This is a genomic window from Streptomyces sp. MK7 (assembly GCF_032658145.1).
Lineage (GTDB): Bacteria > Actinomycetota > Actinomycetes > Streptomycetales > Streptomycetaceae > Streptomyces > Streptomyces spiralis.
In genome coordinates this window covers 57187-112691 of record NZ_JAVACL010000007.1, presented here as the reverse complement: position 1 = coordinate 112691, position 55505 = coordinate 57187, and the positions used below count along the sequence as shown (strand labels likewise).

Below are 55505 nucleotides of genomic sequence, written 5' to 3'. Positions count from 1 at the left end.
GTGGGCGGCGGGCGACCCGCAGCGGGCCCGGGTGGTCAACGCACACGGCATCCACTCCGTCATGGTGGTGCCGCTGAGCGCCCGCGGCATCACCCTGGGCGTGGCCGTACTCGTCCGTCATCGACGCCGGGCCCCCTTCACCGAGGACGATCTGTTCCTCGCCGAGGAGATCGCCGCACGCGCCGCCGTCGCCGTCGACAACGCCCGCCGCTACACCCGCGAGCGCACCACCGCCGTGGCCCTGCAACGGAGCCTGCTCCCACGGCAATTGGCGGGTCAGGAAGCGGTACAAGTAGCCACCCGCTACCTTCCCGCCCGCTCCCGTGCGGGAGTGGGCGGTGACTGGTTCGACGTCATTCCGGTGTCCGGAGCCCGGGTGGCACTGGTCGTCGGCGATGTGGTGGGCCACGGCCTGCACGCCTCCGCCACCATGGGGCGGCTGCGCACCGCCGTGCGCACCCTGGCCGACGTCGACCTGCCCCCCGACGAGCTCCTCGTCCACCTGGACGACCTGGTCACCCACCTCGCGGCCGAGGAGAACACGGCGGTCGACCAGGATCTGGAGATCGTCACCGATCTCATCGCCACATGCGTGTACGTGGTCTACGACCCGATCACGCGTTGCTGCACCGTCGCCAACGCCGGTCACCCCCCGCCGGCGGTGGTCACCCCGGACGGCACGGCGGACTTCCTCGACGTACCGCCCGGTCCTCCACTGGGCGTGGGCGGGCTGCCTTTCGAGGCCGTGGAGCGGGAGCTACCCGAAGCAAGTCTGCTCGCCCTGTACACCGACGGCCTTGCCGAAGCCTGCGGCCGCGACATCGATGCGGGCCTCCGGCAACTGCTACGGGCCTTGGCCAGACCGGCCGACCAGCTGGAGGAGGTGTGCACAGCCGTCCTCGACAGCCTGCTCTCCGGCCCACCCACGGATGACGTCGCCCTGCTCATCGCCCGCACCCGCGCCCTGGACTCCAGCCACGTCGCCACCTGGGACCTGGTCGACGACCCCGCGGCCGTGGCCGGCACGCGTGCCGAGGTCGCCCGACAACTTGCGCTCTGGGGGCTGGAAGAGATCGCCTTCACCGCCGAGCTGGTCGTCAGCGAGCTGGTCACCAACGCCATCCGCTACGGCGGCCCGCCCATCCAGCTGCGTCTGATCCGCGACGCGGCGGTCATCTGCGAGGTGTCCGACAGCAGTAGCGCAGCACCCCACCTGCGGCGGGCCCGCACCTTCGACGAAGGCGGGCGCGGCCTGCTGCTCGTCGCCCAGCTCGCCCGGCGCTGGGGAACCCGCCACAAAGCCGCCGGCAAAACCATCTGGGCGGAGGTCGCTCTTCCCGAAGGCCGGGCATGACGGCGCAAGCCGCGTAACTGAGCCTGCTCGTGTTCGACCCCCCGTGTGTTGACGCCTCTGCCGTTCGGCTCCCGCGTTCCCGGGGAAGCGCCCCCAGGCCGCCGACGAGCGGCCCGGCGACGGCCGGGTCTCCGCGTTCGCCCTCCTGGCGGCGGTCATACCGGTCAGTGTGGTGGCGCGAAGGCCGCCCAGGTTTTCCTCAGGCCAGTGACAGGAAGAGCTTTTCCATCCGGGCGCGCATCGCCTCCGCGTCCTCTCCGTTCTTGCGGCCCGACTCGATGTCGGCCACGCACTTCTGCAGGCCGGTGGCGATGATCGCGAAACCGGCACGGTCCAGCGCTCGGGAGGCGGCGGCCAGCTGCGTGATCACGTCCTCGCAGTCCCGGCCCTCCTCGATCATCCGGATGACGCCCGCGATCTGGCCCTGCGCCCGTTTCAGCCGGTTCAGCACGGCCCTCAGGGACGCGCCCTCAAGCTCCAGTTCCACGATCACTCCTTGTCGAATACCCGTAGGGGTACTCTACGTCTGGATTCGGCACGGTAGGGACCATCAAGGACGGCACACGTTCAGCGTCGTCCTGCTCGCCCGACCTGTGGCGAGCACCGCCACGGGCCATCGCGCCGGTGGGGTGACTGGCCCGCCTCGCGGGGATTGCCGCCTGCCGACCCGGACTCCGGTGGAGGCCGGTTCTTCAGCGAACGCGAGGCCTGGCGAGGCGGCGGGCGAGCCACGGGACGGCTGCCCCTGCCGGGGCAGAGCGGCGAGCGGCACGATGACGTCCGCCCAGGGATCCCGGAGCGGCCCGTACGGCGCGGCGCCTTCCTTGATTTCGATGAAACGACGGGCCCGGCCCCGCTCCGCCGCTGCCTCCTCCGCCCTCGGCGGGGTTGTCCTTGCCGATTTCGCGTCCCGCACCACCGCCGAGCCGGAAGCCGACCTCGGCACCCCGCTGGGCGACCGGTTCGCCGTCTGGCTCGGCCGGCTGCTGCCCGACGACACCCCGTTCGTCTTCATCACCGCACCCGGTCACGACTCGGCGCGCAGCCGGTGTAGCGGCGCGCCTCGTCGCGCCGGGTGAACGGGAGCAGCGCCACGGGAGAGGGGCGGTCCGGGAAGGGGACCGCCCCTGGCGCGTCGGTGCCAGGTGCCTCAGGCGAGCGTCACCTCGACCGGAAGCTTCTTGATGCCGTTGACGTAGTTGGAGCGCACGCGCGGCACACGCGCGGCACGTCGCCGGCCAGGCGGATGTCCGCCAGGCGCGGGATCAGCTCCTCGAACATGATGCGGATCTCGGTGCGGGCCGGCAGGTCGCCCAGGCACAGGTGCGGGCTGCCCTTGCCGAAGGTGACGTGGTCGTTGTCCTGACGGACGACTCCAGCTTGTCGCGGGCCACTGACCGGGCGCGGGCCACCTCCTCGCCAATGAGCGGGAACGTCCCAGGTCGCCACCAGGTCCTCGGCCAGTGCATGTACGCGCGAGCAGCAGCGCCGCGTCGTCCTCGGGCGACCGGGACAGCAACGCGTCGACTCAGGCGGTGGAGACCCTGTGGCCGGGCCAGGGCCCCGGGCGCCACCCAGCAGTGAGGACGGTGCTCGGCTGAACGACCCGCAGATCACCCCGCAACCGGAACGGAGCCGGAGCGCCCGCCAACGGCTTGTTCGGGCTGTGTCAGGTCCCATGCGCCGACCGTGTACGACGCGGATCCGTCGGCCGTTGCGTCCATCTGCACGCGCCACGGCCCCCCGCCGACGGAGTAGAAGCGCACGGTGAGAGCGCGGCCGGCCGCGGTGAAGATCTCCGCGACCGAGTGGTCCAGCAGAATCCGCAGGGTCGCGATGGGCCCCTCGCACGGGAGACGCCAGCTGCCGCCCTTCGCGCGCGGATCGAGGGAAGCGTGGTCGCGGTCGACGACCAGTTCGCCGGAGACCAGGTGGTGGACGATGTCGAGGTACTCGGTCCCGTCCGGTGAGGTGAGCAGCCGCAGGCGACCGCCGCGCTCCAGGGTCACCGTCAGGTCGGTGGCCCGGGATATCTCGCCCAGTTCCACCGGCTGCCGGGCGCTTGCCTTGCCCGCTGCGGCGATCCGTCGTTCGCCGCGCAGGGCGAGCAGCTCGCGGGCCGGTCGCTGGACCAGTTCGCCACCGGGTCCGAGCGTCAGTTCCCGGGGCAGGGAGAGCATGCCCGCCCAGCCGGCCTCGTCGGTCCACTCGCTCGGGGCGCCGACGTGTTCCTCGTCCCGCGCCTCCCAGATCCACGCCCACATCAGCCAGCGCCCGTCGGGTGCGTGGAGCAGGGCGGGGGCGTAGAAGTCAGGGCCGTGGTCGAGGAGGTGCGGCGTCTGCGCGGCCTGGAACTCGCCGTCCTGCTCACGCCCCGGCCAGTAGATCGCGGCACGCGCCCCCTCCTGGGGGTCCCAGGCGCTGGCGAGAACCACGCCGGTGCCGTCGGGGAAGGCCGCGTACTGGGCGCATTCCCAGCCCTCCTCCGTGTTCCGGCCATCGCGCAGGGGATGCGGCGGACGGGCCAGAAAGACGCCCTCGTACGACCAGTCGTCGAGGTCGTCGGACCCGTAGGTCAGGGCGGCGCCGCGTCCGTCGGCCAGGGCCGCGCCGACGAGCATGCGCCAGCGGTCGCCGTCCCTCCACACATACGGGTCACGGAACATCGTCGTGCCCTCGACCGCCTCCGGGATCAGCAGGCCGGCGCGCTTTGTGAAGGTGGTACCGCCGTCGACCGACACCGCCGAGGTCACCGGCTGGTGCCGTCGGTCATCCCGCTTGGCGGAGTAGAAGACGGTCAGTCGTCCGTCGTACGAGACGGCGTTGCCCGACCACACTCCGCCCTCGTCGTCGCCCCCCGGTGTGGGCGCCAGGGCGACCGGCAGCAGCTCCCAGCGGATGAGGTCCGGGCTGCGGTAGTGGCCCCAGTGCATGTCGGCGTGGCGGGCGCTGTAGGGGTTGTACTGGAAGTAGACGTGGTAGTGGCCGTCGTGGAAGACGAGGCCGTTGGGGTCGTTGATCCAGTGCGCCGGCGGGCGGAGGTGCACCGCCGGGAAGTGCGTGTCGAGCGTTACTGCCGCCCGGGTCTCGGTCTCAGTCATCGGCGCGCTCGTCGTAGCGGCGGCGGACGGCCGCGGCCTGCTTGATGTTTGCCTCGGACTCCTGCAGTGAGCGCTCGCCGCGCTGCCGGGTGCGCTCTTCCAGGTGCTGCATGTGGCGTTCGAAGCGGGCCTGGTAGAGCTCGCGCATCACGGCGATCTCCTCGGCGACCGCGCCGCTCCGGGCGGCCGGGACCGGCCTCGGCCGGCCGGCCGGGCGCACGGGCAGGCGCTGTTCCAGCGGCAGGATCGTGGCCTTCGGGGAGGGCAGGATCTGGTACCAGTACGCGGTCGAGGCCCAGTCGTCGGCGAGGTGGTTGCCGTGGCCGTGCTCGATGGAGACCTTGATGCGTTCCTCGAAGCGGACCGGGTCGGCCACGTGGAAGCGGTAGTTGACGGAGTAGCCGGGGACGTCGGCCTCGTGGAGGATCGCGCCGTGGTAGAGGTAGGCGTTCTTCTGCATGCCCCAGGCGTGGTTGAAGTAGTCCTCGGTGCCGGTGCCGTGCAGGGAGGGCGGCCAGTTGGTGGAGCCGTCGGGCAGGAAGTCGTCGTCGATCCAGATCATGTCGTTGCCCTCGCCCCACCAGCTGCCCTGCCGGTGGTGGACGGAGAGGTTGCAGCCGACGTAGTGGCCCTTGCCCTCGGTGTCGAGGATGACGTAGTTGTCCTCGCCGGTGACGTCGGCGATGTTGACCTCGGGGCTGTTGGTCTGGAGGTCGGGGGCCCAGCCGTTGCAGGGGTTGCTGCGGTTCCAGCGGGCGTGGAAGTAGAGGGTGTCCTCGGGGAGCTGGTCGGGGAACAGTTCGTAGTCGATGTAGAAGTACTGCTGGATGGGCAGGTCGTTCTCGTTGACCAGTTCGATGCGGGCGCGCTTGTTGAACGGCATCGGAGCCCAGCAGTTCAGGGCCGCGCTGCCGCCGAAGACCAGGGACTCCTCGGGTTTGGCGGAGACGGTGAACAGGGCCGACTGGTAGCTGTTGGGCATGCAGTGGCCGATGCCGAAGAAGTCGCCGAGCGGGACGAGGACGGCGGGCTCCTCCTCGTCGTCCCAGGTGATCCGCACGAGGACCTTGCGGTAGTAGTCCGGGTCGGGCTCCTCCCAGTTGACGCCGAGTGCGTTGTGGATCTCCATCACGGGGGCGACGGTGTCGGCCTCCAGCGGGTCGATCAGGCCGGGGCCGAGGGTGCGGCGGCAGAACTGGGTCATCCAGATGTGGGTGATCCGGCCGGGGCCTTCGAGGTCGGCCAGGACCCGGCTGGAGTGGGCGGGGGTCGTCCAGTAGTCCTGGTTGCGACCCCGCTGGTCCCAGCTGGAGACGCGGGCGGTGCGGGCCCGCGTGGGGCGGGTGAGGTGTTCGAGGGCATGCGAGGACATGGGAGACTGACCCCTTCAGTGATGGTTCGCTGAACTCGGGCGGCGGGAGACTGGACCTCTCCTGCCGCCCCCTTGCGTGTGGATGTGGTTCGGGCCGTCGGCGGCGGACCGCTGCGGCCGGTTGTGCCGGATGTGGCTCAGGCCGGGCAGCCGCAGGATTCGCGGTAGGTGATCTCGGGTTCCAGGCGGATGGTGCGGGGGCGGGACGTGAGGCTGCCGTCGATGCGGCTGAGCAGCAGTTGCATCGCCGTGGCCCCGATCTCGTGGGCCGGCTGGGCGACCGCGGTGATGCCGGGGCGGAACAGGTCCGTGTGCGGGAAGCCGTCGAAGGTGGCGAAGGCGAAGTCCTCGGGGGTGGTCAGGCCGAGCCCCTGGGCCGCCGCCAGCACGCCCACCGCGGTCTCGGTGCCTGCCGCCACCACCGCCGATGGCCGGTCCGGCCGGCGCAGGACACCGGTCATGCGCTCGCGGGTGTCGTCCGCCCGGCCGCTGCCGGTGACGATCAGGGTGTCGTCGACGTCGATCCCGGCCTCGTCGAGGGCTTCGAGGTAGCCGCGCCGCCGCTCGGAGATGGTGGGGACACCGGTGTCGCCCGCGGCCAGGGCGATCCGCCGATGGCCGTGCCGTTGCACCAGATGCAGGACCAGCTCACGCATGGGGGCGGTGTTCTCCACGCCCACCTGATCGGCCTTGACCCCGCCCAGGCGGTCGATCAGCACGACGGGGGTTCCCTGGTCGATGACCGCGGTGATCGCTTCCCGGTGGGAGCCGGCGACGGGGGCGATGAGCAGGCCGTCGACGCGGCGCTCGGCGAGGACCTCCAGCGCGCGGGCCTCCAGCTCCGCGTCCTCGCCGGAGTTGGCCAGCAGCACGGTCAGGCCGGCGCCCATGGCCTCCTGCTCGACACCGCGGGCCATCGCTGCGAAGGCCGGCTCGGACACGTCTGTGAGGATGAGCCCGATGGAGTCGGTGCGTGAGCGGCGCAGTGCGCGGGCGAGGCTGTCGCGCCGGTAACCCGTGGCCTTGACCGCCTGCTCGACCCGGGTGCGGGTCTCGTCGCGGACCGGCCGTGTGCCGTTGATGACGTGGGACACGGTGGACGTCGATACGCCGGCCATCCGTGCAACGTCGGAGATCGTGGCCACTACCGCTCGCCGCCTCCTCGTGTCGTCGGACCGGATCCGTGATCCAGTCCGTAACTTCCTGACGCCATACGGTCCACCGGTCCATGCGGTCGGCCGGTTCGCCGTCCACTCGTTCCGTTCAACCTCATGTCGATCGAAACGATTGCGCAGACCATCGCACGTCGCGCCACGGGCCGTCAATGCGTGTGGCCGGTGCAAGCGGTAGGCGCGGGAAACTTCTCTGTCACACGGTATTGACACGCGGGGTCGCGCGCGGCACCTTTCATCGAAACGTTTGCGTCGCGAGCGCAGAGCCACTGCGATGCCGAACCTTCGAGTACACCGGACGTCCCTGTCGGAACAGACGGCCTGCACGAATACCGAACATCTCCCCGGAGCCCCCTCACCCCCACGCCGGTTCCGCCTCCCCACCCAGTTCCCCGGAAGGCAGCAGCACCATGGCGACCGCCCCTCAGCCCGCGCCCCCGACGACGAGACGGCCCTCCGGCATCTCGCACCGACTCCTGCTCACCGCCACCGCGAGCGCCCTGCTCGTCACCACCACGGCCTGCGGTTCCGCAGTGAACACAGCGGGCGGATCCTCTTCCGACGGTCTGATCACGCTGTCGATGCAGAACCCGGACAGCAAGACCCAGGACCCGGCGACCTGGCAGCTGGTGCAGGAGTTCAACAAGAAGCACCCCGACATGAAGATCAAGCTGGAGGGCCAGCCGGTCGACCAGCACGAGCAGCGGATGACCATCGCCGCGCAGTCCGGCACACTGCCGGAGATCTTCTGGGTGTACGACTCGCTGGCGAAGACCATGGTCAAGAGCGGTGACCTGCTGGATCTGTCCCCGATGCTCGCCGAGAACGGCCTGAAGGCGAAGTTCGCCCCCAGCATGCTCGCCGGGTTCAAGCAGGGCGTCATCCAGTACGGCCTGCCGTACCAGGCGCTGGTCACCGGCTTCTACTACAACAAGGCCGTCCTGGACGCACACAAGATCGCTGTCCCGGAAACCTTCGACGAACTGGTCGCCGCCGTGAAGACGCTCGAGGCGGCCGGCGTGGTGCCGATCGCGCAGGGCGCGAACAACTCCACCTACAGCGTCTGGGCGTTCCTGACCATGCTCGACCGCTTCGGCTACGAGTCGAAGTACCAGGACCTCCTGGCAGGCAGGGCAAGCTACGCCAACGCCGACTTCCTGCGCCTGTACAAGCACGTGGACGAACTCGCCAAGGCGGGCGCGTTCCCCTCCAACATGAACACCCAGACCTACGCCCAGGCCGTCGCCTCCTACACATCCGGCAAGGCGGCCTTCCTCGACGCGGGCGTCTGGGAAGCGGAGAAGATCCAGAAGAGCAGCGCGGGCAAGGACACCGGCTTCTGGGCCGGCCCCACCTTCACCGACGGCGTCGGAAACCAGAAGCTCGTCATGGACGTCCCTTCAGCGCCGTTCGTGGTGAGCGCCAAGGTCAAGGGGGACAAGAAGAAGTACGCCGCGGTGAAGGCGTTCATCCAGTTCTACTACAGTGACGCGGGCCAGAAGATCCTCGTCGACAACGCCCAGCCGCCGGTCACCACCTACAAGCCGGAAGTCGACGCCACCAAGGCGTCGGTGTTCGCCGCTGTGCTGGCCGAAGCCTCCAAGCCCGGGTGGACGAGCCCGAAGGCACAGCCCGACCTGGTGGTCAACGCGGCGACCGCGAGCGCCATGTACGACAGCTTCTACGGCGTCATGGGCGGCAGCCTCAGCCCCGAAGAGGCCGTGAAGAACGTCCAGAAGACCATCAAGTAGGCGCCCCCATGAACTGGCTCACCACGCGCCGGAGCTTCGTCCTGATGGTCGCGCCGGCGCTGACCATCTACAGCGTGTACATGATCTATCCGATCCTGTACTCGCTGTACTACAGCTTCACGAACTTCGACGGCGTCTCCGCAGGCGGCTTCGCTGGCCTCGCCAACTACCGGCAGATGGCCCAGGACGACGCCTTCTGGACGTCGATGCGCAACACCGGGATCATCCTCGGCATCGCGCTGTTCCTGCTGATCCCGCTGGGCTTCCTGCTCGCGGTGCTCCTCAGCGGACGGGTGCGGGGCAGCGGCGTGCTGCGGGCGCTCGTCTTCGCGCCGGCCGTCATCGCGCCGATCCTCGTCGGCCTGATCTGGATCTTCATCCTGGACCCGAAGATCGGCCTGGTGAACGCCTTCCTCCTGGCGATCGGCGTGCCCGCCCACCCGCAGTGGATCGGCGGCCCCACCCTCAGCCCGTACTCGATCGGCCTCGTCTACCTCTGGCAGCAGATCGGCTTCGTCCTGACCATCTTCTACGCCGGTCTGCGCATGCTGCCGCGCGATGTGATGGAAGCCGGCAGCCTGGACGGAGCGAGCCGCAGGCAGCAACTGCGGCATATCCAGATCCCCATGCTGCGCGAGACGTTCGGCATCGTCACGGCCCTCGTCGTCACCGGCGTCTTCAAGGTCTTCGAGCTCGTCTACGCCCTCACCGGCGGCGGTCCCGTCCACCTCTCCGAGGTCATGGTCAGCTACATGTACCACATCACCTTCACCACCCAGCAGTACGGCTACGGCATGGCCCTGGCGGTGGTGGTGTTCGTGGTGGGCTCACTGGCCTCCTCGGCCACGTTCCTCGGCAACCGTCGTAGGGAGAAGCAGAGTTGAGCACTCACACCCCCTCCCGCGCCGATCGCGAAGCGCGTGCCCCGATGGCACCCCTCGCTGTCCGGAAGGACGCCCCCCCACAGGCCGCCACGCCGCAGCCGCGGCCGGATCACCGTCTCGGTGGCCGCCTACCTGATCACCTTCGTGATCCTTTTCCCGCTGCTGTGGATCGTGATGTTGTCGTTCCAGACGAACGACAACATCCTCGACCACCCGTTCTCGCCGGCGCACCTCACCCTGGCCAACTACCGGCAGGCGATGAAGACCCTCAATCTGCTGGTGATGTACAAGAACACCCTGATCCTGGCCTTCGTCTCGGTCACGATCGGGCTGGTCATCTCGTACATGGCGGCGTTCGCGCTCACCCGCATGGTCTTCCGCAGCGGCAGGCGCCGCACGCAGAACGCGCTGCGCTACTACTTCCTGGCCGGCCTCGCCATCCCCGTCTACATCCTGCTGTTCCCGGTGTACCGGCTCGACATCACCTTCGGACTGTTCGGCACCTACTTCGCGCTGATCCTGCCGTACGTCGCGGTCACTGTCCCCTTCAACATCCTGCTGCTCACCGGGTTCCTGCGGGACTTCCCCGAGGAGATCGAGCAGGCCGCGCTGATGGACGGGGCCGGGCTGTGGCGGATGGCCTGGAAGGTCGTCTTCCCGCTGATGCGGCCGGTCGTCGCCACCCTCGCGATCCTCAACCTCATCTACGTCTGGAACGAGTTCCCCTTCGCGGTCACGCTCATCAACGACCCGAACCTGACCACCGTGTCCCTCGGTGTCTCCCAGTTCCAGGGCGTCTACAGCGTCGACTACGGCGCCATGATGGCGTCCGCCACCCTCGTCCTGCTGCCGCAACTGGCGATCTACGCGGCTTTCCAGAAGCAGGTCATCGCGGGCATGACCACCGGCGCGGTCCGCTGATCCCACCCGCTCACCCACCTCCCGAGTTCGCGAGGAGCTGTCATGGACTCTGCCCGACCTCCGGCCCCGTCCCGCCGCACCCTGCTCAGAGGCGCCGCCCTCTCGGCCCTGACCACCGTGGCCTTCCTGGCCGCCGCACCGCCGCAGCCGACCGCCGCGTGGCCGTCGGGCGGCGCGCTACTTCCGCGACACCGCCGCTGACGAGGCCCGACATCCGGCCGCGTTCCAGCAAGCGCTCAACCAGCTGCACTGACCTGCGGGTGGCCGGGCCGCGCGACCGGCCGCACGCATCGTGAGAGAGCCCGGCCGGTCGGCGCTTCACATGGCCGACCGGCCGACGCCCACCGCGAGACGCGGCTGTCCCCGCGGGAGAACGCGGAGGAGATCACCTCGTGGTCGTCATGGCCGGCCCGGGCGAGGAAGGACCGGCGCCAGGGAGCGGTCCGGCCTCATCCGCCGGCGAACAGGCGTAGGACATCGTCGGTTTCTGCCTGTTCGGGGTCGAACATGAGCAGCACTTCGTCTCCGGCCTGCAGACGCGCGGAGGGGCGGCCGGAGACGAGTGTGCCCTGGCGGACGACGAGGCTGATCCATGCGTGTTCGCCCAGGTCGAGGTCACCGATGGCGGTACCGGCCGCCGGAGCGCCCTGCCCGACCGTGACCCGGCGCACTCCTTCGGGCCGGTCTCGCAGGCGGATCCCCAGAGCCCACGGTTCCAGCTCTCCGGTGCGCATCGGCACACGACACCAGCGGGCGACCGTAGGCAGCAGTGTGCCCTGGACGATGACGGAGAAGGCGACGACGAGGAAGACGACATCGTAGATGCGGCTGCCATGCGGCTGGTGCGCGCTGAGAGCGAAGCTGCCCAGGAGAATGGGAACGGCTCCCTTCAGCCCCGCGGAGGCGATGAAGAGCCGTTCCCCCCACCGAAGGCTCACAGGCCACAGGAGAAGGACCACGACCACCGGCCGGGCCACGAGCGCCAGTACCACGGCAAGAGCAAGCCCGGCCCCCCAGGCCCTCTGCGAGACGAACGTCCACAGCGGCACCGTCAGACCGAGAAGGATGAAGGCCACGATCTCCGCCAGACTGGCCAGCGCCGCGTGGAACCGCTCGATCTCCGCCTTGTACGGCGCTCGCACATCACCCACCAGGACACCGGCGACGAACACCGCCAGGAAGCCGGAACCGTGGGCCGACGTGGTGACACCGTACAGCGCGAACGCGCAGGCCAGGGTGCGCAGCGGATACAGCCCTTCGCTCGGCAGCGGGACCTTCTGCATGAAGAGCTTGAGGGCCAGCCCTCCCAGCACGCCTGCGGCGGCGCCGATCGCCATCTGCTCGGCGAAGACGACGGCGACGTGACCCGCTCTCGCGGTGGCGGAAGCACCCGAGGCTCCCAGAAGACCGCCCATCAGCGCGATACCGACAGGGTCGTTGGCCCCCGACTCGCCCTGGAGCAAGGGCCCGGTCCGGCCGGTGATCTCCTTCCGCCCCAGAACCGAGAACACAACCGCAGGGTCGGTCGGAGCGAGCGCTGTTCCCAGCAACAGGGCGGAGGTCCAGCCGAAGCCCACCAGCCGAGCCGCGCACGCCATGACAGCGGCCGTTGCGAACGTACCGACTGCCCCGAGCCAAACGACCGCGCCGGCGCTGGGCCGGAAGCGCTGCCAGCCCAGCTCCATGCCCCCGTTGATCAGGATGACGACCAGGGCCAGCGAGACCACGTCCTGCACGGCAGTGATGGGCAGCTCTCGCAGCGCGGGGGCCAGGTCGGAGGCCGCAGCTGCCGCCAACAGGAAGAAGGCAGGAGCGGGCACGCGCAGGATTCTGCTCAGCCGGTTCGACAGCACGGCGACGAGGCCCACCCCGGCCACCGTCGCGACGATCCTGGCGAACGACTCCACCTCCTCCATGAACCACTCCTCGTCGTTCCTCTTGTGCCGTGAGGTTCACACCTGGCGGCATCCCTGGCGCACGCGCGTTCTCGACGGCGTCGGGCGGGTATGCGCCCCGACCCGTCGTCACCCGAGCGGATGGTTCACCGCAACGGCGCTGCCGTGGGGGAAGCGGGCCGTGCGGCCGTCGGCGTCGTCGGGGACGGTGTCGGGTACTCCGGCAGCGTGCCACGAGGGCACGAACGAGAGCGGGAGGGCGGCATCTGCCGGCCGGTGGCAGCACGCTGAACGAACCGGTGGGCGGTCGGCTCGCCGGAGACGACCGCCCGTCAGCACGGCCGTGATGTCCCGGCGGGCTGCGCCGCGGGCGTTGAGCGTGCCGTGCACGGCCTCGATCTCGACCAGGTCGGGGTGTTCTTCGATGCGAGGGTGCGTGGCCATGTCGGCCATCTGCCTTCCTGCAGGAGTTCCTCTGACTCCCCACGCGTGTCCGGGTACAGGCAATCAAGACATGAGACAGCACATGGAATCCGCGGAGGCCGCTGTGACGAGGAACTTCGGTTCGGTACCAGGCGTTGCCGGGGACGGATCCGCATGAGGCCAGGAAGGGCACCCGGATCCACTGAATCCGGGCGCGGCACCGTGACTGCGCGTCTCGTCGCCGGTGCCCGCCTGTTCTTCCTGTCGGCCTTTCTGCTCGCCGGTATCGGCGCCTTCGGCCGAGTCGTCGGCTGGGTTGCGCTGACCACCACGTTGGGCCCGACGGCGTATCTTCTGCTGGCCCATCCCGGCAGCGTCGGTGCACGGCTGCGCAGTGCGGTGCTGGCGCACGCGTCGGCGGTGGTGGCGGGCCTGGCGTGCCTGGCCGCCTTCGGTTTGTGGGATCACCCCTCGATCGTCGTCCAGAATCATGACACCGCCCGCCAGATCGGCGCCCAGGCCCTGGCCGTGGGCCTGACGCTCTTCCTGCTGGAGATGCTCGACGCCCATCACCCCCCGGCAGCCGCCACCGCACTGCTGATCACCTCGGGCATCTCCCGGCCGGGGCCGCCGCTGTACGGCATGCTCACCGGACTCGCCCTGGTCCTGGCGATCGCGCCGCTGCTCGCGAGGGCCGCATCCAACGCCGCGGCCCGACGCGGAAGGGACGGCGATGGAAGCTGACGGCGCCCCGGTAGTTCTCTGAGCGCCTCGAACCCCGTATCCGGGTTTAGGCCGGTGCCCGGCGGCACATCCGGGAGACATGGAACAGCGGCACACGCCGGCAGAGGGTCCCGCGTGCTCGGTGACCCCCTTCCACAGGATCCAGGTGCACTGCCCCGTAGGGAAGGGTCCCGAGGCGGTCGTGATCGACCCGGACGGGCGGCGGGCCTTCGTCGCCTGCTCCCGGGGCAACACGGTCGTGGCACTGGATCTGGGCCGTGCCGCACCGGTGTGGCGGGCCGGGGTGGGACGCGAGCCGATCCCGATCGTGCTGGATCAGCCGACCGGGCGCCTGTTCACCGCGGACGCGCGTTCGGACACGGTGTCGGTGCTGGACGCCGACACCGGCGACCGGGTCACGCGAATCCCCGTCGGCGCCTACCCCGCGGGCCTCGGTCACGCTCCCGGACTGCGCAGGCTCTTCGTCGGCAACACCGCCGACGGAACGATCACCGCCGTGGACACCGACCGCCTGACGGTTCTGGGAACCCTGGTAGCGGAACCGGGTGCGGGCAGTATCGCCGTGGACCCCGCATCCGGCCGTGGGTACTGCGCGAACTTCCTCGCCGGATCCGTGACCGTCTTCGACACCCGCACGCTGCGGCCACTGGGCCGTATCGCAGTGCGCGAGGGGCCTTGCAAGGCGGTGGTCAATCCGTACGCCGGGCACCTGTACGTGGCCAACTCGCTGCACGGCACCATCAGCAGGGTGTCGCTCGACACAGGTGCCGTGCTCGACGAGGTTCCCGTGGAGCGCGCCCCGGTCGGGATGTGCCTGGACGCGGCGAGCCGCCGGCTCTACGTGTGCAACCGTGGTGCGGGAACGGTCAGCGTCCTGGACACCGGTGCCGGCCGGGAGAGCCACCGGATCGTGGTGGGCAACGCTCCCGGCGACTGCGCCCTGGACCCGGTCGCCGGCACCCTGGTGGTGTCGAACGCGGGCAGTGGCACCGTGACCTTCGTCGACCGGCCGTGGCTGCCCGGTCGGCGTGCTTCCTCCGCGGAGCACCCGCTGGTGGGCCGGCGGCTGCCCGGCTTCGAGCTGCCGGATCTCCGCGGCGGCCGTATCCGCACCTCGCGGGAGTGGTCGGAGAAGAAGTACGTGATCAACTTCTTCGCCAGCTGGTGAGGCCCGTGCAATGCGGAGGCGCCGGTGCTGGAGGACCTGCGCCGCCGTACGGCCCGGTCCGGGCTGGACGTGATCATGATCAATGTATGGGAGAACACCGCGCCGGAGGCCGAGGCCGCGGACTTCGCGGCCGTGTGGGACATCGGTGCGACGGTGCTCCTGGACAGCACGGGGAGCTACGCGGCCCGTCTCGGGATCCGCGGTGTCCCGACCAATGTGCTCGTCGACGAACACGGCGTCGTGCGCATGGTCGGCGGCACCACGCCCGCCGAACTGGACGCCGCGGTACGGAACCTGCTGGCGGGAGACTGGGCTGACTGATCCCCCTGCTCGCCCGCGACGAGGACCGTGCCTTCCTCGAACAGGCCCAGGAGGGGATGCGCGCCTGGTGGGAGCTGATGGAGGAGCGCGGCACCAGCCAGGACACACCGATGAAACCCCAGAAGAAGGACCAGGTCCAGAAGCTGGCGTCCGCCCTGCGGGAAGGAACGCCGAACCGTGACCGCATCGCCCTGCAGATGGTCAGGGATGTGCTCGACGAGTCCAGCTTCGACGCCGGCCCCGGCCACGTCGTGCCCGACAAGATCGCGCAGGCGGTGTCCGGCATCGCCCACCGCCTGCGCGACAAGGCCGACCCCCGGACCAGCCCGGTTCCCAGAAGTGACCGGCAAAGCCGGCTCGGCCCGGAACCCGCGCCGCTGCACGCGGACGTGGCGGACCGGACCGGCCCTTCGCCTGGCAGGACGCCGACCGCCGACGGGCCACCGGGCCAGAGGCGGTCAGCGGAGCAGAAGTGCCAGTTCCCTCATGTCTTCGGCCTGAAGAGCGGGGGCGGTCATGGAGCGGGGGTATGCGCCGGTGGCGGTGCCACGCCGTAGCCAGGCCCCGCGCAGGCCCGCTCGCTGGGCGCCGTCGACGTCCCACGGGTGCGTGGCGACCAGCATGGCCTCGTCCGGGCGGACGCCGGCACACTCGGTCGCGTAGCGGTAGGCCCGGGGATGGGGCTTCCAACGACGCGGGCCCGTCACGTCCCACAGCTCACCGAAGCAGCCCCTCACACCGGCCCGGGTCAGCAGCCGTTCGGTGAGGGGGGCGCTGCCGTTGGTCATCGTGACCAGCCGGAACCCGGCCGCGTGCAGCGTTCGTACTCCGTCCGGGACGTCCTGGTGGACGTCGAGCTCCGCGAACCCGGACATCACGTGGCTGATCGCGCTCTCCAGGCGGTCGTGTTCCCACGGTGCTCCGCTCAGCAGCTGTCGCAGGTTGTCACGCGCGATGTCCGCGAAGTCGGCGTATCCGCCGGCCGCGGTGATCGCGAATCCGTCACGCAGAACCGCGGCGAACCAGAGCGGCACCAGGTCGTCCTCGGCCCCGACGTCGTTGAAGCGCTGTCGCAGCGCCGCGAAGTCGCTGAGCGTTTCGTTCACGTCGAAGACGAGGACGGCGGGGGAGTGTGCGAGCATCGCCGCCCCTTCTTCCTGTGCTCCTCGAGGGGTGCGGAGCCGGGTCAATGCCTCGGTTCTGGAGCTGTGCGCTGTCCGTCAGGAGGTCCGGTGCCGAATGGCGTCGAGCGCTCGGTCGACGGGGCCCAGGATCGGGGCGGCCAGCTTGTTCGTGGCCTCGTTGTTGACCCAGCGGTGCGGCCGGGTCGGCGCGTACACCTGCGTGAGCTTGACCTCGGTGCCCAGCATGCGCAGCCGGGACGGGCTGACGGCCTTCCGCAGCGCCTTGAACTCCTCCCGCTCCTCCCGCGCGGCGTGCTGGGAGACCGCGCGCCGGACCTCGTTCAGGCGCCGCAGATAGCCGGCTCCGTCGGGGCCTGTGTGCCAGAGCCGGATCAGCAGCTCCTTGGCTGCCTTTTCCTCGGCGCGCCGGCGGGCGGCCACCTCGCGGCCGTGCCGCAGCGCCCGGCGGGCGACCGGGTGAACGTGGGCCTCCTCCGCCGCCTCGTGCACCGCGAGGAGGCGCATCAGGCGGTCGAAGTTCCGGTGGCGCCACGGGCCGGGGAATGCGGCCTGGAGGAAGCCGAGCTTGATCTGCCGGTGCTGGCGCGTGAGTACGTCGACGACGTTCTCTCCGCCGAGTGCGCGTGCCGTCCGCAGCGACCGGACGGGAGTGGTTTTTGCGATCTTGCCCAAGGCCTTCCCGGTGAGCAGCGGCTTGGTGGCGCTCAGCGCGGTCAGTTTCGTCAGAGTGCTCATGATCCCTCCTCAACCCGTTTTCAGCGGGTACCCCCGCGTCCCCGGACTCACCCGGCCCGAAACGACTCGGTCGCGCGGGCCCTCTCAATGGCCGTCACGGAGTGGATCGACCGAACGGCACCCGTACCGGGGCCGGGCAGCGTATGGCGCTCATGGGCACAGGTGCCACCGGCTGACGATCGCGGGCAAGGCCGGCCACGGGACCTGGGGTCACCCCCCGTCCTGGTCCGTCCAGCCGGGTCACCCGGACGCGGCGTCTTCGGGTTTACGTCCGGGACGCCGAGGCAACCCCCGATGCCCGACCCTTCGCCTCCCGGCTCAGGAGACCACGATGACCCAAGTCGCCGACTATGTGCTGCAACGCCTCACCGAGTGGGGCGTCCAGCGGGTGTACGGCTATCCCGGAGACGGCATCAACGGGCTGCTCGGCGCCTTCGACCGGGCCCAGGGTGATCCGGAATTCATCCAGACGCGCCATGAGGAGATGGCCGCGTTCATGGCCTGCGCCCATGCGAAGTTCACCGGCGAGGTGGGCTGCTGCACGGCGACCTCCGGACCCGGCGCCGTTCACCTCCTCAACGGGCTGTACGACGCCAAGCTGGACCACCAGCCGGTGGTCGCCGTGATCGGCCAGCAGAAGCGGCTCTCCCTCGGCGCCCACTACCAGCAGGAGGTCGATCTGGAGCGGCTCTTCGCGGACGTCTCCGAGTTCTGCCAGATGGTCGTGCACCCGGCGCAGACGCGGCACGTCATCGACCGCGCCTTCAAGACCGCCCTGACCACACGCGGCGTCGCGACCGTCATCATCCCGAACGACATCCAGGAAGAGGACGCCCAGCCGTCCCCGCCGAAGACGCACGGGTCGGTGTTCTCCAGTGTCGGCTGGAGCCGCCCCCGTGTGCTGCCCGACCCCGACGAGCTGCGCCGGGCCGCCGACGTCCTCAACGAGGGGACCAGGGTGGCGATGCTGGTGGGGCAGGGCGCGGCCAAGGCCCAGGAAGAGGTCGCCGAGGCCGCGGAGCTGCTGGGAGCCGGCGTCGCCAAGGCGCTGCTCGGCCGCGAGGTCCTGCCGGACGACCTGCCCTTCGTCACCGGTCCGATCGGTCTCCTGGGCAGCAAGGCCAGTGACAACATGATCCAGAACTGCGACACCCTTTTCATGATCGGCAGCAGCTTCCCCTACTCCGAGTGGCTGCCGGACGAGGGCCAGGCGCGGGGTGTCGAGATCGACATCGACGGACGGATGATCGGCATCCGCTACCCGATGGACGCGCATCTCGTCGGTGACGCCAAGGAGACCCTTCGCGCGCTGATCCCCCTCCTGCACCGCAAGGAGGACCGAAGCTGGCGGGAGAAGATCGAGAAGGACGTCCGCGAGTGGAACGACGTGGTCGACCGGTGGGCGGGCCAGCACTTCGAGGACACGATCAATCCGCAGGCCGTCGCCGCCGAGCTGTCGCCGCGCCTTCCCGACGACTGCATCCTCACGGCGGACTCCGGCTCGGGCACCAACTGGTGGGCTCGTAACCTGAAGCTGCGCCAGGGCATGCAGGCGTCGCTGTCGGGGACGCTGGCCACCATGGGGCCGGGCACGCCGTACGCGATCGCGGCGCGCTTCGCCTACCCGGACCGGCCGGTGATCGCCTTCGTCGGTGACGGCGCGTTCCAGATGAACGGCATGAACGAGATGATCACCGTCAAGCGGTACCTGGACCGGCTGTCCGGGCCCGCCCCGTTCGTCTTCTGCGTCCTCAACAACCAGGACCTCAACCAGGTCACCTGGGAGCAGCGCGCCATGGCCGGCGACCCCAAGTACGCCGCGTCCCAGGAGATCCCCGACATCCCGTACGCCGCCTACGCCCAGCTGATCGGCCTGAAGGGCATCGTCTGCGACGACCCGCAGAAGGTCGGCGCGGCCTGGGACGAGGCGCTGGCCTCCGACAGGCCGGTGGTGCTGGAGTTCAAGGTCGACAACGAGATCGCGCCGATTCCGCCGCACATCATGAAGGCCCAGGGCAAGAAGGCCGCCATGGCGGCGCTTCGCGACCCGGAGAAGGCCGGCATCGTCGCCAAGGGCGTACGGCAGAAGATCACCGAATACGCCGAGCACCTCCCGGGCCGGGGGAAGAAGTGAGCAGCGCACGAGGGGACCGCCCGGCGCACGGCGCCCAGGTCGTCGTCGTCACCGGCGCGAGTGCGGGTGTGGGCCGGGCCACCGCCCGGGCGTTCGGCGCACGGGGAGCCGCGGTGGCTCTCCTCGCCCGGGGCCAGAAGGGCCTGGAACAGGCCGCGCACGAGGTGCGGGCAGCCGGCGGGCAGGCACTGCCCCTGGTCGTCGACGTCGCCGATCCCGAAGCCGTGGAGGCGGCCGCGCAGCAGGTGGAGGACCGGCTCGGGCCGATCGACGTCTGGGTGAACGCGGCCTTCACGACGGTGTTCTCGCCCGCGACGGAGATCCGGCCGGACGAGCTGAAGCGGGCCACGGAGGTGACGTACTTCGGCTTCGTCCACGGCACCCAGGCGGCCCTGCGACGCATGGTGCCGCGCGATCGCGGCACCATCGTGCAGGTCGGCTCCGCGCTGGCCTATCGCAGTGTGCCCCTGCAGGCCGTGTACTGCGGTGCCAAGGCCGCCATCCGCGGTTTCACCGACTCCCTGCGGTGTGAGCTCATGCACGACGGCAGCGGTGTGCGGGTGACCACGGCACACCTGCCGGGGGTGAACACACCGCAGTTCGGCTGGGTGCTGACGCGCCTGCCGCGGCATCCGCGACCGGTCGCTCCGGTGTACCAGCCGGAGGTCGCGGCCGAGGGAATCCTGTACGCGGCCGACCACCCGGAGCGGCGGGAGTACTGGATCGGTGCCTCCACGGTCGCCACCCTGCTCGGACAGAAGGTCGCGGCGAGCCTGCTGGACCGGTATCTCGCCCGTACCGGCTACGACTCCCAGCAGACGGACGAGCCGGTGGATCCCTCACGCCCCGTCAACCTGTGGAAGCCGGTGGACGACACGCACGGGGCCGACCACGGCGCGCACGGGGCGTTCGACGACGAGGCGCACGCCCGCAGCCTGCAGCTCTGGCTGTCCCGCCACCGGCGTCCGCTCACCAGGGGAGCGGCCGCCGGCGCGGCTGCCGGGGCCGCGGCCCTCTCCGTTGCGCTGCGCACCCGGCTCTCTCACAGCGGAAGCGTCGAGGCGTCGTTGAGGCGGACGGCGCACTCCAGCAGGAGGGCGTGGACGAACGCCTGGGGCAGGTTGCCGCGCAGCTGGCGCTGACGCACGTCGTACTCCTCCGCGAACAGCCCGGACGGCCCGCAGGCCGTCCGGGTCCGTTCGAACCAGCGCAGCGCGCCGGCGCGGTCCCCGAGACGGTCTGTGGCCAGCGCCATGGTGAACCCGCACAGCAGGAAGGCGCCCTCGGCCTCTCCGAGGGGGATCCCTGGGCGCTCGAAGCGGTAGAGATACCCGTCCTCGGCCAGCCGGTCCTCGATGAACCGGCGGGTGACCGCGTTGCTGGGGTCGTCGGCGGAAGGACAGCCTCGGGCCAGTGGCGTCAGGAGAGCGGCCTCCGGGCCGTCGTCGTCGGTGGCCCGGCGCCACCGCCCGTCGGTGCGCAGACAGCGGCGCCGGGTCTCCGCGAAGACGGCTTCGGCGAGGCCGCTGCAACGCTCCGCCGTCCGTCGCGGGAGCACTGCGGCGACCCGGCGCAGACCGCAGACCACGCTCAGCCGGGACTGGGTCCACCAGCGTTCGTCCAGCTCCCACAGACCGGCGTCCGGCCGCGTCCAGTTGCGCTCCACCGCATCGACCGCGACCGTGACCGCGCGCTCCGCCTCGGGCGTGAGCCGGTCGTGGTGGGCTGCCGCGGCGAACAGCTGGAGCGCCTCCCCGAAGGTGTCGAGCTGGAACTGGGCGGCCGCCTGGTTGCCGATCCGGTCGCTGCCGCCGGGATAGCCGATGAGCGGCAACCCACGCTGGTCGGGTACGGGACCGCCGTCGACCGTGTACGCCGGACGCAGGCCCTCACCGTCGGTGAGGATACGGCCGGTGGTGAAACGCACGGCGGTGTCGAACAGCTCGTGCGGACCGTGGGCCGCGACCGCGAGACCGGCGTAGCACTGGTCGCGGATCCAGGCGAACCGGTAGTCGTAGCTGCGGCCGGTGTTGGCGCGTTCCGGCAGGGACGTGGTGGCGGCGGCCACCATGCCCCCGGAGGAACTCGTCAGGCCGCGCAGGACGGCGTAGGCGTGCCGGGCGTCGCGCGGTGCGGCGAGGCCGGAGCAGTCCGGCACGGCCCGCTGCCACGCCTCCTCCGTCTCCTTCCACAACCGCCCGGGATCCAGCCGCGGCGCGTCGCCGCCCTCCGACAGCTCCAGGACCAGGTCGTGGCTCTCGCCCTTGCGCAGCCTGATGTCCCCGCGCAGTCCGGACTCCGGGCTCCAGGCTGCCTGATGCGCACCGGCCACCCGCAGTCGCAGTCCCCCGGCCCGAGCGGCCCACACGTCCCCCTCCAGCCGTGGATCACGCACACGGTCGGCACCGAATCCGGGCCGCGGGTCGAGCACGAGTCGCACCCGTGCCTGGCCCCGTTCCACCCGCATACGCCGCAGCAGCACCAGGCGGTCGACGGACGCCGGCATCGCCAGCGCGTCCCGGCATTCGATCACGCAGTCCGCGGTCACCCAGCGGCTGACCCGGATCAGCGTGCCGTCCTCGTAGTACCCGCCCCAGACGTGCCAGCGGTCCTCCGGCTCCACGCCGAAGTACCCACCCCCTCCGATCAGGGCGGAGAACACCGCGTCGCTGTGCCAGCGGGGAGCGCTCAGCCAGACGATCCGCCCCTCCGGGTCCACCACGGCGCCGCGTTCGCCGTCCGCGAGGACGGCGTAGTCCCGCAGCACCCAAGGCGGGCAGAGGCCGCTCGCCGGCTCTGCCTGCTTGTCCGCTCTTGCATCCATGGCACGGGGGTTTTCCCCGCAGCCGGGCCCGGAAACAACGAGGCGCACGCCCCGAGCGGGCCGGACGGCGCAGGCGGGGCCGGGGCCGACAGCCGTCCGCGTCCCCGTCCACCGGCCGGTGCGACCGCACCGGCGAGGGCGCACGGGCGTCCTTCCGGCGGTCTGCGGGCGTCCTCCCGGCGGTCCGTCAGGGCCTGGGCTGCCACGCGCCCGTGGGCTGGAGCACAGCCTCGGCCAGTGCACGCGTGCGCAACTCGGTGACCGACTGGTACTCCGGGTCGGCGACCATGCGGCTGAACGCCTCACGGCTCGGATAGCGTACGAGAACGACCGCGTCCCACGCCTGGCCCGCTTCGGCCACGAGCGCGCGTCCGCCCGTGCCGGCGTAGACGATCTCCGCACCGTAGCGAGGCAGGAACGTCTCCCGCAGGTGGCGCGCGTACTCCTCGTACAGAGCCCTGCCTCCTGGCGCGAAGCGCAGCAGGTTGAGCATGACCACGGGACCACCGGGGTCTTCGGCGAGAAGCGTCTTCAGATCGCTGCCTGCGGGGTCGACCGCCATGGAACACTCCTTCACGGGATGCGCGGAGGCCGTCGCCCTCGCGCGGAGGGCCGGCCGCGGTCAGCATACCGGCCGGTATGTCCATCCGGCAGGCCTGTGGCCGTCGACGGCCCGCACGCCCGGGGCCGCACCGTCCCGCGCGGCACCGAGCGCGTACGCCACGGCGGCCGGGGGAGAGCCACCGGGCCCGAACGGCGCCGGGCCGGCCGCAACGGAACCAGGCGCGCGGGGGGCCTGAGGTGCGCTTCAAAAGCCGCGCTTCGGGGGACCCACGCACGCCGTACCGGCTGAGCGGAGGGAAGCGGCCCATGAACAAACGGCATGTCTTCGGTGAGGTCTTCACCCTGGAGACGGTGATCGCCTCGTTCGTCTTCGTGGTGATCCTCGCTCTGCTGACCGTCGCCGTGATCCGGCGCCGGGCCGGGGCCGGCAGGTGGCCGTCCCCTCGGGCCGAACGCGATCGACTGGAGTCGTACTACCTGGGCGCCCTCGGCGTCATCGCCGTCTTCCTCGTCGTCTACACCGCTCTGGCCAACCACCGCCAGCAGCAGGCGGTGGCGGACCGGCCGACGACACGCCTCGACGTCACCGCGTTCCAGTGGTGCTGGAAGTTCAGCTACCCGGGCGCCGCCGCCGGGCGGGACGTCTCGGTCCAGGGCACTTGCCGGAACAACCGGTTCCCCACCATGGTCGTGCCGACGGGCAGCACGATCACGATCCACGTCACCTCCAGGGACGTCATCCACTCGATGTGGATCCCGGACCTGCGATACAAGATGGACGCCTTCCCGAACCACGAGAACACCTTCACGCTGACGTTCGACCGCGCAGGGCGCTGGCGCGGCAGGTGCGCGGAGTTCTGCGGGCTGCGCCACCGGGAGATGGACTTCTGGGTGAAGGCCGTGTCGCCCGACGAATACCACAAGTGGCTGAAGAAGCAGGCGGCCGGCACCGGCACCACGGGAGCCGCCGCATGACGGTCCATCAGCGGACTTCCGGGGAAGCGGCCGGCGCCAACCCTCCCGGCGGCTGGCTGACGTCCCTCACCTCCACCGACCACAAGCGCATCGGACTGCTGACCATCGGGACGTCCCTCGTCCTGCTGTTCCTGATGGGCATCCTCGCCCTGCTCATGCGCAGCCAGCTCGCCCAGCCCGACGAAAACTTCCTGCCGGCCCAGACGTACAACCAGCTGTTCACCATCCACGGCTCCGGCATGATCTACATGGTCATGACGCCGTTCGCCCTAGGCCTCGGCGTCTACCTGGTGCCGTTGCAGATCGGCGCGCCGGGCATCGCCATGCCGCGCATCACCCTGCTGGGGTACTGGCTCTACGTGTGCGGCGCCGTGACGATGCTGTCGGGCTTCGCCGCGTCCGACGGCGCCCACGCCGACGGATGGTTCTCCTATCCGCCGATGGCCGACGGACAGCACTCGCCCTCGGTCGGCACCGATCTGTGGATCGTCGGAGTCTTCCTCGCCGCCGTCGGGACCATCCTCCTCGGCTGGACGGTGCTCTGGACGGTGCTGCGCAAGCGGGCGCCGGGCATGACGATGCTGCGGATGCCGGTGTTCTCCTGGTCCATGGTGGCCACCTGCCTGATGGTGGTCGGCTCGTTCCCGGCACTGCTGGCCGCCCTGGTGATGCTCGCCGTGGGCCGGGTGGATCCCTCGGTGTTCGCGTCGAACGTATGGAACATCGGCTACCAGCACATCTTCTGGTTCTACGGTCATCCGGTCGTCTACGTCATGTTCTTCCCCTACCTGGCCGCCGTGGGCGAGGTGCTCGCGGTCTTCTCCGGCCGCCGCCCCTTCGGTTACAAGGGGACGGTGCTGGCGCTGCTGGCCTTCGCCGCGCTGTCGATGAGTGTGTGGGGCCACCACATGTTCGCCACCGGGCAGGCCGCGAACGACTACTACTCCCTGACCTCCATCTCGCTGCTCATGCCGGCCGGAATCGAGTACTTCGCGCTCATCGGGACGATCCTGGGCGGACGGCTGGTCTTCCGCACGCCGATGCTGTTCGCCCTGGCGTTCATCCCGCAGTTCCTCATCGGCGGCCTCACCGGCATCATGGTCGGCACCCCGGTGATCGACTACCACGTCACCGACAGCTACTTCGTCGTCGCCCACCTGCACTACGTACTGTTCGCCGGCAGCGCCTTCGGCCTGTTCGCCGCGGTCTACTACTGGTTCCCCAAGGCCACCGGCGTCCTCCTCCGGGAGAACCTCGGCAGGCTGCACTTCTGGCTGCTCGTCATCGGAACGAACCTCACCTTCCTGCCCATGTTCGGGCTCGGCTACCTCGGCATGCCCCGACGCGTGTCCTCCTACGACGCGGTGGACGGGTTCGGCTTGCTGAACCTGCTGTCCAGTTGCGGCGCCGCCTTCCTGGCCGCGGGCATGACGGTGTTCCTGGTCAACGTCCTGGAGTCGCTGCGCGACAAACGGCCCGCGGGCGACGACCCATGGGGCGGCCAGACCCTGGAATGGGCCACCTCGTCCCCTCCGCCCGAGACCAACTTCCCGCCCGAGCGCCCACTGCCCCCGATCACCAGTTACGCCCCGCTGCTCGATCTGAAGAAGCGGAGGCAGAGTTCCTCCGCTCAGGCACCGGAAGCGGAGGCACCGGAAGCCGGTGGGGGGAGCCGTCCGTGATCAAGAAGTATCCGGGCTGGGCCGTGATGGCGGCCTGGGGAGTGTTCAACGGCCTGCTCGCGGCCGTCCTCGCCGTCTACCGCGGCCACCTCATCGCCCTCATGCTCTACGTCGGCGCCGTCGTCCTCGTCGAGATCGCCGCCGTGCCGGTGCTCCTGTCCGCCCGTCGCGCCGACGGACAGGAGCGCCATCGTCTCCCCGTGCGCGGTGCCGTGGCCGTCCCGCTCATGGCCGTCGGTCTCACCCTTGCCGGGCTCACCCTCGCCTACGGTCCCTGGATGCTGTCTCTCGCCGTGCCGCTGCTCCTGGTGTCGTTCGCGCTCGCGGTCCACCGAGGGGCCTGGCGGCGGGGCGGTTCGTCATGAGCGGCATGAGCGAGATGAGCGGGACGGGCGGAGCCCTGACCGCCGAGACCCTCGCCATGGCCCTGTCCGGGCTGCTCGTCGCCGCGGTGATCCCGGCTCTGGTCCACCTCACCCGCTCATGGGCGGGCTGGCGGAGGATCTCCCTGCCCGCGGTGGCGGCTCTGCCGCTGTTCGTCGTCCTGCACGCGACCGTCGTCCTGACCGCGCCGCTCGTTCGCCCGGGGTTCGCCCGGCTCACCGCCGAGGCGCTGCTGTTGTACGCGGCAGTGCTGTTCTGGCTGCCGGTCCTCGGCACACGGCACCGGCTGAGCGATCCGGCGCGCTCGGTCTACCTCTACCTGTCGATGCCGCTCCTGGACCTGCCCGCAGTGGTCATGGTGGCGCTCGGCCATGTGGCGGGAGGACTGGCCATGGTCGCGGCGATGCTGCCCATCGGTTTGGTCGCGCTGGGCGTCACCTGGCGCTGGATCACCCAGGAGGAGTGCCTGGCGCAGCCCGGCGGCGAATGACGGACCCGGCGGCGAATGACGGACCGGCCGTCAGGAACCGGAGTCCTCCTCGGCCTTCTGCGCCTGTTCGGGGTCGGCCGTGATCGCGGCGACCTGACGGCGGGCCTCGTCCGTCAGCGGCATCTCGACCCGCTCGGCGTAGTACCAGCGGCTCAGCGCTCGCCTGAGGTAGCGCCCGACGGGCATGTACCAGCGGCCGACCCGGTGGAGGGGTACGGGCATGTCCCTGACCGCGATGGGGATGCTCTTCTCCGGCGGCAGAGCTGTGTGCACCCTCTCGTACGAGCCTTCGGCCGCGAGCCGTACGTCCTCTGCCGGCTCCCCCCGCTGGAGCCGCGCCCGGTCCCGGGCCTGCAGGGCGAGGCAGAGACGCTTGGTGACGCAGAAGGCGAGGACCGGCAGCACGAAGAGCCCGGTGCGCAGCACCCAGGTCAGGAGCTCGAAGGGGACTTCGAAGACCTTGGCGAGGACGTCCTGGCCGCCGGCGAGGAGCAGCACGGCGTAGGCGGTGACGCCGGCCACCCCGAGTCCCGTCCGCGTGGGCTGGTTCCTGGGGCGGTCGCACAAGTGGTACTCCTTGCCGCCACCGGTCACCCAGCGTTCGAAGAAGGGGTACGCGTAGAGCACCGCGAAGAGGACGGCGGGCAGCAGCGCGCCGGGGATGAAGACGTCCCAGACGACGGTGTGCCCGAGGACGTCCGTCTCCCACCTCGGCATCAGGCGCAGCGCCCCCTCCAGGTATCCGATGTACCAGTCGGGCTGGGAGTCGATGGACGCCTGGTCCGCCCGGTACGGACCGAAGTCCCAGATGGGGTTGATCTGCATCACGGCCGACAGCACGGCCAGAAGTCCGAACAGAATGAAGAACAGACCCGTCGATTTCGCCGTGTACTGGGGGTAGAGAGGCTTGCCGATGACGTTCTGGTTGGTGCGGCCCGGCTTGGCCCACTGGGTGTGCTTGAGGTAGACGACCAGCCCGAGATGCACGGCGATCAGGGCGATGAGCAGCCCGGGAACCAGCAGGATGTGCGCGGCGTACATCCTGGGAACGATCTCGTGGTCCGGATACTGGCCGCCGAAGACGAAGAAGGCCAGGTACGTGCCGACGATCGGGATGGACAGCACGATGCCCTCGGCCGTGCGCAGCCCGGTGCCGGACAGGAGGTCGTCGGGGAGGGAGTAGCCGCAGAAGCCCTCCAGCAGCGAGAGCATGAACAGGGTGACGCCGATCGTCCAGTTGACCTCGCGCGGCCGGCGGAATGCTCCGGTGAAGAAGATGCGCAGCATGTGCACGCCGATGGCAGCCACGAAGACCAGCGCCGCCCAGTGGTGCATCTGCCGTATCAGCAGTCCGCCGCGCACGTCGAAACTGATGTGCAGCACGGAGCTGTAGGCCTCCGACGCCATCACTCCGCGCAGAGGCTCGTAGGAGCCGGTGTACGGGCGTTCCTCCATGCCGGGATGGAAGAAGAAGGTCAGGAACGTCCCGGTGAGCACCAGGACGACGAAGCTGTAGAGAGCGATCTCGCCCAGGAGGAAGGACCAGTGGTCGGGGAAGGCCTTGCGCAGGAGTGTCCTGGCCGCCTCGGACAAGGGGACCCGCCGGTCCACGGCGGTCGCCACCCGTTCGCCGCGGGTCGGTTTCGGCTCCGGGTGCAGCAGCTTCCGCAGGAGTGACAAGAAGGGCTCACCTCCGGATGGCCTGCGGGCGGGCCGGACCCCGCCGGGGAGACCGGGACCGGCGGGTCTCGGCTGTGCCGGGGGGTCCCCGGGGCCGTCGGCCTCGAAACGGCACAGGAAGTCGTGCCCCGCGAGCCGCCCGCTCGGACCTCTCCGCTCACGACGGGTCAAACACCGGTAAGCCGTCCGGCCCACGCAGCGGCATGAAATCCGGGGCGACGGGGTGGAGTTTGAATAGGCCGAACGAAGTTGGGGACCCATGGCGATGCCATAAGAAGAGCCGGACCAGCGCAGAGGCTTCCATGACCCTCCCCGCCATCCTTCGCCCATCGGTGAAGTCACCAGCCGTCGGCGCGCTCACGTCCTCGCAGATCGACGAGCTCGTGACCCGTGTCAGCCGGCACACCGGAGCCCGGGAGCGCGAGGCCGCCCGTGAGGAGGCCGTCCGCGCGCTGGTCCCCTTGGCGCGCCGGATCGCAGGCAAGTACCGCAGCATCGGCGGAGCGGAGCAGGACGACCTCTTCCAGGTCGCCTGTGTGGGCCTGGTCAAGGCCATCGACGGCTACGACCCGGATCAGGGCCACGCCTTCTTGTCCTACGCGGTGCCGACGATCACGGGAGAGCTGAAGCGTCACCTGAGGGACCGGACGGGACTCGTTCGGTTGCCGCGAACGGTGCAGGAGAACAGGCAGCAGGTCGGGCGAGTGCGGCGGGAGCTCGAACAGAGGAACGGTGGACGCGCTCTCACCCCCGCGCAGATCGCGCACGCTTGCGGTCTGTCCGAGGATGCGGTGGTCGAGGCGATCCGTTCCCAGGAGGTGTTGCAACCTCGGTCCCTCGACACGCGACCGGAGGGAGCGGATCGGTCCCTGCCCGCGTTCGGCGAGCTGTTGGGCCATCGCGACGCCGAACTCGAGGCCGTCGCCGAACGAGTGGAGCTCTTCGAGGCGCTGCGGGAGTTCCCGGAGCGCGAACGCCGCATCCTCTTCCTGCGCTTCTACCACGACCAGACCCAGCAGCAGATCGCGGCGACCGTCGGCATCTCGCAGATGCATGTGTCCCGGCTGCTCACACGATGCCTGGCACGGCTGCGTGAGGTCCTCGGCCACCTGGACCCGTCAGCAACCTCGGAAGGACGGCGCGGGCCGCGAGCCGCTTCGCGAGGTGGCGAAGTGCCGGCCGCCGCGCCTGTCCCGGACACCACGGTGCCCGTCACCGACTCGCCGGCCGAGGTGCCCGAACCGAGGCCGGGTTCGACACGTCAGGGTCCTGCCGGGTGCAACGCAGTCCGAACGCTCCGGCCTGCCGGGCGGCGCCGTTGTACCGGCCGCGAGACCGCTCGCCCCGTGCGCACCCCGTCGCGGAGCCGTGGAGGAGGACCGGAGCCCGCCCGGTCACCGTCGGCCGGCCCGGGGCCGCGAGCCCCTCGTACGCGTGGACGCGGCACCACCGAGCAGGAGCCGGCGCACCCGGCACAGCCGTGTGGACGCAGCCGCCTTCGACCAAGCGGGCGAACGGGGAGACCGGCCGTTTACCGGACACGGCGGCAGGTCACCCCCTGCCTCCGGCAGAGGCGCGTATCCGAGGGAGCACGTCATGACGCTGGTGGCCGACTACGTACTGCAACGTCTGCGGGAATGGGGGATCGAGAGGGTCTACGGCTATCCCGGCGACGGGATCAACGGACTGCTGGGCGCCTTCGACCGGGCGAAGGGACAGCCGGAGCTGATCCAGACGCGCCACGAGGAGATGGCGGCGTTCATGGCCTGTGCCCATGCGAAGTTCACCGGCGAGGTGGGCTGCTGCACGGCGACCTCCGGACCCGGCGCCGTTCACCTCCTCAACGGGCTGTACGACGCCAAGCTGGACCACCAGCCGGTGGTCGCCGTGATCGGCCAGCAGAAGCGGCTCTCCCTGGGCGCCCATTACCAGCAGGAGATCCCGCTGACCCAGCTGTTCGCCGATGTCTCCGAGTTCTGCCAGATGATCGTGCATCCGGCGCAGGCGCGGCATGTGATCGACCGGGCGTTCAAGACGGCCCTGACCATGCGGTCGGTCGCGACCATCGTCATTCCGGAGGACGTCCAGGAGGAGAACGCCCAGCCGTCCCCGCCGAAGACGCACGGCGCCGTCTTCTCCAGCGTCGGCTGGAGCCGCCCCCGGCTGCTGCCCGACCCGCAGGAGCTGCGCAAGGCCGCGGACGTCCTCAACGCGGGCACGAAGGTGGCCATGGTGATCGGCCAGGGTGCCGCGCACGCGGAGAGCGAGGTCGTTCAGGCGGCGGAGCTGCTGGGCGCCGGGGTCGCCAAGGCGCTGCTGGCCCGGGAGGTCCTCCCGGACGATCTGCCGTTCGTGACCGGTCCGATCGGTCTGCTCGGCAGCAAGGCCAGCGACAACATGATCCAGAACTGCGACACCCTGCTCATGGTGGGTACGAGCTTCCCCTACGCCGAGTGGCTGCCGGACGAGGGCCAGGCGCGGGGCGTCGAGATCGACATCGACGGACGGATGATCGGCATCCGCTACCCCATGGACGCCCATCTCGTCGGCGACTCCCAGGAGACCCTCAAGGCCCTGCTGCCGCTGCTGGAACGCAAGACCGACCGCTCCTGGCGCGAGCAGATCGAGAGGGACGTCCGCGAGTGGGACGAGATCTGCCAGAAGCGGGCCGGACAGCATTTCGGCGGCACGATCAACCCGCAGTCGGTCGCCTCCGAGCTGTCGCCCCGTCTCCCGGACGGCTGCATCCTGACCGCCGACTCCGGCTCGGGGACCAACTGGTGGGCCCGGCACCTGAAGCTGCGCAAGGGCATGCGGGCCTCACTGTCGGGCACCCTGGCCACGATGGGCCCCGGGACGCCGTACGCGATCGCGGCGCGCTTCGCCCACCCCGACCGGCCGGTGATCGCCTTCGTCGGTGACGGCGCGTTCCAGATGAACGGCATGGCGGAGATGATCACCGTCAAGCGCTACCTGGAGCGGCTGTCCGGGCCGGCGCCGTTCGTCTTCTGCGTGTTCAACAACCAGGATCTCAACCAGGTCACCTGGGAGCAGCGCGCCATGGCGGGCGACCCGAAGTTCCCGGGATCGCAGTACATCCCGGACGTGCCCTATGCCAAGTACGCCGAGCTGCTGGGCCTGAAGGGCATCTACTGCGACAAGCCGAAGAAGGTCGGGAAGGCGTGGGACGAGGCACTGGCCGCCGAGCGGCCGGTGGTGCTGGAGTTCAAGGTCGACCAGGAGATCGCGCCGATCCCGCCGCACATCATGCTGTCGCAGGGCAAGAAGGCCGCCAAGGCCGCCGTACGCGACCCGGAGAGGGCCGGCATCGCGGCCAAGGGCGCCCGGCAGAAGCTCACCGAGGTGGCCGAACGGCTGCCGGGACGGCACTGATGACCGGCGCGGGGGCCGGCACGGACCTTGCGGCCTGCCGGATCGACGCGGTCGACGTGCACGCCTTCGAGGTGCCGACCGACGGCCCGGACGGCAAGGAGGAGGACGGCACCCTGCAGTGGGACTCCACCACCCTGGTCCTGGTCCGGGCGCACGCCGCGGGCCGCACCGGGCTCGGCTACACCTACGGGGACGTGTCGGTCGCCTCCTTCGTCGAGTCCGAGCTCGCGGACACCGTCAGGGGACAGGACATCGGCTCGCCCGCCGCGCTCTGGCACCTGATGGGGCGGCAGATCCGCAACGCCGGCCGTCCCGGCGTCGGCGCCATGGCGGTCTCCGCGGTGGACGTGGCGCTGTGGGACCTCAAGGCGAGGCTGCTGGAGCTGCCGCTGATCCACCTCCTGCCCGCGTGGCACGACCGGGTCCCGGTGTACGGCAGCGGCGGATTCACCAACTACCCCCTGGACCGTCTCACCGACCAGCTCAGCGGCTGGGTGGAACAGGGCATCCCGCGGGTCAAGCTCAAGACATCCAGGGACCCCGAAGGCGACCCGCGGCGCCTGACGGCCGTCCGCACGGCCATCGGTGACGAGCCGGAGCTGTTCACCGATGCCAACGGGGCGCTCGGCCGCAAGGAGGCCCAGTACTGGGCCCGCCGGTTCCACGACGAGTGGGACGTGCGGTGGCTGGAGGAACCCGTCAGCTCCGCCGACCTGGACGGCCTGCGCATGCTCCGGCAGGGCAGCCCCGGCCGGCTGGAGATCGCGGCCGGCGAGTACGCGTACACCACCCGGGACTTCGTCAACCTGGTCGAAGGACCGGCCGTGGACTGCCTGCAGGCCGACGTCACCCGCTGCGGCGGCATCACCGGCGTCCTGGAGGCGGCCGGCCTGGCCGCCGCCCACCACCTGGACCTGTCGGCCCACTGCGCGCCGGCCGTCTCGGCCCACGCGTTCTGTGCCGTGCGCCGGCTGCGGCACCTGGAGTACTTCCACGACCACGTGCGTATCGAGCGCCTGCTGTTCGACGGCACCCTGTCACCCGACGGCGGCGCCCTGCGCCCCGACACCTCCCGGCCGGGCCTCGGCCTGGACGTCAAGTGGCCCGACGCCGAGCGCTACCGCGTGTACGGGGCACAGACCGCCTGACCAGGCTCGCAGAAGGAGAGTGCACACCGATGGCGAAGCCCACCCGCCGGACGACACGTGAGATCCCGGCCAAGACCCATCCGGAGATCCCCGGAGCGCCACGCGCCCGCCAGACGCTCGACGTCGGCGCGCTGGAGCGGGCCCTGCGCAAGGCCGTGGACGGCGAAGTCCGGTTCGACGCCGGCTCGCTCGGGCTGTACGCCCAGGACGCGTCCAACTTCCGCCAGGTGCCCATCGGCGTCGTCGTCCCGCGCACCCTCGACGACGTCGTCGCCGTGCACAAGGTCTGCCACCGCTTCGGCGCCCCCATCCTCAACCGGGGCGGCGGGACCAGCCTGTCCGGTGAGACGGTCAACGAGGCCGTGGTGATCGACCACTCCAAGTACCTCACCCGCATCGGCAAGATCGACGTCCGCCGCCGTCTGGTCACCTGCGAACCCGGCGTCATCAACGAGGAGCTGAACCGGCACACCGGCAGGCACAACCTGGTGTTCGGCCCCGATCCCTCCTCCCACTCCCGGTGCGTGATCGGCGGCAACATCGGCAACAACTCCTGCGGCATCCACTCCGTGCAGTCGCAGCTGTACGGACCCGGCCCGCGCACCAGCGACAACGTGGACGCCCTCGAGGTCGTCACCTACGACGGCGCCCGCTTCTGGGTCGGGGTGAACGAGGAGGACCAGCTGGACGCCGTCATCGCCGCGGGCGGCCGCAAGGGCGAGATCTACGCCGCGCTGCGCGACCTGCGCGACAAGTACGCCGACGCCATCCGGGCCGGGTTCCGCTCGGCCGAGGAGGTGCCGCGCCGGGTGTCCGGCTACAACCTCGACGAACTCCTGCCCGAGCGCGGCTTCAACGTCGCCCGCGCCCTGGTCGGCACCGAGAGCACCTGTGCCACCGCCCTGCAGGCGGTCCTCAAGCTCACCCCCGCCATGCTGCAGCGGACCACCGTGGTCGTGGAGTACGACCAGCTGCACGACGCGGCCGAGCACTGCATGGAGATCATCGAGCGCTTCAAGCCCATCGGTCTCGAGGGACTCGATCACGAACTCATCCGCGACCAGCAGCTGCAGCACATGAACGTGCAGGACCTGCAGGAGCTGCCGCGTCTTGGGGGCGCGGCCTGGCTGCTGGTGCAGTTCGGCGCGGACACCGCCGAGGAGTCCATCGAGCAGGCCGAGCGCTTCACCCGATGGCTCACCGACGACAAGGGATACGAACGGGACCGCATCCGCATCGCCAAGAGCAAACAGGAGGGCGGCACCAGCGGCGACCTGTGGGCGATCAGGGAGAGCGGCCTCGGTTCCACCTCGTTCCCGGGCGGCAAGGACCACTGGCCCGGCTGGGAGGACTCCGCGGTCCCGCCGTCCAGGACCGGCGAATACGTGCGGGCGCTGCGCAGGCTGATGGACAAGCACGGCCTCGACGGTGCGATGTACGGCCACTTCGGGCAGGGCTGCATCCACTGCCGCCTGAGCTTCGACCTGCGCACCGCCGAAGGCATCAGCACCTACCGGGCGTTCATGGAGGAGGCCGCCGACCTGTGCGTCTCCCTGGGCGGCTCGGTCTCCGGCGAGCACGGCGACGGACAGCAGCGCGGCGAACTGCTGGAGAAGCAGTTCGGACCGGAACTCGTCCAGGCCATGCGGGAGTTCAAGGCCATCTGGGACCCGCAGTGGAAGATGAGCCCCGGCAAGGTCGTCGACGCCTACCGGATGGACGAGAACCTCAAGCTCGGCACCGACTACAACCCGCCGCGCCACCCGGTGAAGTTCGCTTATGAAGAGGACGGCGGGGACTTCGCCCACGCGACGATCCGCTGCGTCGGCATCGGCAAGTGCCGGGTGCCGCAGGCCGAGACGACGATGTGCCCCAGCTACCAGGTCACCCGCGAGGAGAAGCACACCACCCGCGGCCGGGCCCGGCTGCTGTACGAGATGCTCAAGGGGGACGTCATCACCGACGGCTGGCAGTCGAAGGAGGTGTACGACGCCCTCGACCTGTGCCTGGCCTGCAAGGGCTGCACCAACGACTGCCCCGTCAGCGTCGACATGCCCACCTACAAGGCGGAGTTCCTCTACCACCACTTCAAGTCGCCCAGCCGCCGGCGCCCCCGCCACGCCTACGCCTTCGGCTTCATCGACCAGGCCGCACGCGTCGCCTCCCGCATCCCGGAACTCGCCAACCTCGCCACCCACACCCCCGGCCTCGCCCGGATCGCCAAGCTGGTCGCCGGCATCGACCGGCGCCGCCCGCTGCCCCGCTTCGCTCCCATGACACTCCAGGAGTGGTTCACCCGCCGAGGTGGCACCGCCAACCCCGCCGGCCGCCCGGTCGTGCTGTTCCCCGACACCTTCAACAACTACTTCCACACCGGCGTCGGTGTGGCCTGCGTGGAGGCGATCGAGGCCGCGGGATGGCGGGTCGTCATGCCCGAACAGCACATCTGCTGCGGCCGTCCCCTGTACGACTACGGCTTCCTCGACGCTGCCGAGCGCTACCTCCACAACGTGCTGGACGTCCTCCGCCCCCACCTGCGGACGGACACCCCCGTCGTCGGCATGGAACCGAGCTGCCTGGCCGTCTTCAAGGACGAACTTCCCAAGCTGCTTCCGCACGACGACGATGCCGCGCGTCTCACCAAGAACGCCTACCACTTCCCGGAGTTCTTCCAGACCTTCGGCATCGACCCGCCGAAGCTCGACGGCACCGCCCTGCTCTGGGGCCACTGCCACCACCGTGCCACCGGCGGCATGGACCCGGAGCAGGAGCTGCTGGAGAAGATGGGCCTTCAGGTGCGAAACCTCCAGGGCGGCTGCTGCGGCCTCGCCGGCTCCTGGGGCTTCGAATCGGGCAAGTACGAGATCTCCCTGGACTGCGGCGAACAGGCCCTGTTGCCCGCCGTCCGTGACGCCGAGGACGACTGCCTGATCGTCGCCGACGGCTTCTCCTGCAAGACCCAGATCAAGGACGCGGGCACGGGCCGCCGTGCGCTGCACGTCGCCGAGGTGATGAAGCTGGCCCGGGAGAAGGGCAGGGACGGGGTGAGCCGGCTCCCGGAGCGCGGCGCCGCCTCCGTGCCGAAGCCCCCGGCGGGCAAACGGCTCCTCAGGCTCTCGGCCGCCACCGCCCTGGGCGCGGCGCTGACCGCCGCCGGCGTCCGCGTCGTACGCAAGTGACCGGACCGGACTGGCAGAACCGAAGGAAGCGATCACGACGGAGACGACCGGCGCCAAGGCGCCTCCCCGCCCGCGGACGATGTGATGCGGGATCCTGCCGGCGCGGCACACCCGCGTCCGGGAGGTGTTCGGCAAGGTGAAGCAGGGCGGCGGTGCGGAGAGACGGAAGCGTTCCACGTACGCCTCGCCGACGAGGGCCGGCGGCGCGTACGAAGGCGCACCGGCCGGCCCGCACCGCCCCGCCCGGTGGGCTACCGCAGGGTCAGGGACCACCCGGCCCCGAGCGCCGCCAGCCCCACCGTGAACCACAGGGCGTAGTCGCCCACCGAGCCGTCGTGCAGGCGCTTCAGCGCGCCGGCCGGGGCGAGCAGGGCCCGGCGGAGTCCGCCGGCGAAGCGCTGCCACCACAGGGACAGCGCCGCCAGCACCACCGCCCCGCCGGACGAGGCAAGCGCCCAGAGCCAGGTTCCCGCGAACGGTGAGGGACCAGCCGTCTCGGGGGGCGCCGGTGGGAGCGGTCCGCCGAGCACGTGCGCCGCGGTCCGCCGGGGTTCGGTGACCGCGTGGGCCACATGGGTGAACCAGGCGTCGACACCCGGCAGCAGCGCCAGGCCGTACCCGAGGAGGACCAGCACCAGGGGCGGCGTCAGCATCACCGCCCGGTGCCCGGGGCTGCCCCAGCCCTCGTGGCTCCGGGAGCCGGGTTCCGGTTCGCCCTCGTCGGGTTCGGTCGGCTGGCTGGTCAGGGCCGGGTCCTTCCTGGGGCCCCAGCCCAGGAAGATCCGGGCGGCCGACCGGAGGAAAACCGCCCCGGTCGCCGCGGCTCCGCACACGAGCACCACCGTCAGCCAGCGCAAGCCGCCGGAACCGGCGATCAGCGCGGTTCCCAGGAACGGACCGAAGGGTGGTGCCAGGGCGAGCCCCATCCCGCAGCAGGCCAGCAGGACTCCGGGCACGACACCGCGGCGGTCGCGCCCGCGACCGTGCAGCAGTAGCTCGTCGCTGCCGCCGAGCCACTGGATGACAGCGCCCACCAGGAGGAACAGGGCCGCTTTCAGCATGCCCTCGGTGACGAGCAGGACCGTCGAGCCCGCCAGCCCCCGCGGTGTGAGCAGGGCGATCCCGGCGAGCATCGCCCCGCCGCCCGCCACCGTGGCGAAGGCCAGTTGTCTTTTGAGATTCGCTTCCAGCAGGGCCATGGCCGCACCGACCACGACCGAGGCGACGGCGAAGCAGAGCAGCGCGGTGCGGACCGCGTGGTGGTGGAAGGCGAGCGCTTCGGAGAACCCGTCCCAGTAGATCCGGGCCAGGGTGTGGAAGGCGAGATCGCTCATGACACCGGCGAACAGCGCGCCCACCGGAGCGGGGACCACGGTGTAGGCGTCCGCCAGCCAGAAGTGGAAGGGTACGGCCCCCGCCTTGACCAGCAGCCCGGCCGTGACCAGCGTGAAGCCGACGATCACCGGCCCGCCGGGGGGCTGCGCGCGCAGGGTCTCGCCGATCTGGGCGAGGTTGAGGGCACCCGTGCGGCCGTAGACCAGGGCGATGCCGAGCAGCATCGTCAGTGTGCCGATCGAGTTCAGCAGCGCGAAGTTCACCGCGCCCTGCACCACCCCCGGCTGCTGGATCCGGTAGCCGCACAGCGCGTAGGCGGCCACGCTCATCAGTTCCAGCCAGACGAAGATGTTGAACAGGTCCGCGGAGAGCGAGAAGCCCACCATCCCGGCGAGCAGGGCCAGGACCAGCGCCTGGTAGAGGTGCCCGACCTCCTCGAAGTAGCGCCAGGAGAAGACCAGGCTCGCCACGGTGAGCAGTCCGGACAGTGCGGCGAGCGTGGCGCCGGCCGGTTCGACGACGAACGCGATTCCGATGGCCAGGCCCCGGACCGGATGCCAGCCGCCGAACCAGTACACGAGCGGCTCGCTCTGCCTGGTGACGGCCAGGGCGGCCGCCATCGCGGTGACGGCGGCGGCCGCGACGAGGGCCACGATGTCGGGGGCGCGCCGGGGGAGCCAGTGGGCGGAGGCGGCCAGCAGCGCGGCCGTGCACAGTGGCACGACCACGGTGAGGGGGGCGAGGACGCTCGGGTCAGCCACGGACCTGCGCCAGCTCGTCGGGGTCCAGTGTGCCGGTGTCCCGGTGGCTCTGCTGGGCCAGGGCGAGCATCAGCGCGAGCACGACCACGCTGACCACCACATCGGTGAGGGTGAGGGCCTGGACGATCGGGTCCGCCATGGGCTTGCCCGGCTGGGCGCCTTGTGCGATGGGTGCCTGGCCGTTGCGTACGGACCCGAGGGCGACCATCGCCACATAGGTCGCGGACTGCGTCACGGTCAGACTCACCGCGGCGTGGATGTAGTTGCGACTGCTGACGACGCCGTACAGACCGGTGACGAACAGGACACCGGACACGACATAGGGGTAGACGGTCACCCGGCCTCCCGGTTCCTCTTCGGCGGCGGCACGGTGGCGATGTACTCCTGCAGGAACTCATGGAAGATCAGGACTCCGGCGGCGGCCACCTCCAGCCCGGTGGACCAGTTCAGCAGGGCGATGGTGCCTCCGGACGCGAGCGTTCCGGTGGTCCCGCCGGGCAGGAATCCGGCGAGATAGGCCTGGCCGGCCACGACCGCCGCCAGCCCGACGCCGATGAACGCGGCGGCACCCGTGCCCTCGGCGGCGTCGACCAGGGAGGTGGGGCTCGCTCTCCGGTGGCTGCGGTAGCTCCCGGCGATCCAGACGAGCAGCGCGGCGTAGGCACAGACCATGCCCCCCTGGAAACCGCCGCCGGGCGTGAGGTAGCCGTAGGCGACCGTCCACAGCCCGAGCAGCAGCACGACCGGCACCATCAGCAGGCCCGCCTGCCGCACGGCCACACTCTTCATCCGGTCCTCGGGCCGCTCGCCGGGCTTGTCCCGGGCATCCCGCAGGAGCAGCGCCGTGCCCATCACGCTGGTGAAGAGGATGAGCTCCTCGCCGAGCGTGTCCCAGCCCCGGTAGTCGAAGACCACGGCCGTGGGGATGTTGGTGACATGGCGCTGTGCGACGGCGTGCCGCAGGACGTAGGCGGCGTACGGGCGGGCGGGGGAGCCGAACGACGGCAGCCCGGTCAGTCCCCACAGCAGCACCCCGGCCAGGACCGCGGCGGCTCCGGCGAACAGCACCAGGCGAAGACGCCGGTTCATCCGTGATCCTCCTCCTTCCGGTTCCGGCGACGGGTGCGCTGGATGGTCGTCAGCAGCAGCATCGGGTAGGCCACGGTGGAGACCACGGTGACGGAGATGGCGACGTCCGGCGCCTGGAGCACGGTGAACAGCACCGCCAGCGCCAGGCCGAACAGGCCGTTCACGACGGTCTGGCGCAGGGGGTCGTGGCAGGCCACCACGGCGACCCCGAGCACCCCCGCGAGGGTGAGGACGACACCTTCCAGAACAGTCACCCGGAGGCCTCCGGTGGCGTACCGCTCGACCCGTGCCCGTTCTCGGGCGGTCCCTGCGGGGAGGGCGGGCCGGAGTCCCGCAGGACGCGATGCCGTGCCGCCCGCCCGGTCGCATGCGTCAGCACCGGGTTGAGGACCACGAGGAAGAGCAGTGCGGCCAGCGCCTGGACCGTGCCCGACGGCGAGGAGAACGGGGACAGCGCCACGGACACGCCGATCAGAACGGGGCCGACCGTCGTGCCCGCGGCGGCGAAGTGCAGCCGGTCGAAGACGTCCCGCATCCACCACACCCCGACGCAGCACACCAACTGGGCGGCGACCCCGGTGGCCAGGGCCACGTCCGACGCGACGCGGGCGGCGCTCACGGGGTGCGGTCCAGGAAGCGAGCGAACAGCAGACCGCCGACCCAGCTGAGCAGTGCCATGAGGAGCGCCACCCCGGTGGCCGACGAGCTGCCGGTGCCGACCGATACGCACACCAGCGCCAGTGTGGTCGTCGCCCCGGCGAGTTCCAGGGCCACGAGGCCGTCGACGGGCGGCTCCCGCATGCCCACCGCCAGCAGCGGCAGCAGCCCCGCGAGCAGCGCGCTCGCGGCGATCAGAAACCCCTCTTTCACAGCGGCTCCTCCGACGCCCGCACGGGCCGCAGATCGTGCAGCAGAGCCCGGCCGTCCCGCGGGTCGATGTCGATCACGTAGGCGTTCGGCGAGTAGGTGGCGATGACGGCGAGCATCGCCGCGGTCGCGGCGACGTCGGACGTGGGGGTCCCGGTGAGACCGGTCTCCTTGCGGACGAACCGGCCGACCGGCCCGCGCCGCCCCCGGACCATGCTCTGGACCAGCACGCCCACGACGATCCCGAAGTCGACCACGGTCTGCCGGGCGGCCGACGGCAGGGCCGTCACCGCCCGCCACCGCGGCCGTCTCGCCGACAGGCCGAGGGCGACCGTGATCTGCCGGGCCGCCGCGGCGACGCCGGCCGCGACCGCCCCCCACAGGGCCGTCGCCACGTCGGCCTGCCCGCTGAAGAGGAACCACAGCGGGTACAGCAGGCACCACGCGGCCAGACCCGTGAGCGCTCGCCGCGTGGCGGGTCGCCGGACGAGGGCCGGACGCTTCATCGTGTTCCCGGGGACGCCATCATGGGCCGGTGGGTACCCGACTGACCGCTGTGGTACGCCGTCTCTCACCCACATGGTCGTGGAACCACGAGGGCGGCCGGCGCGCGGTACCCCGGGATCACCGCGACGGCCCGCGCCCCGGCCGTAGGGGCATGTGGGCGCCATCCGCCCGGATCACCGTGACGTCGGGGTCCTTCCGGCCGAGTCGTCGCAGGTCGCCCCGTCGACAGCGATGCGGGTGGTGGACCGGCTGATCGCCGCCGGGCCGGCGGACGGCGGACCGGCAGTCCGACGGTCGGCGCTCATCGAAGCCCTCGACGCCCGTCGTCGCCGGTTCCGTGAGACGCCCCGTCACCGGTCTCGAGAGGTTTTGCATAATGCAAGGCACAGGACCGACGGGTTCCGGACGTGACCGCACACGGTGCGCGCATGGCGCTGGACCCGACTCGGGCGTGGCACAGGGACGAGCAGGGGGTGACAGGCCGTGCGCCGACGGCGTCACCGCCCGCTGCCTGCGGACGCGCACGTGATGACGCACTTGCGTACCACCGTGTGGGGGCCTGCGGAGTTCACCGGGTTTCCGCCCCGGCGGCTCGTCGTGCACGGGATGGTCACAGGGCTGCTCGGTGTGACGGCCATCCTCGGCACCGCGCTCGTGGGAGCGTGGACGGGCCTGTCCGCGCTGGCCGACGGGGCAGGCGGGCTCGCCTGTGCGGCAGCGCTCGTCCTCTACCTGTGGTGGGTCGGCGCGGGGCGTGCGTTGGTCGGCGCGGTGGCGGTACTCGGCGTGTTCCTCGCCCTCCAGGCTCCGCAGGCTGCTGCCGGTGTCGTCCTGGCGGAGCGGGGCCGGGTGCAGCCCGTGGTGGTCACCGCGGTTCAGGAGGGGCGCGCGCCCGGCCGCGAGAGCGACCGCTACGTGTGTTCGGTCACCGACGCCCACGGCGTACCGCTCAAAGTCCGGATCTGGCGCGGCTGTGGCGACGCCACCCGGCCAGGAGACGCGCTGGCCGTCGTCTACGATCCCCGTGGGACCGTACCGCCGCGGGGTCTGGAGCCGGGGGCCGGGGGAATCGGGGCGCTCCGTGATCTGGTGTCTTGGGCTGCCGTGCTCGGTGCCGGATGCGCCATCACCGTGATCCGGTCCTACCGGTTGTCCGGACAACCGTGGGCGGTACCGGGCGCGGAGCAGAGCGACGGGCTCCGCCGGCCGGCCGGTCGTCGAGTACGGACCTGTCGCACGGCCGGAGTGAGTCGCCGGAGGCGGTTCACGAGGAGGTGACGCGCGCCTGGAGGCGGACCAGGCCGGCCACACCGAACTGAAGGCTCACCGGCAGTGTGTGCCGGGACGTGATTCCGCGCACGTGGTGCAGGAGGACACGGGGACCGGTGCCCCCGAAGGTGACCTTGGTGCCGTTCTCCAGAAGAATCCCCGCTGTCGACAGGGATCCGTTCCCTTCGCGGGACTTGCCCCCGACGAGGACGCCTCGTCCGCCGTCCGGAGTGGCCACCATGCCGAGGTGCTCGGGAGCACCGTCGTCGTTGCGTACCGTCATGGCGAGAGTGCCGTTGCCCGAACGGTCCAGATGCGCGACCGCGTCGGTGATCGACAGCTCTGCCCCGTACACGTCGACGTCGGCCCGGCCAGGTGTGCCGTCGGAGCCGGGGGAGCCGGCGGCTGTTCGCGGGCCGGGGGTCTGGTGGTGGGTGTCGGCGGTACAGCCGGCCGTCAGGAGGCTCACTGCCGCGGCGAGGGAAACCGCCGCGGCGAGGCGAGTGCGTGTGGCCATCGGAGTCATATTTGCATAATGCCAAGGTCCCTCTTCGGCCCTCCACCCGCCCCACCCGTGCCGGCCGGAGCGGGCAGACCGCAACCCAAGACGGCAAGGCCGCGCGGGCCCGGGCGGGAGGACCCGGGCCCGGCCGGTCGCCGGACACCGGCGCGGTGACCGGCTGCCGGCGGCGGGCTGCCGGCTCAGGAACCGCGTGCCATCGCCGTGGTCATGAGGCCGAGGACGAGAGCTACGGCTCCGGTGGCGGTGTTGCTGGCAATCGTGCCTGTCGTGGCCGACGCGTGCTGTATCGCCCAGGGGGCGACGATGGCCCAGGCACCGATGGCGGCCGCCGCCCAGCCCATGCCGAAGGTCCGCTCGAAGACCGAGCCGAAGCCGAAGGCCAGGACGGCCAGGGCGATGCCGGTGACGAGATTGCTCACGGCCAGCGGGTTGCCGTTGAATCCGATCACCCAGGGGGAGATCGCCAGGTACAGGCCGGTCAGCAGGGTCAGGCCCTCCGTCGCCTGCGCGGTCGGCCGGGCCGAGATCTCGGTGGCCCGAGCCCGCATCGCCTGGATGTCGGGGTGTTCTTCGATACGCGAGTGCATGACCATAGCGGCCCACCTTCTCCCTCGTCTTTCTCCTCTTCTCCTTCCCGCGTATCCGTCCAGAGCGGTTGAAACCTTGGCACAGTGCAAAAGATGTGGATTGTCAGACCCGGCCTGGCGTCGTTGCTTCCGCCCGGCGGCTCGCGAGCATTCCCCGGGCCGTGGACATCGAGGGCCGGGCCGGAGCGCGAGCCGCCGGACCGGTCGACGCCCGCCCCCGTGGCCGGCTGCCGTGCCGGCATCCGCGGGCTCGGGGCTGGGCCGTCTCAGTCGGCGGGGAGGCGCAGAACCTCGTGTCGGTAGTCGACGGTGATGCTGCCGAACCGGCTGAGGACGTCCGAGCCGAGCAGGCCCTGGATGTCAGGACCTCCCTTTTGGATCCGCATGTCGATGACCGTGGCGTCGGCCGGAGCCAGCCGGATGGTGCCGGCCTTCCACCTGTGCAGTTCGACCACAGGCACCTGCTGCGTGCCCACGACACCGGTGATGGGCTGCCGCCGGCCCGTCCGGGGCAGACGCAGTTGCCGCGCGACGTCGTCGTCGACGGCGCTGGAGGAGGCGCCGGTGTCCAGCACGAAGCGGAACGGTCCCTTGCCGTTGATGCTCACGGGCACGAAGGCGATGGTCTGCCCGCCGCGTGACACCACGTCGAGCGGCACCTCTCGCGTTCTGGATGCCTTCGTCGGGGTCCGGGAGGCGCTGTCGGGCGCCTGCCCCGACTCAGTGGTGCACCCAGCCAGGAGAAGGGCCGCCAGGCATGGCGCCAGCCGGCGAGCAGCGCGCGTAGGACGGACAGGGCGGGGCATACCACCGCTCCTTCGTATCGCGTGGCCTCCCCTCCGGCAGGGTCACCCCGCACGGGCGGCGCAAACCCTCGCGCAGGACCGGCACACCGGTGTGCGCGCATGTGTGAGGCGGTGGGAGGCGCCCGGCGCCTTCGGGCTCCATGGTGCTCGGCTTCTTCACGGCGTGGCCGGTCAACGCCTGGCTGATCCACGCCGGCGGGAAGGAGAAGATGTGACCACGCGAACCGGCGTAAGCCGGTGACGAGCCGGGCCGGCAGTGGCTTTCCTGCCACGTGGCCTTGCTCAGGGATCACCCCTGCTCCGTCTTGTGCGGGTGGTCCTCGCTCAGCCAACGGCCGAGCAGAGCACCACCGAAGACGACGAATCCCACACCGATGAGCCATGACTCGATGACGAGCACCGTGCCGACCGCTCCGTAACTGACCGCGTTGTCGACGATGAGCGGCTGGAAGACCAGCCAGGAGAACCCCCGAAGGCCCATCAGGCCGACCGCGGTCGCGATCGCGCCGGGCAGCAGCCGCCGGCCACGGACCTGGCCGCCCAGCAGGAAGTACTGGCTCCACCAGAAGAAGACCAGGCCCGTCGCCAGGAACATGGCCATCCGCGGCAGGCCGCCCACTGCCTCCCGGGTCTGCTCCTCCTGGTACAGGTACGCGGTGAGCACCACCAGCCAGGTGGCTTGCCGCCAGACCCGGTGCCACGGCCCGGGGGGCAGGTCCCAGACCCGTTCGTAGCCGTTCTGTACGCCTCCGCCGAGAGCGACGCCGAAGATCCCGAGAGCGACGCCACCCCAGACGCTCGTCGCGTCGACCACGGCGCGCGGCGGGGTGATGATGCGCGTGATCACCCGTGCGGACCGCCCGGACAGTCCCATGCCGTCCGCGAGCCAGGCCGCGAAGCCGCCACGGCGCAGCGGGTCGGCCGCGGCCACCACGATCAGCAGCGGCGCCAGGGTGACCAGCGTCATGGTGGCGAAGCCCGTGGCGCGGTGCATCAGCTCCAGTTGCCGGCCGCGCCGGACCAAGGGGTGCGCACCGACCCACTTGGCCGCGTGGTGCAGTCCGCGGAGCAAGCGGGTCACGGCGCGGATGTCCGTCGGCTTGCCCACACGCGGTTGAGTGACCCGCGCACTCTCGTGCAAACGAACGGTGTCGCGGGACACCGGATGAGCGTCGGACGGCCCGGGTCATCTCTTCGACACGCGTGTGCGGTACGACGGCCGGATCGTCGCTCACGAGGACGGACGCGTGGTCCGTGCCGACCGGGACGGAGCCGGGGCCGTCTCCCGCGCGTTCGTCGAAGCGCCGGCGCAGGGTGCGTCGAGCCGGGACGGCGGCTGCTGATCCAGTTCCCGAAGGGGTGTGCCGGGGTGGGATGTGGTTACCCAAGCAGGGTGCTTGGCGCCATGGGCCTTGCGTTCGTCCGGCGGGTGCGCCGGTCGGTCCCGCCGTCGACTCCTGCTGGGTCGCTGTGCTTAGCCCCCTGCTGGCTGTGCTGGCAGCCGTGGCCAACGCGCTGGCCTCCGCGCTGCAGCGCAAGGCGGCCCGGGAGGAGCCGGCGGAGGAGAACCTGACCGTGCGCCTGGTGTGGCATCTGCTGCACCGTCCGGTGTGGTTCGGAGGGATCCTTGCCGTGATCGCAGGCTTTCTGCTGCAGGCCGTCGCCCTGGGCAGCGGCCAGCTCTCCGTGGTGCAGCCGTTGCTCTCCCTCGAACTGCCCGCGGCCCTGATCTTCTCGGGTTTCTTCTTCGGCAGCCGGCTGGGTCCGCGTGAGTGGGGTGCGTCGGCGATCATGGCGGTGGGACTGGCCGGCCTGCTCATCACACTGGGGCCGAGCAGCGGGAGGACCTCCTCTGTCTCCTGGACGGCCTGGTTGATCGGTTGCGGGGCCAACATGTCGCTGGTCGCGGCCGGAGTGCTGTGGGGCCGCAGTGTGTCGGGTGCTCGACGCGCGGCGGTCCTGGGAGCGACCACCGGCGCTACCTTCGGTATGACCGCCGCGCTGATGAAGGGCATGACGAACGCCTTCTCCCGGGGCCTGGTCGCCGTGTTCACCAGCTGGCAGCTGTGGGCGATGATCGTGGCCGGCGCGGGCGCCATGTTCCTTCTGCAGTCGGCGATGCACGCCGGGAAACTCCTGGCCACGCAGCCCGGCCTCACCATGGCCGACCCGGTGGTCGCCATCCTCTGGGGTGTGCTGGTCTTCCACGAGAAGGTCCGCGGCGGCCTGTTCATCCTGCTGGCGGTCCTGGCCGCTGCGGCCGTCGCGGCCGCCGTGATGGTCCTGTCGCGCTCCCCCCTGCTGAGCGGCGAAAGCGGCGCGCACGAAGACGCCGACGAAGCCGGCCGTGAGAAGGACGCAGGCTCCAGGCGCCAGGACGACGCATGAACCCGCGACAGGTCGTCGCGGCACTGGCCGAGCGCGGAGCACGAACCCTCGGTGGACCCGCCCGGGCCCGGGCCGTGCTGACGCTGGCCGGGGCACTGGCGGTGGACGGCGCGGACAAGGGAACCGTGTCGGCCATGGCACCTCAGCTCACGCACGCGTTCGGTATCGGCAACACCCAGATCGGACTGCTGGTCTCCGTCGTGGCGCTGTCCGGCGCGGTGTTCACCATTCCGGCCGGCCTGCTCACCGACCGCACCCGCCGCACCCGTCTGCTCGCCGTCAGCGTGGTCCTGTGGGCCGCGGCGATGCTTCTGGCCGGCGCCAGCACGTCGTACCTGTGGCTGCTCACCTCCCGCGCGGCACTGGGCGCCGTCACCGCCACCGCCGGCCCGACCATCGCCTCCTTGGTGGGGGACTACTTCCCCGCGAAGGACCGGGCCCGGATGTACGGGCTCATCCTCGCCGGCGATCTCGCCGGCACGGGCTTCGGCTTCGCCCTGTCGGGTTCGATCGGATCCTCCCTCACCTGGCGCTTCGCCTTCTGGTGGCTGGTCATCCCCGGCATCGTCCTGGTCCGGTTCATTCATCGCCTTCCCGAACCCGCGCGGGGCGGGCAGTCCCGTCTCGAGCCCGGGCAGGAACACATCTCCGAGGAGCGGGACGTATCCGAAACCGAAGAGCTGCCGGATCACGAGAGCGCCTCGCGGCAGGCCGCCACCGGCCGGCCGGAGAGCGATCCGGCCGTGAAGGCCGCACGGCTGGCGCGGACCGAACCGCATGAGAACCTCGTTCTCCACCGCGATCCCCGCAAGGCGTCCAAGTGGTGGACGATCCGCTACATCCTGCGCGTGCGCACCAACCTGTTGCTGATCCTGGCATCCGCGCTCGGCTACTTCTACTTCACCGGGCTGCGCGCTTTCGCCACCCTGTACACGACCCGCCACTTCGGTGTGTCCACCTCGGTGGCCACCTCCCTGGTGCTCGTCGTGGGCATCGGGGCCCTCGCCGGTGTGCTGTCCGGAGGACGGATCGCCGACCGGCTGCTGCGCGGCGGACGTGTCAACGCGCGCACCCTGGTTCCCGCGGTCTGCGTCCTGACGGCGCCGGTCTTCTTCGCGCCGGCCGTCTACGTCACGTCCCTCGCTGTGGCCGTACCTCTGCTGGTCGTGGGCGCGCTGCTGCTGGGGGCGGTCAACCCGCCGCTGGACGCGGCACGGCTGGACATTCTTCCCCCGTTCCTGTGGGGCACGGGTGAAGGGGTGCGGACCATGTTGCGCACTCTGTGCGAGGCCGTCGCGCCGACCCTGTTCGGCTACTTCTCGGCCGACGTGTTCAGCCGCCAGGGACGTGACAGCGGTACCGGCCTGCAGCACACGCTGCTCTTCTTCCTTCTGGCCCTGGTGGCCGCCGGCCTGCTCGGACTGGTGGCCATGCGCACCTACCCGCGCGATGTGGCCACCGCTCAGGCATCCACCCGGCGGATCGAAGCATCACTGCGAGAACCGCAGGAGCCCGAGGACTGACTGGCGAGGAGACGAGGGCGGCGAGCCATGGCCGATGCCGTCACACAGGACGGAGTGCGACTGGGCTCAGCGGGCCGCCTGATCAGACGCCGTCGTCCGCCGGCCGCATCCGCTTGTTGTGCCAAGCCATGGCACGCCGGATCTCCGGCTCGTGCAGACCGGTACGGCACCCCAGTTCCTCCAGGGAGAGCACGGCCCGGCCGACGGTGAGCGCACAGGTGATCTTCGCGGCCCAGAGCTCCTCCTGCACGAAGGGGCGGTGCCGGTACTCCTCCCGGATGGTCTCGAAGTGTTCGTCGCAGCAGGCGGTGACCAGCCGAAGACCGTCGAACCAGTGCCGCGTGGGATACGCGCAGGACGAGTCGGGGACGTACCCGCTCGTCGCCTCGTCCTCGGGAAAGGACGCGGCACACAGATCGCAGAGTGCCAGGTGGACCGGCTTGGCCCGGCCGCGGTCCTTCCTGCGCTTTCGCATGACGACTCCAGAGTTGCCGGGAGGGCGGTGAGGCCCCACGGGCTCGGGCTGGCCACACCCGTCGTGGGTCCCACAGACGCCGCGCTGTGTGTGTACCCCGGCGGAGCCGGTCATTCCCCGCCGGCCCCGCAGGGGCCGCCCTCGGAGATCCGGCGCGGCCCGGCGCACCGGGGCGCCCGGTGTTTGCGGCTGCTCGCAAGTGGCCACCCGTGGCTTCGGGCAGGCGGTACGAACACAGGAGGCGACGATGCGGACACCGGGCGACGAGGCGTCATCGGGTGCCGGACGGGCGAGCGACGCCGCGAGCCGTCTGGGGCAGGACCTCGCGGAGGTGGCGCGCCGCGAGGTCAGGGCGCTGCGGGACGACCTCATGGCCGGTCTGCGCAGGTTCGGGGTGGGTGGGGCGCTGTTCGCCGGCGCGGGCGTGTGCGGACTCCTGGCGCTGTGCTCGGCGCACGAGACCGCCCTGCGCGGCCTGGAGGCGGTCATGCCGCGCGGCCGGGCCGCCGCGGTGCTCACCTGCGTCTACGGCTGCGGCGCCGCGGTCCTGACCCGGGCGGCGTGCAACCGCGTGAACGCCGCCGCCGAGGCGGCCGCCGACGCCCTGGAGAAGGGAGCCGAGGACCTGGACTCCGCAGCGCCGGCGCCGGGACCGCAAGCGCCGGAGTCCAGTGCCTGAGCCGCCGGTCGCCGGGCTCACCGGCCGTCCGGTGCGACGCCGTACAAGAACGTGTGTCCCACTGATCAGGTGAGGGTGACAACGCATGAACACGCTGGAGCCGCGGTCCGACTCCATGTGCATCAGGTGCGCGGCCCGGCCTGGCAGGGGCTGAGTGCGGGCAGTCGGCCCGCGAAGTACGAGCGGGGCGGGACCCCCATCAGGGACCGGAAGTCGGACGTCATGTGCGACTGGTCGAAGTAGCCGGTCGCGGCGGCGAGTTCGGACCAGCGGGCGTCCGCCGCGCGGGTGACGACCGTGCGGACGCGGTCGATACGGGCGTAGTGCTTGGGTGAGACCCCGACACCCTCGGCGAACAGGTTCCGCAACTGCCGCTCGCTGACGGCCAGTTCCCGGGCGACGTTCCTGACCTGGACCGGTGCCCGGTCGAGCCGCACCGACAACGCGTCCACGCCCGCCCGCAGCAGCGCTGTCCGGGACGGGTCCACCGCGTCGGCCAACAGGCCGGGCAGCACCTCGGCGAGGTGCGGCACCGCCTCTCCCGGATCCAGCCACCGCATCGCGGCCGCGAGCCGCCGCCCCGCCCCGCCCGGCAGCCCCTCCAGCGCCACCACCCGGCCGACCAGCCCGGCGGCCGGAACGCCCAGCAGAGGCCGGGCCGTACCCGGCGCGAGGCACAGCTCCACACACGAGACGCGGGCCTTGCCCTCGTGGTACGAGGCCCGCACCCGCGGCCCGACGGCCAGTACGTCACGCTGTCCGTCCGCCGTGACCCGCAGCACCACCTTGGTCACCGCTTCGGGCAGCCGGACGAAGGTCTCCTCGGGCGGCCTGGTGAAGGACAGGGCCCGCACCCCGGTGATCCAGGGGCTCAGCACCTCGGGCGCGGTCGGCAGTTGTTCGGCGGTGGTGTACGGCACCTTTCCACGGTAGGCGCCCCGCACCGCCGTTCCGGCGGGCCGGCCGTGCCGGAATTTCCAAGAGCCGGGCGCGGCGGGCGGACCACCGTGGACGTCATGATTCTGGTGACGGGTGCCACGGGCACCATCGGGAGTGACGTCGTACGACAGCTGGCCGCGCGCGGTGAGAAGGTGCGCGCCCTGACCCGCGACCCGGCGAAGGCGCGCGTGCCGGCCGGAGTGGAGGTGGTGCGCGGGGACTACCGCGACCCGGCCTCCCTGGAAGCAGCGCTGACGGGGGTGACGGCCGCTTTTCTGCTCCGGCCGCCCGGCCCCGACGAGGGCCAGGACGCGACGCTGGTCGCGGCGGCCGGGGCCGCGGGCGTGGGCCGGCTGGTGAAGCTGTCCGCGATCGGCACCGGCGCGGGCGCTTCCGGTCCCTCCGCGCTCTGGCACCTGGAGGGCGAGCGGGCCGTGCGGGAGAGCGGGGCCGAATGGACGGTGCTGAGGCCGTCGTCGTTCGCCTCCAACACGCTGAGCTGGGTCCCGGCGCTCCGGGCCGGTGAGCCGGTGCCCAACCTGACCGGGGACGGGGCCTCGGGTGTGATCGATCCCCGGGACGTGGCCGCCGTCGCGGTCCGGGCCCTGGTCGGGAGCGGGTACGCGGGGCGGACGTACACCCTGACCGGGCCGGAGGCGATCAGCGTCCCGGACCAGGCCGCCGTGCTCGCCGCGGTTGTGGGCCGCCCCGTGACCACCCGGGACCTGTCGCCGGACGAGAGCCGAGCATTCCTTCGCACCGCCTGGGGCATGGAAGAGGACCGGGCGGACGGCATGCTGGCCGGTGTGGCGTTCGTCCGCGACGGCGGTAACGCGGTGGTCACCGACGACGTGCCGGAGGTGCTGGGCCGTCCGGCACGCACCTTCCGTGCCTGGGCGGAGGACAACAGGGGCGCTTTCGAGAGCAGTTGGACTTGAGGGATATTCCGTTGTGGGGTGCGGGGCACCGCCGTAGGGTCCCCGCATGTCTCTACGTGTTCGCATGCGTCAAGCCCTCCCGGAAGCGATGCGCGCCCGCGACAAGGCCGCGGTGAGCGCCCTGCGTGCAACGCTCGCCGCACTGGACAACGCGGAGGCGGTGCCGGTGGACGAAGCCGGGGCACGGGGGCCGGCCCTCGAACAGTCACCGGTCGGGGCCGGTGCCACCGAGGTGGCGCGACATGAGCTGAGCGAGCACGGTGTGGTGGAGATCGTGCGGGCCGAGGCCGCCGAACGACTCGAAGCCGCAGCACAGTTGACGGAACCCGCGCATGCCGACCGGGCCGCGCGGCTCCGCGCGGAGGCAGCTGTGCTGCTGCGCCTCCTCGACGGCCATGGCGCCCCGTAGCGAATTCAGCGCCCCACACGCAGAAGTGGGATGTAACTCGCTATTTCATTAACTGTCCGACTTGCCCGAAATGCAGGCAAAGGTGCACTAAGGGTTCCTTTGCCGTTCTATGCCGGTCGGAAATCCGCTCCGCCCGCGGCGTGATGCAATTCACTTACGATGTGGCCTAGTGACGGAATACTTCCTTAACTGGCGCAATTTGCAGTGCAAACCCCGAGGAGATGCCCTTCCGCAACTATCCTGCTTAGTAAACAGGGTGATTGTCGACTTATTGATCTGCGGCTAACAATGTCCCCGCCGCAGCGCACCGCAAACGAAATGCGGTGTGAATTGTCGAGGGGGATCGGCAACTGCGGCCCATGCAATCCACCCAAGGACCGCACCATGCCCAGACATGCCGCCCACCGCCCGCGCCGAGCCTGGCGCTTCTCCGCCGGCAGCGCCGTCATCGCCGGCTCGTTCGCCCTCGCGTGCACGGCCACGCTCGGCTCGGCCGGGGCCGCCCAGGCCGCAGAGGTCACTCCGGCCGTCGCCTCCACCGGCGCGACCACCTATGTCGTCCAGCCCGGCGACCACCTGGCCGCGATCGCCCGATCCCTCGACGTGCCGGGCGGCTGGCAGGCCATCGCAGCGGCCAACCACCTCGCCGGCCCCTACGTCATTTACCCGGGCCAGGTTCTGAGCCTGCCCGACGGATCTTCCACGGCTGCGAAGGCCGCATCCGCCACGGCCGCGAAGGCCGCATCCGCCACGGCCGCGAAGTCCGGATCTTCCACGGTCGCAAAGACCGCGTCCGCCTCGACCAGCAAGGCGACCTACCCGGACAACCTGGACGGGTGGATCAGGCACTCGCTGGCCGTCATGGCGACCAACGGGATCCCGGGCTCGTACAACGGCATCTACCGCAACGTCATGCGTGAGTCCTCCGGCAACCCGAAGGCCATCAACCTCTGGGACTCCAACGCCGCGAAGGGCACCCCGTCGAAGGGCCTCCTCCAGGTCATCGACCCGACCTTCACCGCGTACCACGTGCCGGGCACCTCGTGGAACATCTACGACCCGGTCGCCAACATCACGGCCGCGTGCAACTACGCCTACCACCGCTACGGTTCGATCGACAACGTCAACGGCCCCTACTGACGTCACGGGAGAGCGGGGGCACGGGAACGCGAGGGCTCCGCTCCGCACGGTCGCGAGGCCGGCGGGCAGCCGCCGCATCAGCTTCCCGTGCACCCCGGACCCGATCACCCGTTGCCGGTGGACGCGGACTCCACCACCCGCATGCCCGGCAGCGTCGATCCCGCACGGTGCCCCCTGCGGGATCTAGGTCGAGGGCGGTGACGAGGCCGTCGGCGGGCGTGCTGTCGTCGGCGGGGGCGCACACGGCCGTGGTGACCGTCAGGCGGCGCGCACGGGCGGGAACGGGAGGTCTTGTGCGGCTCATGGAGGAGGGCCCCTCACGGAGGACGAGGGGAACCGGGTGAGCTCAGTCCTTCACGGCGCCCGCGGTCACCCCCGCGGCGACATAGCGCTGGGCGAGGACCAGAAGGGCCGCCGCGGGGACGGACGCGACGACGGCGGTGGCCATGATCGCGTTCCACTCCTGGTTGTTGTTGCCGATGTACTTGTAGATGCCGAGGGTGATCGGCCTCAGGTCGCCGCCGCCGTCGAGGGTGTTGGCGAAGACGAAGTCGGACCAGGCCCACAGGAAGCCGAAGAGCGAGACGGTGACGATCGCGTTGCGGCTGACCGGCAGCACGACCGACCAGAAGGTGCGCAGGGTGCTCGCGCCGTCGATGCGGGCGGCGGCGATCAGCTCACCGGGGATGCCCGACATGAACGCGGTGAAGATCATCACTCCGAAGGGAACGGCGATGGTGGAGTCGGCGACGATCAGGCCCCACCAGGAGTTCAGCAGACCGAGGTCGAGGAAGATGCCGTAGAAGCCCATCGCCATGACGATGCCGGGGATCATCTGGGCGATCAGCAGGGCGAGGCCGAGGACTCCGCGGCCGCGCGGGCGCAGCCGCGCCAGGGCGTAGCCGGCCGGAGCGGCGATGAGCAGGGTGAGGGCGACCGTGCCGAGTCCGATGAGCAGGCTGGTGCCGAGGTACGGCAACTGGTCGTCCAGGACCGCCCGGTAGCCCTCGAAGGTCGGGTGCAGGGGGAGCAGGTCGGGCGGGTTCTTGCGCATGTGCTGCTGCGGGGTGAGGGACACGTTGAGCATCCAGTACACCGGGAACAGCATCAGCGCGGTGAGCACCAGCCCGAGGACCGTGTGCCGGCGGGAACCGCTCACTGATGTCACGCTTCCTGCCTCCTCTGGACGCGGATGTACAGCAGGCCGAAGACGAGGGCGATGAGGATGAGCAGGTTGCCGACCGCGGCGCCGGGGCCGAACTTGGGCAGCAGCGTGCCGAAGCCCAGTTGGTACGACCAGGTCGCCAGGGTGGAGGAGGAGTCACCGGGACCGCCCTTGGTCATGATCCAGATCAGGTCGAACACCTTCAGGGTGTAGACGAGCCCGAGAAGCACGGTGATCGCCGACACCGGCCGCAGCAGCGGGAAGGTGATCCGCCGGAACACCTGCCAGGCGCTCGCCCCGTCCAGGCCCGCCGCCTCGTACACCTCGGCGGGGATGTTCTGCAGTCCGCTGTAGAGGATGACCAGGTTGAACGGGATGCCGATCCAGATGTTGGCGATGATCACGGAGGGCAGCGCCCAGCCGGGCGAGGTCAGCCAGCCGACCGGGTCGACACCGAAGAAGCTCAGGAAGTAGTTCACCACTCCGGACTCGCTGTTGAACATCCAGGACCAGGTCGAGGCCGACACGATCAGCGGCAGCAGCCAGGGGATCAGGAAGAGCGCCCGCAGCACCGTGGAGAGCCGGAAGTGCCGGTTGAAGAAGACGGCCAGCGCCAGACCGATGGCGTACTGGAAGGCGATGGACACGAAGGTGAAGACCATCGTGTGCCGCAGCGCGGGGGCGAACGTCGGGTCGTCCAGGACCTTCCGGAAGTTGTCCCAGCCGGAGAAGGGCGCGTCCCCGGCCACGAAGGAGCGGACGGTGTAGTCGCGCAGGCTGAGGTCGAGGTTGCGGTACAAGGGGTAGAGGTAGAAGGCGGCCAGGTAGGAGATCAGCGGGGCGACGAAGGCGAACGCGGTCAGCCGGCTCCGGCGCCGCAGCCTGCGCTGCGCCGGCGGCAGGCCCGACCCGCTCACCTCCGCCTGCGCCGTCTTGCGCCGCGGCCGGTCCACGCGGGTGACGGTCATGACTCGGCCTCAGTTCTTCTGCGCGCTCGCCTGCGCCGCGTCCAGGGCGGCCTTCGGGCTCTTGCCGCCGGACAGGGCCGCCTGGACGGCGGTCCACAGCGGCTGGGAGATGGTGGGGTACGTGGTGCCCAGGCCGCCGCTGGTGCGGCCGCGCGCCGCGGCCACCGCGTCCACCCACGGCTTGAGCTTCGGGTTCTTCGCGACCTGCTGGGACTGGACCGCCGCCGTGGGGGCGACGTACATCAGTATGGTGTCCGTCGACAGCAGGTTGGCGTCGCTGGTGAGACACTCGACGATCTTCTTGCTGACGTCGTAGCGCCCGGTGTCCTTCTGCATCGGGACGGTGGCGAACTCGCCGCCGGTCGGCACGGGCGCCGAACCCCCGTGCCGCGCCGGGAGGTTGATGACGCCGTAGTCGAATCCGGCCTTGTCGGCGTTGCCGAGCTGCCAGGTGCCGTTCTCGCCGAACGCGTAGGAACCGGTGGCGAACTCCTGCCAGCTGGTGGTCTGGGTGTTCTGCAGGACGTCCTTGGGCGCGTACCCCTCGTCCACCCACTGCTTCCACAGGGACAGGGCCGCCACGCCCTGCGCCGAGTTCAGCTGGGTGAGGTCGCCGCCCGCGCCCCAGAACCAGGGCAGGAACTGGAAGCTGCCCTCCTCGGTGTTGATCGCCGAGAAGGTGATGCCCTTCTTGCCCGAGGCCTTGACCTTCTTCAGCGCGGCGGTGAGCGAGTCCCAGTCCTTGACCGAGGCGGGATCGACGCCGGCGGCGGACAGGACCTTCTTGTTGTAGTAGAGGGCGAGTGTGTTGGCGCCGATGGGCACGCCGTAGGCGGAGCCGTCGATGGTGCCCGCGCCGATGATGTTCTTCTGGACCGGCTTCGTGTCCAGGCCGATCTCGCTGGTCTTCGTGAGGATGCCCGCCTCCACCAGCGTGGAGACGACCGGGTTGTCGACGAGCATCACGTCCGGCGCGTTGCCCTGCTGGGCGGCCAGCAGGGCCTTGTTGCCCAGGTCGGTGGTGTCGTACGCGGTGCGCTTGACCTTCACCCCGGCCTTCGTCCCGCACCCGGCGACGAGCCTGCCCCACGGGGAGGAGGCGTCCAGCTGCGGATACGGATCCCAGAAGGTGTACGTCCCTGAGGACGCCCCGGTGGAGCCGGACGAGCCGGAGCCGCCCCCGCAGGCAGTGAGCGAGGCGAGCGTGCCGGCTGCGGTGAGTGCGGCGAGGAGGACGCGGCGGGTGGATATCACGGGATGACCTCGATGCTGGTAGGGCGGGACGTTCAGGACGTGGGCAGCCAGACGCGCATGCTGCCGTCTTCGCGGTTGGCCCATGAGTAGTAGGGGACGGCCGTCAGCTCGACGGGCTTCTCCTGGGTCTGCTTCGGTGTGTGCGGCGTGTGCGGCGTGTGCGGCGTCTGCGGCGTGTGCTGCTTGTGCTGCGTGTATGGCGTGTACGGCCACCAGCCCGGCTGCGGGACGGCTCGCCGGCGTCCGGCGGCGACCACCGTGGTGACGCCGCCGAGCAGGTCCGGGCGGTGCTTCACGGCGAGGGGGCGGGTGGTGTCGACGACGATGTCGTCCAGGCCGCCACCGGGGTGGTCGGCCTGCTCCAGGCAGTACACGAGCGGGCCGCGTTCGATCGCCACGCAGCCGCGTACGGCGTCGACCCGGGGGTCGGCGACGGTGAGGCGG

Annotated in this window: 54 protein-coding genes and 3 pseudogenes (2 of these 57 only partly in view); 28 read left to right on the top strand and 29 right to left on the bottom strand. The window is 70.7% G+C overall.

Annotated elements, in window-relative coordinates:
* A protein-coding gene (locus R2S09_RS11875) for a SpoIIE family protein phosphatase (protein ID WP_316740940.1) crosses the window boundary here: on the top strand, positions 1-1354 show its 3' portion. 695 nt of this gene lie to the left of the window's left edge; 1354 of the gene's 2049 nt are visible here — the last part of the coding sequence; its start codon lies off the left edge, out of view; it ends in the stop codon at positions 1352-1354.
* A gap of 199 nt (positions 1355-1553) precedes the next feature.
* Here the strand turns inward: R2S09_RS11875 and R2S09_RS11870 are convergent, their stop codons facing one another.
* Complete coding sequence (locus R2S09_RS11870) at positions 1554-1841, bottom strand: metal-sensitive transcriptional regulator (protein ID WP_306187358.1); 288 nt, start codon at positions 1839-1841, stop codon at positions 1554-1556.
* A 346-nt stretch (positions 1842-2187) separates the two neighbouring features.
* Between R2S09_RS11870 and R2S09_RS11865 the strand changes: the two genes are divergently transcribed.
* Positions 2188-2433 carry a hypothetical protein gene (locus R2S09_RS11865; protein ID WP_316740836.1) on the top strand — a complete coding sequence of 82 codons (246 nt, stop codon included), beginning with the start codon at positions 2188-2190 and terminating at the stop codon, positions 2431-2433.
* 71 nt (positions 2434-2504) lie between these two features.
* Here the strand turns inward: R2S09_RS11865 and R2S09_RS11860 are convergent.
* The 4 genes and pseudogenes from R2S09_RS11860 to R2S09_RS11845 all read right to left on the bottom strand — a co-directional run.
* Positions 2505-2728 (bottom strand): annotated as a pseudogene (locus R2S09_RS11860) (cytochrome P450); the annotation flags it as partial.
* 239 nt (positions 2729-2967) lie between these two features.
* The gene (locus tag R2S09_RS11855; protein WP_316740834.1) at positions 2968-4455 is read right to left on the bottom strand and encodes a glycoside hydrolase family 32 protein; all 1488 of its coding nucleotides are present in this window, start codon (positions 4453-4455) and stop codon (positions 2968-2970) included.
* On the bottom strand, positions 4448-5827 hold the full coding sequence (locus tag R2S09_RS11850; protein ID WP_316740832.1) for a glycoside hydrolase family 172 protein: 1380 nt from the start codon (positions 5825-5827) through the stop codon (positions 4448-4450). Before R2S09_RS11850 ends, R2S09_RS11855 begins: the two co-directional genes overlap by 8 nt.
* Positions 5828-5964: 137 nt before the next feature.
* Positions 5965-6972 carry a LacI family DNA-binding transcriptional regulator gene (locus tag R2S09_RS11845; protein WP_306187352.1) on the bottom strand — a complete coding sequence of 336 codons (1008 nt, stop codon included), beginning with the start codon at positions 6970-6972 and terminating at the stop codon, positions 5965-5967.
* 437 nt (positions 6973-7409) lie between these two features.
* On the opposite strand from R2S09_RS11845, the gene R2S09_RS11840 reads away from it, so the two are divergent.
* From R2S09_RS11840 to R2S09_RS11825, 4 genes are all read left to right on the top strand, one after another.
* Positions 7410-8750 (top strand): extracellular solute-binding protein, encoded by a 1341-nt coding sequence (locus R2S09_RS11840; RefSeq protein ID WP_316740830.1) that lies wholly within the window; start codon positions 7410-7412, stop codon positions 8748-8750.
* Positions 8751-8758: 8 nt separating this feature from the next.
* Entirely contained in the window at positions 8759-9634 is an 876-nt protein-coding gene (locus R2S09_RS11835) for a sugar ABC transporter permease (protein WP_316740829.1), read from the top strand.
* A gap of 120 nt (positions 9635-9754) precedes the next feature.
* The gene (locus R2S09_RS11830; RefSeq protein ID WP_316740828.1) at positions 9755-10555 is read left to right on the top strand and encodes a carbohydrate ABC transporter permease; all 801 of its coding nucleotides are present in this window, start codon (positions 9755-9757) and stop codon (positions 10553-10555) included.
* Positions 10556-10597: 42 nt separating this feature from the next.
* The gene (locus R2S09_RS11825; protein ID WP_306187346.1) at positions 10598-10756 is read left to right on the top strand and encodes a hypothetical protein; all 159 of its coding nucleotides are present in this window, start codon (positions 10598-10600) and stop codon (positions 10754-10756) included.
* A 248-nt stretch (positions 10757-11004) separates the two neighbouring features.
* Here R2S09_RS11825 and R2S09_RS11820 read toward each other — a convergent pair whose 3' ends face one another.
* Positions 11005-12471, bottom strand: coding sequence for a cation:proton antiporter (locus R2S09_RS11820; RefSeq protein ID WP_306187344.1), 1467 nt, complete (start codon positions 12469-12471; stop codon positions 11005-11007).
* 108 nt (positions 12472-12579) lie between these two features.
* Positions 12580-12903 (bottom strand): hypothetical protein, encoded by a 324-nt coding sequence (locus tag R2S09_RS11815; protein ID WP_316740826.1) that lies wholly within the window; start codon positions 12901-12903, stop codon positions 12580-12582.
* Between the two features lie 192 nt (positions 12904-13095).
* Between R2S09_RS11815 and R2S09_RS11810 the strand changes: the two genes are divergently transcribed.
* The 4 genes and pseudogenes from R2S09_RS11810 to R2S09_RS11795 all read left to right on the top strand — a co-directional run bounded on the left by R2S09_RS11810 (position 13096) and on the right by R2S09_RS11795 (position 15663).
* Complete coding sequence (locus R2S09_RS11810) at positions 13096-13617, top strand: HPP family protein (RefSeq protein WP_316740824.1); 522 nt, start codon at positions 13096-13098, stop codon at positions 13615-13617.
* 79 nt (positions 13618-13696) lie between these two features.
* Positions 13697-14785, top strand: a complete 1089-nt coding sequence (locus R2S09_RS11805; protein WP_316740823.1) for a YncE family protein — start codon at positions 13697-13699, stop codon at positions 14783-14785.
* Positions 14786-14797: 12 nt separating this feature from the next.
* Positions 14798-15106, top strand: a pseudogene (locus tag R2S09_RS11800) (TlpA family protein disulfide reductase); the annotation flags it as partial.
* Positions 15107-15162: 56 nt separating this feature from the next.
* Positions 15163-15663, top strand: coding sequence for a hypothetical protein (locus R2S09_RS11795; protein WP_316740821.1), 501 nt, complete (start codon positions 15163-15165; stop codon positions 15661-15663).
* On the opposite strand, the gene R2S09_RS11790 is transcribed toward R2S09_RS11795, so the two are convergent.
* Positions 15565-16248 carry a haloacid dehalogenase type II gene (locus R2S09_RS11790; RefSeq protein ID WP_316740819.1) on the bottom strand — a complete coding sequence of 228 codons (684 nt, stop codon included), beginning with the start codon at positions 16246-16248 and terminating at the stop codon, positions 15565-15567. The genes R2S09_RS11795 and R2S09_RS11790 overlap by 99 nt on opposite strands.
* Before the next feature lie 78 nt (positions 16249-16326).
* Entirely contained in the window at positions 16327-16986 is a 660-nt protein-coding gene (locus tag R2S09_RS11785; RefSeq protein ID WP_306187334.1) for a hemerythrin domain-containing protein, read from the bottom strand.
* 331 nt (positions 16987-17317) lie between these two features.
* On the opposite strand from R2S09_RS11785, the gene R2S09_RS11780 reads away from it, so the two are divergent.
* On the top strand, positions 17318-19120 hold the full coding sequence (locus R2S09_RS11780) for a thiamine pyrophosphate-requiring protein (RefSeq protein ID WP_316740818.1): 1803 nt from the start codon (positions 17318-17320) through the stop codon (positions 19118-19120).
* Entirely contained in the window at positions 19117-20262 is a 1146-nt protein-coding gene (locus tag R2S09_RS11775) for an SDR family oxidoreductase (protein WP_306187332.1), read from the top strand. The genes R2S09_RS11780 and R2S09_RS11775 overlap by 4 nt, the downstream gene beginning before the upstream one ends.
* Here R2S09_RS11775 and R2S09_RS11770 read toward each other — a convergent pair.
* Both R2S09_RS11770 and R2S09_RS11765 read right to left on the bottom strand, forming a co-directional pair.
* Positions 20163-21944, bottom strand: coding sequence for a glycoside hydrolase family 15 protein (locus tag R2S09_RS11770; RefSeq protein WP_316740815.1), 1782 nt, complete (start codon positions 21942-21944; stop codon positions 20163-20165). The genes R2S09_RS11775 and R2S09_RS11770 overlap by 100 nt on opposite strands.
* A gap of 187 nt (positions 21945-22131) precedes the next feature.
* The gene (locus tag R2S09_RS11765; RefSeq protein WP_306187329.1) at positions 22132-22506 is read right to left on the bottom strand and encodes a DUF1330 domain-containing protein; all 375 of its coding nucleotides are present in this window, start codon (positions 22504-22506) and stop codon (positions 22132-22134) included.
* Between the two features lie 308 nt (positions 22507-22814).
* Between R2S09_RS11765 and R2S09_RS11760 the strand changes: the two genes are divergently transcribed.
* Genes R2S09_RS11760 through R2S09_RS11745 form a run of 4 tightly spaced genes read left to right on the top strand, consistent with a single transcriptional unit; the run spans position 22815 to position 26039 of the window.
* On the top strand, positions 22815-23483 hold the full coding sequence (locus tag R2S09_RS11760) for a cytochrome c oxidase subunit II (RefSeq protein WP_306187327.1): 669 nt from the start codon (positions 22815-22817) through the stop codon (positions 23481-23483).
* Entirely contained in the window at positions 23480-25165 is a 1686-nt protein-coding gene (locus R2S09_RS11755; RefSeq protein WP_306187325.1) for a cbb3-type cytochrome c oxidase subunit I, read from the top strand. The genes R2S09_RS11760 and R2S09_RS11755 overlap by 4 nt, the downstream gene beginning before the upstream one ends.
* Complete coding sequence (locus R2S09_RS11750) at positions 25162-25530, top strand: hypothetical protein (RefSeq protein WP_306187323.1); 369 nt, start codon at positions 25162-25164, stop codon at positions 25528-25530. Before R2S09_RS11755 ends, R2S09_RS11750 begins: the two co-directional genes overlap by 4 nt.
* A 5-nt stretch (positions 25531-25535) precedes the next feature.
* Positions 25536-26039 (top strand): hypothetical protein, encoded by a 504-nt coding sequence (locus R2S09_RS11745; protein ID WP_316740811.1) that lies wholly within the window; start codon positions 25536-25538, stop codon positions 26037-26039.
* Positions 26040-26069: 30 nt separating this feature from the next.
* Here R2S09_RS11745 and R2S09_RS11740 read toward each other — a convergent pair whose 3' ends face one another.
* On the bottom strand, positions 26070-27710 hold the full coding sequence (locus tag R2S09_RS11740) for a ubiquinol-cytochrome c reductase cytochrome b subunit (protein WP_316740938.1): 1641 nt from the start codon (positions 27708-27710) through the stop codon (positions 26070-26072).
* Positions 27711-27736: 26 nt separating this feature from the next.
* Here R2S09_RS11740 and R2S09_RS40545 point away from each other — a divergent pair.
* The 4 genes and pseudogenes from R2S09_RS40545 to R2S09_RS11720 all read left to right on the top strand — a co-directional run.
* Positions 27737-28759: pseudogene (locus tag R2S09_RS40545) on the top strand (sigma-70 family RNA polymerase sigma factor); the annotation flags it as partial.
* Positions 28760-29315: 556 nt separating this feature from the next.
* Complete coding sequence (locus tag R2S09_RS11730; protein ID WP_316740808.1) at positions 29316-31112, top strand: thiamine pyrophosphate-requiring protein; 1797 nt, start codon at positions 29316-29318, stop codon at positions 31110-31112.
* Positions 31112-32260 carry an enolase C-terminal domain-like protein gene (locus tag R2S09_RS11725; RefSeq protein ID WP_316740806.1) on the top strand — a complete coding sequence of 383 codons (1149 nt, stop codon included), beginning with the start codon at positions 31112-31114 and terminating at the stop codon, positions 32258-32260. Before R2S09_RS11730 ends, R2S09_RS11725 begins: the two co-directional genes overlap by 1 nt.
* A gap of 29 nt (positions 32261-32289) precedes the next feature.
* Positions 32290-35439, top strand: a complete 3150-nt coding sequence (locus tag R2S09_RS11720; RefSeq protein WP_316740805.1) for an FAD-linked oxidase C-terminal domain-containing protein — start codon at positions 32290-32292, stop codon at positions 35437-35439.
* A gap of 251 nt (positions 35440-35690) precedes the next feature.
* Here the strand turns inward: R2S09_RS11720 and R2S09_RS11715 are convergent, their stop codons facing one another.
* The 7 genes from R2S09_RS11715 to R2S09_RS11685 are packed head-to-tail and all read right to left on the bottom strand — an operon-like array spanning position 35691 to position 39997.
* Complete coding sequence (locus R2S09_RS11715) at positions 35691-37535, bottom strand: proton-conducting transporter membrane subunit (protein ID WP_316740804.1); 1845 nt, start codon at positions 37533-37535, stop codon at positions 35691-35693.
* Positions 37528-37872 (bottom strand): sodium:proton antiporter, encoded by a 345-nt coding sequence (locus R2S09_RS11710; RefSeq protein ID WP_306187312.1) that lies wholly within the window; start codon positions 37870-37872, stop codon positions 37528-37530. The genes R2S09_RS11715 and R2S09_RS11710 overlap by 8 nt, the downstream gene beginning before the upstream one ends.
* Complete coding sequence (locus R2S09_RS11705) at positions 37869-38624, bottom strand: MnhB domain-containing protein (protein WP_316740803.1); 756 nt, start codon at positions 38622-38624, stop codon at positions 37869-37871. The genes R2S09_RS11710 and R2S09_RS11705 overlap by 4 nt, the downstream gene beginning before the upstream one ends.
* Positions 38621-38878 (bottom strand): DUF4040 domain-containing protein, encoded by a 258-nt coding sequence (locus tag R2S09_RS11700; RefSeq protein ID WP_306187309.1) that lies wholly within the window; start codon positions 38876-38878, stop codon positions 38621-38623. The genes R2S09_RS11705 and R2S09_RS11700 overlap by 4 nt, the downstream gene beginning before the upstream one ends.
* Positions 38875-39243 carry a monovalent cation/H(+) antiporter subunit G gene (locus tag R2S09_RS11695; RefSeq protein WP_306187308.1) on the bottom strand — a complete coding sequence of 123 codons (369 nt, stop codon included), beginning with the start codon at positions 39241-39243 and terminating at the stop codon, positions 38875-38877. Before R2S09_RS11695 ends, R2S09_RS11700 begins: the two co-directional genes overlap by 4 nt.
* Positions 39240-39494, bottom strand: a complete 255-nt coding sequence (locus R2S09_RS11690) for a monovalent cation/H+ antiporter complex subunit F (RefSeq protein WP_316740800.1) — start codon at positions 39492-39494, stop codon at positions 39240-39242. Before R2S09_RS11690 ends, R2S09_RS11695 begins: the two co-directional genes overlap by 4 nt.
* Positions 39491-39997 (bottom strand): hypothetical protein, encoded by a 507-nt coding sequence (locus R2S09_RS11685; protein ID WP_306187304.1) that lies wholly within the window; start codon positions 39995-39997, stop codon positions 39491-39493. The genes R2S09_RS11690 and R2S09_RS11685 overlap by 4 nt, the downstream gene beginning before the upstream one ends.
* Before the next feature lie 529 nt (positions 39998-40526).
* On the opposite strand from R2S09_RS11685, the gene R2S09_RS11675 reads away from it, so the two are divergent.
* Positions 40527-41276 (top strand): hypothetical protein, encoded by a 750-nt coding sequence (locus R2S09_RS11675; protein WP_316740798.1) that lies wholly within the window; start codon positions 40527-40529, stop codon positions 41274-41276.
* Here R2S09_RS11675 and R2S09_RS11670 read toward each other — a convergent pair.
* The 3 genes from R2S09_RS11670 to R2S09_RS11660 all read right to left on the bottom strand — a co-directional run bounded on the left by R2S09_RS11670 (position 41263) and on the right by R2S09_RS11660 (position 43024).
* Positions 41263-41784 (bottom strand): hypothetical protein, encoded by a 522-nt coding sequence (locus R2S09_RS11670; RefSeq protein WP_316740797.1) that lies wholly within the window; start codon positions 41782-41784, stop codon positions 41263-41265. The two genes, R2S09_RS11675 and R2S09_RS11670, sit on opposite strands and share 14 nt — an antisense overlap.
* Positions 41785-41969: 185 nt before the next feature.
* Complete coding sequence (locus R2S09_RS11665) at positions 41970-42383, bottom strand: SPW repeat protein (protein WP_316740796.1); 414 nt, start codon at positions 42381-42383, stop codon at positions 41970-41972.
* 260 nt (positions 42384-42643) lie between these two features.
* Positions 42644-43024: a retropepsin-like aspartic protease gene (locus tag R2S09_RS11660; protein ID WP_316740794.1), complete on the bottom strand. Its 381-nt coding sequence runs from the start codon at positions 43022-43024 to the stop codon at positions 42644-42646.
* A 299-nt stretch (positions 43025-43323) separates the two neighbouring features.
* Between R2S09_RS11660 and R2S09_RS40540 the strand changes: the two genes are divergently transcribed.
* Positions 43324-43398: a hypothetical protein gene (locus R2S09_RS40540; RefSeq protein ID WP_399143944.1), complete on the top strand. Its 75-nt coding sequence runs from the start codon at positions 43324-43326 to the stop codon at positions 43396-43398.
* Between the two features lie 74 nt (positions 43399-43472).
* Here R2S09_RS40540 and R2S09_RS11655 read toward each other — a convergent pair whose 3' ends face one another.
* On the bottom strand, positions 43473-44264 hold the full coding sequence (locus tag R2S09_RS11655; protein ID WP_399143941.1) for a ribonuclease BN: 792 nt from the start codon (positions 44262-44264) through the stop codon (positions 43473-43475).
* Between the two features lie 410 nt (positions 44265-44674).
* On the opposite strand from R2S09_RS11655, the gene R2S09_RS11650 reads away from it, so the two are divergent.
* Both R2S09_RS11650 and R2S09_RS11645 read left to right on the top strand, forming a co-directional pair.
* Positions 44675-45571, top strand: coding sequence for a DMT family transporter (locus R2S09_RS11650; protein WP_316740792.1), 897 nt, complete (start codon positions 44675-44677; stop codon positions 45569-45571).
* Positions 45568-47094 carry an MFS transporter gene (locus R2S09_RS11645; protein WP_316740790.1) on the top strand — a complete coding sequence of 509 codons (1527 nt, stop codon included), beginning with the start codon at positions 45568-45570 and terminating at the stop codon, positions 47092-47094. The genes R2S09_RS11650 and R2S09_RS11645 overlap by 4 nt, the downstream gene beginning before the upstream one ends.
* A gap of 82 nt (positions 47095-47176) precedes the next feature.
* On the opposite strand, the gene R2S09_RS11640 is transcribed toward R2S09_RS11645, so the two are convergent.
* Positions 47177-47569 (bottom strand): hypothetical protein, encoded by a 393-nt coding sequence (locus R2S09_RS11640; protein WP_306187294.1) that lies wholly within the window; start codon positions 47567-47569, stop codon positions 47177-47179.
* A gap of 247 nt (positions 47570-47816) precedes the next feature.
* On the opposite strand from R2S09_RS11640, the gene R2S09_RS11635 reads away from it, so the two are divergent.
* Positions 47817-48248 carry a phage holin family protein gene (locus R2S09_RS11635; RefSeq protein ID WP_306187293.1) on the top strand — a complete coding sequence of 144 codons (432 nt, stop codon included), beginning with the start codon at positions 47817-47819 and terminating at the stop codon, positions 48246-48248.
* Positions 48249-48370: 122 nt separating this feature from the next.
* On the opposite strand, the gene R2S09_RS11630 is transcribed toward R2S09_RS11635, so the two are convergent.
* Positions 48371-49168 (bottom strand): helix-turn-helix domain-containing protein, encoded by a 798-nt coding sequence (locus R2S09_RS11630; RefSeq protein WP_316740789.1) that lies wholly within the window; start codon positions 49166-49168, stop codon positions 48371-48373.
* Between the two features lie 96 nt (positions 49169-49264).
* Here R2S09_RS11630 and R2S09_RS11625 point away from each other — a divergent pair, with 96 nt between their 5' ends.
* From R2S09_RS11625 to R2S09_RS11615, 3 genes are all read left to right on the top strand, one after another.
* The gene (locus R2S09_RS11625) at positions 49265-50125 is read left to right on the top strand and encodes an NAD(P)H-binding protein (protein WP_372337690.1); all 861 of its coding nucleotides are present in this window, start codon (positions 49265-49267) and stop codon (positions 50123-50125) included.
* Between the two features lie 88 nt (positions 50126-50213).
* Positions 50214-50534 (top strand): hypothetical protein, encoded by a 321-nt coding sequence (locus R2S09_RS11620; RefSeq protein WP_316740934.1) that lies wholly within the window; start codon positions 50214-50216, stop codon positions 50532-50534.
* Positions 50535-50918: 384 nt separating this feature from the next.
* Entirely contained in the window at positions 50919-51674 is a 756-nt protein-coding gene (locus R2S09_RS11615) for a LysM peptidoglycan-binding domain-containing protein (RefSeq protein ID WP_306187289.1), read from the top strand.
* A gap of 346 nt (positions 51675-52020) precedes the next feature.
* Here R2S09_RS11615 and R2S09_RS11610 read toward each other — a convergent pair whose 3' ends face one another.
* The 4 genes in view from R2S09_RS11610 to R2S09_RS11595 are tightly spaced (at most 56 nt apart) and all read right to left on the bottom strand, a layout consistent with a single transcriptional unit that may run on beyond the window.
* On the bottom strand, positions 52021-52782 hold the full coding sequence (locus R2S09_RS11610; RefSeq protein WP_372337695.1) for a carbohydrate ABC transporter permease: 762 nt from the start codon (positions 52780-52782) through the stop codon (positions 52021-52023).
* Between the two features lie 56 nt (positions 52783-52838).
* A complete protein-coding gene (locus R2S09_RS11605) occupies positions 52839-53807 on the bottom strand; it encodes a carbohydrate ABC transporter permease (protein ID WP_306187286.1) in 969 nt (322 codons plus the stop codon).
* A 9-nt stretch (positions 53808-53816) separates the two neighbouring features.
* Entirely contained in the window at positions 53817-55061 is a 1245-nt protein-coding gene (locus R2S09_RS11600) for an extracellular solute-binding protein (protein ID WP_316740787.1), read from the bottom strand.
* A 32-nt stretch (positions 55062-55093) separates the two neighbouring features.
* Positions 55094-55505: the 3' portion of a beta-L-arabinofuranosidase domain-containing protein gene (locus R2S09_RS11595; protein WP_316740785.1), read on the bottom strand. The gene runs 1577 nt beyond the window's last position; only the last 412 of its 1989 coding nucleotides appear in the window; its start codon lies off the right edge, out of view; it ends in the stop codon at positions 55094-55096.

What these genes read in the sequence shown, in the direction of transcription:
- R2S09_RS11815 (WP_316740826.1), bottom strand. Translation starts at nt 12,903, where the DNA reads ATGGCCGACATGGCCACGCACCCTCGCATCGAAGAACACCCCGACCTG.
- R2S09_RS11855 (WP_316740834.1), bottom strand. Translation starts at nt 4,455, where the DNA reads ATGACTGAGACCGAGACCCGGGCGGCAGTAACGCTCGACACGCACTTC.
- R2S09_RS11765 (WP_306187329.1), bottom strand. Translation starts at nt 22,506, where the DNA reads ATGGCGGTCGACCCCGCAGGCAGCGATCTGAAGACGCTTCTCGCCGAA.
- R2S09_RS11610 (WP_372337695.1), bottom strand. Translation starts at nt 52,782, where the DNA reads ATGCTGTTCCCGGTGTACTGGATGCTCAACGTGTCCCTCACCCCGCAG.
- R2S09_RS11770 (WP_316740815.1), bottom strand. Translation starts at nt 21,944, where the DNA reads ATGGATGCAAGAGCGGACAAGCAGGCAGAGCCGGCGAGCGGCCTCTGC.
- R2S09_RS11620 (WP_316740934.1), top strand. Translation starts at nt 50,214, where the DNA reads ATGCGCGCCCGCGACAAGGCCGCGGTGAGCGCCCTGCGTGCAACGCTC.
- R2S09_RS11790 (WP_316740819.1), bottom strand. Translation starts at nt 16,248, where the DNA reads ATGCTCGCACACTCCCCCGCCGTCCTCGTCTTCGACGTGAACGAAACG.
- R2S09_RS11840 (WP_316740830.1), top strand. Translation starts at nt 7,410, where the DNA reads ATGGCGACCGCCCCTCAGCCCGCGCCCCCGACGACGAGACGGCCCTCC.
- R2S09_RS11780 (WP_316740818.1), top strand. Translation starts at nt 17,318, where the DNA reads ATGACCCAAGTCGCCGACTATGTGCTGCAACGCCTCACCGAGTGGGGC.
- R2S09_RS11725 (WP_316740806.1), top strand. Translation starts at nt 31,112, where the DNA reads ATGACCGGCGCGGGGGCCGGCACGGACCTTGCGGCCTGCCGGATCGAC.
- R2S09_RS11805 (WP_316740823.1), top strand. Translation starts at nt 13,697, where the DNA reads ATGGAACAGCGGCACACGCCGGCAGAGGGTCCCGCGTGCTCGGTGACC.
- R2S09_RS11640 (WP_306187294.1), bottom strand. Translation starts at nt 47,569, where the DNA reads ATGCGAAAGCGCAGGAAGGACCGCGGCCGGGCCAAGCCGGTCCACCTG.
- R2S09_RS11785 (WP_306187334.1), bottom strand. Translation starts at nt 16,986, where the DNA reads ATGAGCACTCTGACGAAACTGACCGCGCTGAGCGCCACCAAGCCGCTG.
- R2S09_RS11835 (WP_316740829.1), top strand. Translation starts at nt 8,759, where the DNA reads ATGAACTGGCTCACCACGCGCCGGAGCTTCGTCCTGATGGTCGCGCCG.
- R2S09_RS11635 (WP_306187293.1), top strand. Translation starts at nt 47,817, where the DNA reads ATGCGGACACCGGGCGACGAGGCGTCATCGGGTGCCGGACGGGCGAGC.
- R2S09_RS11795 (WP_316740821.1), top strand. Translation starts at nt 15,163, where the DNA reads ATGCGCGCCTGGTGGGAGCTGATGGAGGAGCGCGGCACCAGCCAGGAC.
- R2S09_RS11825 (WP_306187346.1), top strand. Translation starts at nt 10,598, where the DNA reads ATGGACTCTGCCCGACCTCCGGCCCCGTCCCGCCGCACCCTGCTCAGA.
- R2S09_RS11760 (WP_306187327.1), top strand. Translation starts at nt 22,815, where the DNA reads ATGAACAAACGGCATGTCTTCGGTGAGGTCTTCACCCTGGAGACGGTG.
- R2S09_RS11665 (WP_316740796.1), bottom strand. Translation starts at nt 42,383, where the DNA reads ATGGTCATGCACTCGCGTATCGAAGAACACCCCGACATCCAGGCGATG.
- R2S09_RS11625 (WP_372337690.1), top strand. Translation starts at nt 49,265, where the DNA reads ATGATTCTGGTGACGGGTGCCACGGGCACCATCGGGAGTGACGTCGTA.
- R2S09_RS11755 (WP_306187325.1), top strand. Translation starts at nt 23,480, where the DNA reads ATGACGGTCCATCAGCGGACTTCCGGGGAAGCGGCCGGCGCCAACCCT.
- R2S09_RS11850 (WP_316740832.1), bottom strand. Translation starts at nt 5,827, where the DNA reads ATGTCCTCGCATGCCCTCGAACACCTCACCCGCCCCACGCGGGCCCGC.
- R2S09_RS11865 (WP_316740836.1), top strand. Translation starts at nt 2,188, where the DNA reads ATGAAACGACGGGCCCGGCCCCGCTCCGCCGCTGCCTCCTCCGCCCTC.
- R2S09_RS11670 (WP_316740797.1), bottom strand. Translation starts at nt 41,784, where the DNA reads ATGGCCACACGCACTCGCCTCGCCGCGGCGGTTTCCCTCGCCGCGGCA.
- R2S09_RS11685 (WP_306187304.1), bottom strand. Translation starts at nt 39,997, where the DNA reads ATGAAGCGTCCGGCCCTCGTCCGGCGACCCGCCACGCGGCGAGCGCTC.
- R2S09_RS11720 (WP_316740805.1), top strand. Translation starts at nt 32,290, where the DNA reads ATGGCGAAGCCCACCCGCCGGACGACACGTGAGATCCCGGCCAAGACC.
- R2S09_RS11615 (WP_306187289.1), top strand. Translation starts at nt 50,919, where the DNA reads ATGCCCAGACATGCCGCCCACCGCCCGCGCCGAGCCTGGCGCTTCTCC.
- R2S09_RS11605 (WP_306187286.1), bottom strand. Translation starts at nt 53,807, where the DNA reads ATGACCGTCACCCGCGTGGACCGGCCGCGGCGCAAGACGGCGCAGGCG.
- R2S09_RS11820 (WP_306187344.1), bottom strand. Translation starts at nt 12,471, where the DNA reads ATGGAGGAGGTGGAGTCGTTCGCCAGGATCGTCGCGACGGTGGCCGGG.
- R2S09_RS11645 (WP_316740790.1), top strand. Translation starts at nt 45,568, where the DNA reads ATGAACCCGCGACAGGTCGTCGCGGCACTGGCCGAGCGCGGAGCACGA.
- R2S09_RS11730 (WP_316740808.1), top strand. Translation starts at nt 29,316, where the DNA reads ATGACGCTGGTGGCCGACTACGTACTGCAACGTCTGCGGGAATGGGGG.
- R2S09_RS11705 (WP_316740803.1), bottom strand. Translation starts at nt 38,624, where the DNA reads ATGAACCGGCGTCTTCGCCTGGTGCTGTTCGCCGGAGCCGCCGCGGTC.
- R2S09_RS11675 (WP_316740798.1), top strand. Translation starts at nt 40,527, where the DNA reads ATGACGCACTTGCGTACCACCGTGTGGGGGCCTGCGGAGTTCACCGGG.
- R2S09_RS11745 (WP_316740811.1), top strand. Translation starts at nt 25,536, where the DNA reads ATGAGCGAGATGAGCGGGACGGGCGGAGCCCTGACCGCCGAGACCCTC.